The organism is Bacillus sp. GbtcB10 (genome assembly GCF_019091365.1).
GTDB lineage: Bacteria > Bacillota > Bacilli > Bacillales > Bacillaceae > Bacillus > Bacillus altitudinis.
The window spans coordinates 229,984-287,654 of record NZ_JAGXJP010000002.1 but is presented as its reverse complement, the minus strand read 5'-3'; the positions used below and the strand labels follow the sequence as shown (position 1 = coordinate 287,654).

58 protein-coding genes, 1 other RNA gene and 1 riboswitch (2 of these 60 only partly in view) are annotated in these 57,671 nt (G+C 41.2%); of the genes, 44 read left to right on the top strand and 15 right to left on the bottom strand.

Annotated elements, in window-relative coordinates; all coding sequences use genetic code 11:
• The 4 genes in view from KVT11_RS06910 to KVT11_RS06895 are tightly spaced (at most 21 nt apart) and all read left to right on the top strand, a layout consistent with a single transcriptional unit that may run on beyond the window.
• Nucleotides 1-447: the final stretch of a betaine/proline/choline family ABC transporter ATP-binding protein gene (locus tag KVT11_RS06910; RefSeq protein WP_116306223.1), read on the top strand. Its footprint begins 702 nt before the window's first position; 447 of the gene's 1,149 nt are visible here — the last part of the coding sequence; the start codon falls outside the window, past its left edge; its stop codon occupies nucleotides 445-447.
• Nucleotides 448-460: 13 nt separating this feature from the next.
• Nucleotides 461-1,114: an ABC transporter permease gene (locus KVT11_RS06905; protein ID WP_024719832.1), complete on the top strand. Its 654-nt coding sequence runs from the start codon at nucleotides 461-463 to the stop codon at nucleotides 1,112-1,114.
• Nucleotides 1,115-1,127: 13 nt separating this feature from the next.
• Nucleotides 1,128-2,045 (top strand): osmoprotectant ABC transporter substrate-binding protein, encoded by a 918-nt coding sequence (locus KVT11_RS06900; RefSeq protein ID WP_008347678.1) that lies wholly within the window; start codon nucleotides 1,128-1,130, stop codon nucleotides 2,043-2,045.
• A 21-nt stretch (nucleotides 2,046-2,066) separates the two neighbouring features.
• Complete coding sequence (locus KVT11_RS06895) at nucleotides 2,067-2,756, top strand: ABC transporter permease (RefSeq protein ID WP_008347676.1); 690 nt, start codon at nucleotides 2,067-2,069, stop codon at nucleotides 2,754-2,756.
• 81 nt (nucleotides 2,757-2,837) lie between these two features.
• On the opposite strand, the gene KVT11_RS06890 is transcribed toward KVT11_RS06895, so the two are convergent.
• From KVT11_RS06890 to KVT11_RS06880, 3 genes are all read right to left on the bottom strand, one after another.
• The gene (locus KVT11_RS06890) at nucleotides 2,838-3,158 is read right to left on the bottom strand and encodes a catDE operon transcriptional regulator CatR (protein ID WP_007500199.1); all 321 of its coding nucleotides are present in this window, start codon (nucleotides 3,156-3,158) and stop codon (nucleotides 2,838-2,840) included.
• A gap of 82 nt (nucleotides 3,159-3,240) precedes the next feature.
• Complete coding sequence (locus KVT11_RS06885) at nucleotides 3,241-3,642, bottom strand: helix-turn-helix domain-containing protein (RefSeq protein WP_096881866.1); 402 nt, start codon at nucleotides 3,640-3,642, stop codon at nucleotides 3,241-3,243.
• A gap of 130 nt (nucleotides 3,643-3,772) precedes the next feature.
• Nucleotides 3,773-4,177, bottom strand: a complete 405-nt coding sequence (locus KVT11_RS06880) for a helix-turn-helix domain-containing protein (RefSeq protein ID WP_007500204.1) — start codon at nucleotides 4,175-4,177, stop codon at nucleotides 3,773-3,775.
• Nucleotides 4,178-4,336: 159 nt separating this feature from the next.
• On the opposite strand from KVT11_RS06880, the gene KVT11_RS06875 reads away from it, so the two are divergent.
• The 7 genes from KVT11_RS06875 (at nucleotide 4,337) to ssrA (ending at nucleotide 9,703) form a co-directional block, all read left to right on the top strand.
• Nucleotides 4,337-4,570 carry a helix-turn-helix domain-containing protein gene (locus tag KVT11_RS06875; RefSeq protein WP_008347669.1) on the top strand — a complete coding sequence of 78 codons (234 nt, stop codon included), beginning with the start codon at nucleotides 4,337-4,339 and terminating at the stop codon, nucleotides 4,568-4,570.
• 37 nt (nucleotides 4,571-4,607) lie between these two features.
• On the top strand, nucleotides 4,608-4,898 hold the full coding sequence (locus tag KVT11_RS06870; protein WP_017359225.1) for an AbrB/MazE/SpoVT family DNA-binding domain-containing protein: 291 nt from the start codon (nucleotides 4,608-4,610) through the stop codon (nucleotides 4,896-4,898).
• A 187-nt stretch (nucleotides 4,899-5,085) separates the two neighbouring features.
• On the top strand, nucleotides 5,086-5,319 hold the full coding sequence (secG, locus tag KVT11_RS06865) for a preprotein translocase subunit SecG (protein WP_003212746.1): 234 nt from the start codon (nucleotides 5,086-5,088) through the stop codon (nucleotides 5,317-5,319).
• A 123-nt stretch (nucleotides 5,320-5,442) separates the two neighbouring features.
• Entirely contained in the window at nucleotides 5,443-6,189 is a 747-nt protein-coding gene (locus KVT11_RS06860) for an alpha/beta hydrolase (RefSeq protein WP_116306221.1), read from the top strand.
• 19 nt (nucleotides 6,190-6,208) lie between these two features.
• Nucleotides 6,209-8,548 (top strand): ribonuclease R, encoded by a 2,340-nt coding sequence (gene rnr, locus KVT11_RS06855; protein WP_046527453.1) that lies wholly within the window; start codon nucleotides 6,209-6,211, stop codon nucleotides 8,546-8,548.
• Between the two features lie 139 nt (nucleotides 8,549-8,687).
• Nucleotides 8,688-9,158 carry an SsrA-binding protein SmpB gene (gene smpB, locus KVT11_RS06850; protein ID WP_008347658.1) on the top strand — a complete coding sequence of 157 codons (471 nt, stop codon included), beginning with the start codon at nucleotides 8,688-8,690 and terminating at the stop codon, nucleotides 9,156-9,158.
• A gap of 181 nt (nucleotides 9,159-9,339) precedes the next feature.
• Nucleotides 9,340-9,703: a transfer-messenger RNA gene (ssrA, locus tag KVT11_RS06845) on the top strand.
• A 110-nt stretch (nucleotides 9,704-9,813) separates the two neighbouring features.
• On the opposite strand, the gene KVT11_RS06840 is transcribed toward ssrA, so the two are convergent.
• Nucleotides 9,814-10,650, bottom strand: coding sequence for a hypothetical protein (locus KVT11_RS06840; RefSeq protein ID WP_116306219.1), 837 nt, complete (start codon nucleotides 10,648-10,650; stop codon nucleotides 9,814-9,816).
• A 427-nt stretch (nucleotides 10,651-11,077) separates the two neighbouring features.
• Here KVT11_RS06840 and KVT11_RS06835 point away from each other — a divergent pair, with 427 nt between their 5' ends.
• Nucleotides 11,078-11,644 (top strand): hypothetical protein, encoded by a 567-nt coding sequence (locus KVT11_RS06835; RefSeq protein ID WP_017359229.1) that lies wholly within the window; start codon nucleotides 11,078-11,080, stop codon nucleotides 11,642-11,644.
• 102 nt (nucleotides 11,645-11,746) lie between these two features.
• On the opposite strand, the gene KVT11_RS06830 is transcribed toward KVT11_RS06835, so the two are convergent.
• Both KVT11_RS06830 and KVT11_RS06825 read right to left on the bottom strand, forming a co-directional pair.
• The gene (locus KVT11_RS06830; protein ID WP_017359230.1) at nucleotides 11,747-11,992 is read right to left on the bottom strand and encodes a hypothetical protein; all 246 of its coding nucleotides are present in this window, start codon (nucleotides 11,990-11,992) and stop codon (nucleotides 11,747-11,749) included.
• 19 nt (nucleotides 11,993-12,011) lie between these two features.
• Nucleotides 12,012-12,167, bottom strand: a complete 156-nt coding sequence (locus KVT11_RS06825; protein WP_017359231.1) for a hypothetical protein — start codon at nucleotides 12,165-12,167, stop codon at nucleotides 12,012-12,014.
• 64 nt (nucleotides 12,168-12,231) lie between these two features.
• Between KVT11_RS06825 and KVT11_RS06820 the strand changes: the two genes are divergently transcribed.
• The 10 genes from KVT11_RS06820 to KVT11_RS06775 all read left to right on the top strand — a co-directional run bounded on the left by KVT11_RS06820 (nucleotide 12,232) and on the right by KVT11_RS06775 (nucleotide 23,163).
• Entirely contained in the window at nucleotides 12,232-13,830 is a 1,599-nt protein-coding gene (locus tag KVT11_RS06820) for a histidine kinase N-terminal 7TM domain-containing diguanylate cyclase (protein WP_035389410.1), read from the top strand.
• 255 nt (nucleotides 13,831-14,085) lie between these two features.
• Complete coding sequence (locus KVT11_RS06815) at nucleotides 14,086-14,541, top strand: DUF6376 family protein (protein ID WP_076821121.1); 456 nt, start codon at nucleotides 14,086-14,088, stop codon at nucleotides 14,539-14,541.
• Nucleotides 14,542-14,638: 97 nt separating this feature from the next.
• Nucleotides 14,639-14,944 carry a metal-sensing transcriptional repressor gene (locus KVT11_RS06810; RefSeq protein ID WP_008347647.1) on the top strand — a complete coding sequence of 102 codons (306 nt, stop codon included), beginning with the start codon at nucleotides 14,639-14,641 and terminating at the stop codon, nucleotides 14,942-14,944.
• Between the two features lie 83 nt (nucleotides 14,945-15,027).
• On the top strand, nucleotides 15,028-15,234 hold the full coding sequence (gene copZ / locus KVT11_RS06805; RefSeq protein WP_008347645.1) for a copper chaperone CopZ: 207 nt from the start codon (nucleotides 15,028-15,030) through the stop codon (nucleotides 15,232-15,234).
• Between the two features lie 84 nt (nucleotides 15,235-15,318).
• Nucleotides 15,319-17,754 carry a heavy metal translocating P-type ATPase gene (locus KVT11_RS06800; protein WP_116306217.1) on the top strand — a complete coding sequence of 812 codons (2,436 nt, stop codon included), beginning with the start codon at nucleotides 15,319-15,321 and terminating at the stop codon, nucleotides 17,752-17,754.
• Nucleotides 17,751-17,885: a hypothetical protein gene (locus tag KVT11_RS21260; RefSeq protein WP_255234054.1), complete on the top strand. Its 135-nt coding sequence runs from the start codon at nucleotides 17,751-17,753 to the stop codon at nucleotides 17,883-17,885. The genes KVT11_RS06800 and KVT11_RS21260 overlap by 4 nt, the downstream gene beginning before the upstream one ends.
• Nucleotides 17,886-18,060: 175 nt before the next feature.
• Nucleotides 18,061-19,338 (top strand): cation:dicarboxylate symporter family transporter, encoded by a 1,278-nt coding sequence (locus tag KVT11_RS06790; RefSeq protein WP_007500222.1) that lies wholly within the window; start codon nucleotides 18,061-18,063, stop codon nucleotides 19,336-19,338.
• A gap of 16 nt (nucleotides 19,339-19,354) precedes the next feature.
• Nucleotides 19,355-20,800 (top strand): aspartate ammonia-lyase, encoded by a 1,446-nt coding sequence (gene aspA, locus KVT11_RS06785; RefSeq protein WP_007500224.1) that lies wholly within the window; start codon nucleotides 19,355-19,357, stop codon nucleotides 20,798-20,800.
• A gap of 117 nt (nucleotides 20,801-20,917) precedes the next feature.
• The gene (locus KVT11_RS06780; RefSeq protein ID WP_116306215.1) at nucleotides 20,918-22,234 is read left to right on the top strand and encodes an ATP-binding protein; all 1,317 of its coding nucleotides are present in this window, start codon (nucleotides 20,918-20,920) and stop codon (nucleotides 22,232-22,234) included.
• Nucleotides 22,231-23,163 (top strand): response regulator, encoded by a 933-nt coding sequence (locus tag KVT11_RS06775; protein WP_039168273.1) that lies wholly within the window; start codon nucleotides 22,231-22,233, stop codon nucleotides 23,161-23,163. Before KVT11_RS06780 ends, KVT11_RS06775 begins: the two co-directional genes overlap by 4 nt.
• 220 nt (nucleotides 23,164-23,383) lie before the next feature.
• Here the strand turns inward: KVT11_RS06775 and KVT11_RS06770 are convergent, their stop codons facing one another.
• On the bottom strand, nucleotides 23,384-23,992 hold the full coding sequence (locus KVT11_RS06770; RefSeq protein ID WP_025207976.1) for a TetR/AcrR family transcriptional regulator: 609 nt from the start codon (nucleotides 23,990-23,992) through the stop codon (nucleotides 23,384-23,386).
• 88 nt (nucleotides 23,993-24,080) lie between these two features.
• Here KVT11_RS06770 and KVT11_RS06765 point away from each other — a divergent pair, with 88 nt between their 5' ends.
• Entirely contained in the window at nucleotides 24,081-24,629 is a 549-nt protein-coding gene (locus KVT11_RS06765) for a hypothetical protein (RefSeq protein ID WP_017359239.1), read from the top strand.
• A 38-nt stretch (nucleotides 24,630-24,667) separates the two neighbouring features.
• Here KVT11_RS06765 and KVT11_RS06760 read toward each other — a convergent pair whose 3' ends face one another.
• The 3 genes from KVT11_RS06760 to KVT11_RS06750 are packed head-to-tail and all read right to left on the bottom strand — an operon-like array spanning nucleotide 24,668 to nucleotide 27,235.
• Nucleotides 24,668-25,606 carry a metal ABC transporter substrate-binding protein gene (locus KVT11_RS06760; RefSeq protein ID WP_116306213.1) on the bottom strand — a complete coding sequence of 313 codons (939 nt, stop codon included), beginning with the start codon at nucleotides 25,604-25,606 and terminating at the stop codon, nucleotides 24,668-24,670.
• A gap of 13 nt (nucleotides 25,607-25,619) precedes the next feature.
• Nucleotides 25,620-26,492, bottom strand: a complete 873-nt coding sequence (locus tag KVT11_RS06755) for a metal ABC transporter permease (protein WP_007500236.1) — start codon at nucleotides 26,490-26,492, stop codon at nucleotides 25,620-25,622.
• On the bottom strand, nucleotides 26,492-27,235 hold the full coding sequence (locus tag KVT11_RS06750) for a metal ABC transporter ATP-binding protein (protein WP_008347622.1): 744 nt from the start codon (nucleotides 27,233-27,235) through the stop codon (nucleotides 26,492-26,494). Before KVT11_RS06750 ends, KVT11_RS06755 begins: the two co-directional genes overlap by 1 nt.
• A 422-nt stretch (nucleotides 27,236-27,657) precedes the next feature.
• Between KVT11_RS06750 and KVT11_RS06745 the strand changes: the two genes are divergently transcribed.
• The 7 genes from KVT11_RS06745 (at nucleotide 27,658) to KVT11_RS06715 (ending at nucleotide 36,139) form a co-directional block, all read left to right on the top strand.
• Nucleotides 27,658-29,757, top strand: a complete 2,100-nt coding sequence (locus tag KVT11_RS06745; RefSeq protein WP_046527721.1) for a heavy metal translocating P-type ATPase — start codon at nucleotides 27,658-27,660, stop codon at nucleotides 29,755-29,757.
• Between the two features lie 146 nt (nucleotides 29,758-29,903).
• The gene (locus tag KVT11_RS06740) at nucleotides 29,904-30,590 is read left to right on the top strand and encodes a DsbA family protein (RefSeq protein WP_017359241.1); all 687 of its coding nucleotides are present in this window, start codon (nucleotides 29,904-29,906) and stop codon (nucleotides 30,588-30,590) included.
• Nucleotides 30,587-31,000 carry a disulfide oxidoreductase gene (locus KVT11_RS06735; protein ID WP_007500241.1) on the top strand — a complete coding sequence of 138 codons (414 nt, stop codon included), beginning with the start codon at nucleotides 30,587-30,589 and terminating at the stop codon, nucleotides 30,998-31,000. The genes KVT11_RS06740 and KVT11_RS06735 overlap by 4 nt, the downstream gene beginning before the upstream one ends.
• 344 nt (nucleotides 31,001-31,344) lie before the next feature.
• Nucleotides 31,345-31,956 carry a trimeric intracellular cation channel family protein gene (locus KVT11_RS06730; protein WP_007500242.1) on the top strand — a complete coding sequence of 204 codons (612 nt, stop codon included), beginning with the start codon at nucleotides 31,345-31,347 and terminating at the stop codon, nucleotides 31,954-31,956.
• Between the two features lie 320 nt (nucleotides 31,957-32,276).
• The gene (locus tag KVT11_RS06725) at nucleotides 32,277-34,292 is read left to right on the top strand and encodes a Na+/H+ antiporter (RefSeq protein WP_017359242.1); all 2,016 of its coding nucleotides are present in this window, start codon (nucleotides 32,277-32,279) and stop codon (nucleotides 34,290-34,292) included.
• 63 nt (nucleotides 34,293-34,355) lie between these two features.
• Nucleotides 34,356-35,225 (top strand): ROK family protein, encoded by an 870-nt coding sequence (locus tag KVT11_RS06720; protein ID WP_035389396.1) that lies wholly within the window; start codon nucleotides 34,356-34,358, stop codon nucleotides 35,223-35,225.
• 68 nt (nucleotides 35,226-35,293) lie between these two features.
• Nucleotides 35,294-36,139 (top strand): aldo/keto reductase, encoded by an 846-nt coding sequence (locus KVT11_RS06715; protein WP_041507765.1) that lies wholly within the window; start codon nucleotides 35,294-35,296, stop codon nucleotides 36,137-36,139.
• 218 nt (nucleotides 36,140-36,357) lie between these two features.
• Here KVT11_RS06715 and modB read toward each other — a convergent pair whose 3' ends face one another.
• From modB to KVT11_RS06695, 4 genes are all read right to left on the bottom strand, one after another.
• Nucleotides 36,358-37,023 carry a molybdate ABC transporter permease subunit gene (gene modB, locus KVT11_RS06710; RefSeq protein WP_041507764.1) on the bottom strand — a complete coding sequence of 222 codons (666 nt, stop codon included), beginning with the start codon at nucleotides 37,021-37,023 and terminating at the stop codon, nucleotides 36,358-36,360.
• Nucleotides 37,023-37,799, bottom strand: a complete 777-nt coding sequence (gene modA / locus KVT11_RS06705; protein WP_116306211.1) for a molybdate ABC transporter substrate-binding protein — start codon at nucleotides 37,797-37,799, stop codon at nucleotides 37,023-37,025. Before modA ends, modB begins: the two co-directional genes overlap by 1 nt.
• 115 nt (nucleotides 37,800-37,914) lie before the next feature.
• Nucleotides 37,915-39,765 carry an LTA synthase family protein gene (locus KVT11_RS06700; protein ID WP_116306210.1) on the bottom strand — a complete coding sequence of 617 codons (1,851 nt, stop codon included), beginning with the start codon at nucleotides 39,763-39,765 and terminating at the stop codon, nucleotides 37,915-37,917.
• Between the two features lie 123 nt (nucleotides 39,766-39,888).
• On the bottom strand, nucleotides 39,889-40,380 hold the full coding sequence (locus KVT11_RS06695) for a metal-dependent hydrolase (protein WP_025207969.1): 492 nt from the start codon (nucleotides 40,378-40,380) through the stop codon (nucleotides 39,889-39,891).
• Nucleotides 40,381-40,550: 170 nt separating this feature from the next.
• Here KVT11_RS06695 and KVT11_RS06690 point away from each other — a divergent pair, with 170 nt between their 5' ends.
• The 3 genes from KVT11_RS06690 (at nucleotide 40,551) to KVT11_RS06680 (ending at nucleotide 43,108) form a co-directional block, all read left to right on the top strand.
• Nucleotides 40,551-40,979, top strand: a complete 429-nt coding sequence (locus tag KVT11_RS06690; RefSeq protein ID WP_007500254.1) for a MarR family winged helix-turn-helix transcriptional regulator — start codon at nucleotides 40,551-40,553, stop codon at nucleotides 40,977-40,979.
• Between the two features lie 82 nt (nucleotides 40,980-41,061).
• On the top strand, nucleotides 41,062-41,205 hold the full coding sequence (sspJ, locus tag KVT11_RS06685) for a small acid-soluble spore protein SspJ (RefSeq protein ID WP_008347117.1): 144 nt from the start codon (nucleotides 41,062-41,064) through the stop codon (nucleotides 41,203-41,205).
• Nucleotides 41,206-41,327: 122 nt separating this feature from the next.
• Nucleotides 41,328-41,506, top strand: a riboswitch (Lysine riboswitch).
• Between the two features lie 192 nt (nucleotides 41,507-41,698).
• Nucleotides 41,699-43,108, top strand: a complete 1,410-nt coding sequence (locus tag KVT11_RS06680) for an amino acid permease (protein ID WP_079919081.1) — start codon at nucleotides 41,699-41,701, stop codon at nucleotides 43,106-43,108.
• A 37-nt stretch (nucleotides 43,109-43,145) separates the two neighbouring features.
• On the opposite strand, the gene KVT11_RS06675 is transcribed toward KVT11_RS06680, so the two are convergent.
• Nucleotides 43,146-44,084, bottom strand: a complete 939-nt coding sequence (locus tag KVT11_RS06675) for an iron-hydroxamate ABC transporter substrate-binding protein (RefSeq protein ID WP_047945408.1) — start codon at nucleotides 44,082-44,084, stop codon at nucleotides 43,146-43,148.
• A gap of 259 nt (nucleotides 44,085-44,343) precedes the next feature.
• On the opposite strand from KVT11_RS06675, the gene KVT11_RS06670 reads away from it, so the two are divergent.
• The 11 genes from KVT11_RS06670 to KVT11_RS06620 all read left to right on the top strand — a co-directional run.
• Nucleotides 44,344-45,396, top strand: coding sequence for a FecCD family ABC transporter permease (locus tag KVT11_RS06670; RefSeq protein ID WP_017368049.1), 1,053 nt, complete (start codon nucleotides 44,344-44,346; stop codon nucleotides 45,394-45,396).
• On the top strand, nucleotides 45,397-46,419 hold the full coding sequence (locus KVT11_RS06665) for a FecCD family ABC transporter permease (protein ID WP_048003212.1): 1,023 nt from the start codon (nucleotides 45,397-45,399) through the stop codon (nucleotides 46,417-46,419).
• Nucleotides 46,420-46,440: 21 nt separating this feature from the next.
• Nucleotides 46,441-47,256, top strand: a complete 816-nt coding sequence (locus KVT11_RS06660) for an ABC transporter ATP-binding protein (protein ID WP_116306208.1) — start codon at nucleotides 46,441-46,443, stop codon at nucleotides 47,254-47,256.
• A gap of 177 nt (nucleotides 47,257-47,433) precedes the next feature.
• Nucleotides 47,434-48,156 (top strand): response regulator transcription factor, encoded by a 723-nt coding sequence (locus tag KVT11_RS06655; protein ID WP_048002131.1) that lies wholly within the window; start codon nucleotides 47,434-47,436, stop codon nucleotides 48,154-48,156.
• Nucleotides 48,157-48,159: 3 nt separating this feature from the next.
• Complete coding sequence (locus KVT11_RS06650) at nucleotides 48,160-49,914, top strand: HAMP domain-containing sensor histidine kinase (protein WP_017359251.1); 1,755 nt, start codon at nucleotides 48,160-48,162, stop codon at nucleotides 49,912-49,914.
• A 136-nt stretch (nucleotides 49,915-50,050) separates the two neighbouring features.
• The gene (uxaC, locus tag KVT11_RS06645) at nucleotides 50,051-51,487 is read left to right on the top strand and encodes a glucuronate isomerase (protein ID WP_116306206.1); all 1,437 of its coding nucleotides are present in this window, start codon (nucleotides 50,051-50,053) and stop codon (nucleotides 51,485-51,487) included.
• A gap of 67 nt (nucleotides 51,488-51,554) precedes the next feature.
• Nucleotides 51,555-52,565: a LacI family DNA-binding transcriptional regulator gene (locus KVT11_RS06640; RefSeq protein ID WP_017359253.1), complete on the top strand. Its 1,011-nt coding sequence runs from the start codon at nucleotides 51,555-51,557 to the stop codon at nucleotides 52,563-52,565.
• 58 nt (nucleotides 52,566-52,623) lie between these two features.
• Nucleotides 52,624-54,075, top strand: coding sequence for a tagaturonate reductase (locus KVT11_RS06635; RefSeq protein WP_116306204.1), 1,452 nt, complete (start codon nucleotides 52,624-52,626; stop codon nucleotides 54,073-54,075).
• Nucleotides 54,072-55,565 carry a UxaA family hydrolase gene (locus tag KVT11_RS06630; protein ID WP_017368042.1) on the top strand — a complete coding sequence of 498 codons (1,494 nt, stop codon included), beginning with the start codon at nucleotides 54,072-54,074 and terminating at the stop codon, nucleotides 55,563-55,565. The genes KVT11_RS06635 and KVT11_RS06630 overlap by 4 nt, the downstream gene beginning before the upstream one ends.
• A gap of 20 nt (nucleotides 55,566-55,585) precedes the next feature.
• Entirely contained in the window at nucleotides 55,586-56,977 is a 1,392-nt protein-coding gene (locus KVT11_RS06625; RefSeq protein ID WP_008347106.1) for a glycoside hydrolase family 28 protein, read from the top strand.
• A 171-nt stretch (nucleotides 56,978-57,148) separates the two neighbouring features.
• Nucleotides 57,149-57,671 carry the 5' portion of an ABC transporter substrate-binding protein gene (locus KVT11_RS06620; RefSeq protein WP_008347105.1) on the top strand. 428 nt of this gene lie beyond the right edge of the window, so 523 of the gene's 951 nt are visible here — the first part of the coding sequence; it begins with the start codon at nucleotides 57,149-57,151; the stop codon falls past the right edge of the window.

Below are 57,671 nucleotides of genomic sequence, written 5' to 3'. Positions count from 1 at the left end.
TTCATCGGGAAAGAACGTCTGCTTCAGTCAAATCCGAATATGGAACGTGTGGAACAAATGATGAACACGTCCCCAGTCACAATTACCGTCGAAAAAACATTGACAGATGCCATCTTTATTATGAGAGAAAAGCGGGTTGATTCCCTGCTTGTCGTTGATGAAAATCATGTGCTGAAAGGCTATATCGACATTGAAACCATCGATGCAAACCGCAGAAAAGCAGCCTTCGTTGGCGATATTTTAAATACAGAATTTTATACAGTACAAGAAGGTGCACTTCTTAGAGATACTGTCCGAAAGATCTTAATACGCGGCATTAAATATGTACCGGTTGTCGATGCAAAAGGGCACTTAAAAGGCATCGTCACGCGTGCAAGTCTTGTAGATGTCGTATATGACTCTATTTGGGGAGAAGATACCCCGGAGGCTGTCACTGAAATGAACTAAGGGAGGTGTACACATGGATCAAATCATCGATTTTCTTGAGAAAAATGGTGGGGAACTCCTCACAAAAATGTGGGAGCATTTATACATTTCTTTAATTGCCGTTGTGTTAGGCATTATCGTGGCCGTTCCTTTAGGCGTCATTCTTACACGAATGAAAAGAGGCGCCGGTTTTGTCATCGGTATCGTGAATATCTTTCAAACACTCCCTAGTTTAGCGATTCTTGCATTTTTTATTCCTATTTTGGGAGTTGGAAAAATACCTGCGATCGTTGCGCTATTTTTCTATTCCGTTTTGCCTATTTTAAGAAATACGTATGCCGGTGTTCAAGGTGTGAACAAAAACTTGCTCGAATCTGGTAAAGGGATTGGCATGACGACATGGGAACAAATTCGTCTTGTTGAACTGCCGCTTGCTGTTCCGGTCATTATGGCAGGGGTCAGAACCTCAACGATTTATTTAATTGGGTGGACAACACTTGCTGCTTTTATCGGTGGAGGCGGTCTTGGTGACTACATTTTAATTGGGCTTCAGCTTTACCAGCCGGAATACATTATTGCGGGTGCAATCCCTGTCACTATTTTAGCGGTCATCATTGACCTTACATTGATGAAGCTTGAGAAAAAAGTAACACCAGAAGGCTTAAAAGGATTGAAGGAAGTTTCATAAGGAGTTGGCTCATGTGAAGAATCGAAAAACAAAATGGATCAGTGCACTGCTTGCCGGATGCTTGCTATTCATAAGTGGCTGTTCACTTCCTGGACTAGCCGGCTCTTCAGGGAGCACGCTGCGAATCGGTGCACAAAACTTTACAGAATCAGAAATTATGGCCTATATGGTGGGAGACATCATTGAGCATTACACAGATAAAAAGACAACCATTGTGAAGAATTTAGGCTCAAATACCGTACAGCAGAAAGCAATGGAAAACGGGGATGTCGACATTTCGGCAACACGATATACAGGCACGGATTTAACAAGTACGCTAGGAATGGATGCAGAAAAAGATCCAAAGCGTGCAATGGAAATCGTCCAGAAAGAATTCAAAAAACGCTATGATTACAAATGGTTTGATTCCTATGGGTTTGATAATACGTATGCCTTTGCTGTGACGCAGAAGATGGCGAAGGAAAACAACCTAGAAACAGTCTCTGATTTAAAAAAGAATGCCAAAAATTATCGCTTCGGTGTGGATAATATTTGGCTGAAAAAGAAAGGTGACGGTTACGAAGGGTTTGTGAAAACATACGGAATTGAATTTGGAAGCACTTTTCCGATGCAGATCGGTCTAGTCTATGACGCATTGAAAAATGAAAAAATGGATATTGTGCTTGCCTATTCAACAGATGGCCGGATCAAAGCGTATAATCTCAAAATCTTAAAAGATGATAAACGATTCTTCCCACCATACGATGCATCACCAGTTGTCCCTGAGAAGGTATTAAAAGAAAATCCAGGACTGGACAAGGTGATCAACAGGTTGATTGGAAAAATCGATACCGAACAAATGCAAGAGCTCAATTATCAAGTCGATGGAGAACTAAAAGAACCAGCGACTGTTGCGAGAGATTTTCTAAAGAAACACAATTACTTTGAGTAAGATTGGGAGGTGTCAGAGCTGATGGACACACTGCAGCAATTATGGGCGTATTATCAACAGAACGGTTCATATGTGTTAGAAGAATTTTACCGGCATTTCCTCATGTCAGCGTATGGGGTATTGTTTGCGGCAATTGTCGGAATACCAGTCGGCATCTTTGTGGCGCATTACCGCAAATTGAGCAATTGGGTGTTCGCGATAACCAATGTCATTCAAACCATTCCAGCGTTAGCGATGCTTTCTGTGTTGATGCTTGTATTAGGACTTGGTGCAAATACAGTCATCTTATCACTCTTTTTATATTCGCTTCTGCCGATTATCCGTAACACGTACACAGGTATTGTCAGCATTGAGCATGCCTATTTAGAATCGGGGAAAGCGATGGGCATGACGAAATGGCAAGTGCTGAGAATGGTTGAATTACCGCTTGCTTTATCTGTCATTATGGCTGGTTTAAGAACCGCACTTGTGATCGCAATCGGTATTACAGCGATTGGGACATTTGTTGGTGCTGGAGGACTTGGTGATATTATCATCAGAGGATCAAACGCGACAAACGGAACAGCCATTATTTTAGCAGGTGCTATTCCAACTGCGCTCATGGCCATTATTGCCGACCTTGTCATGGGCTGGCTTGAACGCTATTTAAGCCCAACCAACAAGAAAAAAGAAAGCAAGGCATTAGCTGAAAAAAACATGACGTCCGCATAAATGCTTGAAAAGACAAAACCTCCTCTACATCTGTAGGGGAGGTTTTTTTATCATGATTAGGCGGCTCACATCAGGAGACATTTATGATTCAAGTGTGATCCATTCAGAGGACCACTTCGCAATTTCCTCAAAAACGGGTGCAAGTGAGCGCCCCATATCAGTTAATGAATACTCAATACGCACGGGTGTTTCAGCAAAAACCTCCCGTTTTACAATGCCTGCTGCTTCCAGCTCTTTTAATCTCTCAGATAAAACCCTTCCGCTTAAATTGGTCAGAGCTGCTTCGATTTCACTAAAGCGCTGTGAACCTGAGAGAAGCTGAAAAACAATCAGTGCCACCCAGCGTTTACTTAATAACTCAACTGCTTTTTCAAACCGCGGGCACATATCAGATTGATTCATCTTTCTTCACTCCAATCTGAACCCATTATACCGTAATTCTGTCAAAAATCGGCGCAAAAAGCTTGTCAATGATCAAAACATTTTACGATGACGAACGGCTGTTTAGTAGAAATAATAAATAGCGGTTTAAATCCTCTATTTCATGTTTAGAAAGGGTGGACCATATGTCCCCATTAAATATTTCAAGATCATCAAGTTCATATTGCTCTGCTGCTTCTTTTATTTGGGTAAAAGCCGTTTCTTCTTCCTTTATGACATAGGCAGAAGATGCTTCTTCAATATACCCTGCAGCCTGCATCATGTCCTCATAAGGTACTTTTAATGCACTTGCTAGTTTTTTAATTGTAGGAGGTTTCGGAATGCCGCGTTTCCCGTTTTCAATCCGAGAAATACCAGCAGCGCTGACCTCTGAATACATCGCTAATTGGTTCACCGATAGTTTCCTTTTCTCACGTAATGCTCTTAAATATGCACCGAAGTTCATCAACTCAAAACCTCACATGGTTAAAGATTAGTTATCTCTAGTGTACTCGATTTGTTGACTATTGGCAATAAGTGTACCATGAAAATATTGACATTAGTTAATGGTGGATGTATCTTATGTTTATGCCCCGCTATTTGTTCGCCTTTTTTTGGTTAATGAGCGTGAGAAAGTATTGATTCAGCTGGCTGATGTCTTGTGCGGTGAGTGTTTCCCATTGGTCTCCATCGAAAATAGGGAGATGTTCTACATCCTTTTGAAGCGCCGTTTGATAGATTTTTAATATGGATTCATATTTCGGTTTCATTTCATGCACTTTTTCCTGTTCAATATAACCGGCAAGCAGCATTAAATCCTCATAAGGCACCTTCAAAGCGCGTGCTAATTTTTTTATGGTTAAAGGCTTTGGCACACCACGCTTTCCATTCTCAATCCGAGAAATACCGGCAGCGCTTACGCCTGAATACATGGCGAGTTGATTGACAGACATCTTTCTATTCTCTCTTAAAATGCGTAATTGTTCACCAAAGTGATTCATGTCATCGAACCTCACATTTCAGTATATGACTTATTTTAGTATGATCATTGACCAAAGGAAATAGAAAGGGCGTAAAAGTGTTGACATAAGTTAATGAATCCGGGAGATATGAGAGTCCTACCTAAATGTTGTACATATTGATCCTATAGGGAGGTTGTAATGATGGTCGAAAAGATTCAGATCAGGCGGGCTTTTGTGATGCAGTATATGATCGAAAACGATATGTCTTTAAATCAGCTCGCAGATGAAATTGGCATCTCTCCTGCCACACTCAGCAGGGTATTGAATGGTCACCGGAAGCCAGGACAGCTTGTCATTGGCAAAATGATTCATTACTTTGATAAAAAATTTGAAGATTTATTTTACTATGAAGATGTTGACAAAAGTCAATGAATGAAATCATTGTTTGATCATTAAGGAGGCGGCTTCATTGAAAAGAACTGGAATGGTAAGACACATCGATTCGCTTGGCAGAATTGTTCTGCCTTCAGAAATGCGAAAGGTACTCAATATAAAAGAAGAGCAGCTGTTAGAAATTTTCATCGAAGATCAAACCATTATGCTGAAAAAATATGATGCAGATAAGAGCTGCTTATTAACTGGCCAAATAACGAAATACAACAAAAGCTATGGAAACGGAAATGTCATACTGAGTCCTGAAGGAGCTGAACGGTTGTTAGTAGAATTAAAACAGCTCTTAAAAGAAGAAGCAACTCGCTAAAAACGTTTTTTAACCTCAAAAATTGCATATAAAAAATGCTGCATACAATCCATTGGAGCGAAATTGAATCAAAATGACATATAAAGTCGACAATATATAGGAAATCTTTATTTTGATGTTTCGTGACATGCACCTTGTTTTCATGTAAAATAAAGTTATGTGTACCAGTTTGTCTGGAGGTGTTTTCATGCACGCATTTGTTATCACATTACTCGTAATTGTCAGTATCGCACTTATCATCGTTGTATTATTACAATCAAGTAAAAGTGCAGGACTGTCAGGCGCTATTTCAGGTGGAGCCGAGCAGCTTTTCGGTAAGCAAAAAGCGAGAGGTCTTGACTTGATTCTTCACCGATTAACTGTCATTTTGTCAGTGCTTTTCTTCATCTTAACACTTGCATTGGCATATTTAGGCGTGTAGGCGCGAGTAACAGAAGGTCTGATCTTTTTTCAGACCTTTTTTTATTATCAGCACTCTTTTGTGTTTGTTTCATACATACAAGTGGAAAATATAAACCATATCAGAAGGAAAGGAAGTCACATCATGAAAGTTGTTACACCAAAACCATTTACGTTTAAAGGTGGAGAAAAGGCGGTGCTTCTTCTTCACGGTTTTACTGGGAATACAGCCGATGTTCGTATGCTTGGGCGTTATTTGAATGAAAGAGGCTATACATGCCATGCACCTCAATACAAAGGACACGGTGTACCGCCAGAGGAGCTTGTTCATACAGGTCCTACAGATTGGTGGAAAGATGTAGAAGAAGGCTATCAATTTTTAAAAGGCGAAGGTTATGAGGAAATTGCGGTCTGCGGACTATCCCTCGGAGGAGTTTTTTCATTGAAATTAGGTTACACTGTACCTGTAAAGGGAATTGTACCTATGTGTGCACCTATGTACATAAAAAGTGAAGAAGTCATGTACCAGGGTGTACTAGATTATGCCCGTAACTATAAAAAATTCGAGGGTAAGTCAGAGGATCAAATTGAGCAAGAGATGGAAGAGTTCAAGAAAACACCAATGGGTACGCTCAAGGCTCTTCAAGAACTCATTGCAGATGTCAGAAACAATGTTGACATGATTTATTCACCTACTTTTGTTGTTCAGGCACGTCATGATCATATGATTAATACAGACAGTGCAAACATTATTTATAACGAAGTAGAGACAGATGAAAAACATTTAAAGTGGTATGAAGAATCGGGCCATGTTATCACGCTTGATAAAGAGCGGGAGAAGGTTCATCAGGATGTATATGCATTCTTAGAATCACTCGATTGGTCAATTTAAATATATAGGGGGTTAGAGTGTGCAAAAAGAAGAATTTATGGATGAATTACTTGCGTTTATGCAAGAAGAGGCGTACAAACCATTAACAGTACAAGAATTAGAAGTCATGATGGAAATTACCAATCCAGATGATTATAAAGAGCTCGTCAAAGCACTTGTGATATTAGAGGATCAGGGGCTTATCGTCCGTACCCGCAGCGACCGCTATGGTGTACCGGAAAAAATGAACTTGGTAAAAGGGAAGCTGTCTGCTCATGCAAAAGGATTTGCATTTGTGACACCAGAAGAGTTTGGACAGGATGATATTTTCATTCCGCCAAATGAGCTAGGCACAGCAATGAATGGCGACACCGTTATGGTTCGTGTCAGCCACAAATCAAATGGCACCAAAAAAGAAGGAACGGTCATCCGTATACTAGAGCGTAATACTCAGACGGTTGTCGGTACCTATACAGAAACGAAAAGTTTTGGTTTTGTCATTCCTGATGATAAAAAAATCACAAACGATATCTTCATTCCAAAATCCGCTAAAAACGGAGCGGTTGAAGGTCATAAAGTCGTTGTCACGCTGACAAGCTATCCAGAAGGAAGAATGAGCGCAGAGGGTGAAGTGACGGAAATTCTCGGTCACAAAAATGACCCTGGCATCGATATTTTATCGATTATTCATAAACACGGTCTACCAGGTGAGTTTCCGGAAGAAGCGCTCCAGCAGGCAGCAGACACACCTGAAACGATCGATGAAAAGGACCTTGAAGGTAGACGTGATCTGCGCAATGAAACGATCGTGACGATTGACGGTGCAGATGCAAAGGACTTAGATGATGCCGTAACCGTGCAAAAGCTCGATGATGGCAAATATAAGCTCGGCGTGCACATTGCAGACGTTTCTCATTATGTTACAGAGAATTCGCCGATTGATCAGGAAGCCTATGAGCGCGGAACGAGTGTGTACCTTGTCGACCGCGTCATTCCAATGATTCCTCATCGCCTGTCAAATGGCATTTGCTCATTGAATCCGAAGGTTGATCGTCTCACACTCTCTTGTGAAATGATCATTGATCGTAGTGGGAAAGTCGTCAAACACGAAATTTTCCAAAGTGTGATCAAAACGACGGAAAGAATGACCTATTCCGATGTGAATAAGATTTTAGTTGACCAAGATGAAGAACTTTTAGACAAATACGAGCCGTTAGTGCCAATGTTCCAAGAGATGGAGAAGCTTGCAGAAATTCTGCGTGACAAGCGAATGGAGCGTGGAGCAGTCGACTTTGACTTCAAGGAAGCAAAAGTGCTTGTAGATGATGAAGGCGCAGCGAAAGACGTCGTCATTCGTGAACGTTCTGTTGCCGAAAAATTAATTGAAGAATTCATGCTGGTGGCAAACGAAACAGTTGCCGAGCATTTCCACTGGATGAATGTTCCGTTCATTTATCGAATTCACGAAGAACCAAATCCTGAGAAGCTTCAGCGCTTTTTAGAGTTCGTGACGACGTTTGGTTACATTGTGAAAGGGACGTCAACGAACATTCACCCGCGCGCACTTCAAAGTGTACTTGATGCCGTCCGTGATCAGCCGGAAGAAGTCGTGATTCAAACTGTGATGCTTCGCTCAATGAAACAGGCGAAGTATGATCCAGAAAGCATTGGACATTTTGGATTATCTACCGAATTTTATACACACTTCACATCGCCGATCCGCCGTTACCCTGACTTAATCGTGCATAGGCTGATCAGAACCTATTTAATAGAGAAAAAGACAGACGAAGCGACCCTTGAAAAGTGGGGCCAACTGCTGCCAGAAATCGCAGATCATGCATCTACAATGGAGCGCCGCTCTGTTGATGCTGAGCGCGAAACAGATGACCTGAAAAAGGCAGAGTATATGCTTGATAAAATCGGTGAAGAGTTTGATGGTATGATTAGTTCCGTCACGAATTTCGGACTATTCGTTGAACTGCCGAATACGATAGAAGGTCTTGTCCATGTGAGCTACATGACAGACGATTACTATCGTTTTGATGAACAGCACTTTGCCATGATCGGTGAACGTACAGGGAATGTCTACCGTATCGGTGACGAAATCACTGTCAAAGTGGTGAGTGTGAATAAAGATGAGCATTCCATTGATTTTGAAATCGTCGGGATGAAAGGCACTCGCCGTAAATCACCAAAAGACTTCAAGTTCAAAAAACGGACAGATCCACCAGCCAAAAAAGGACGCGGAGGTCAAAAGGCCTCTGGGGAAAAAGGCAAAGAGGATAAAGGCGGCGACTGGTTTACAGGTCGTAAAAAGAAGAAAAAGAAAAAACGCGTATTTGATAACGCACCGAAACAAAAGCGCAAAAAGAAAAAGTAACGTGACAAAAAGCAAATAGGGCATCACGCTCTATTTGCTTTTTGACCACGTGGCAGCAGCATTGTCGAAAGCTGGATTGTTTGATAAAATAATCCGTACGATTTGGACCGTGTCTGTGTCAAAAGGAGGGTGTACGCCAATGCCAAAGGGAGAGGGAAAGGTTGTTTCCCAAAACAAAAAAGCCAATCATGATTATTTTATAGAAGAAACATACGAAGCCGGCCTTGTATTACAAGGAACTGAAATCAAATCCATTCGAGCAGGAAAAGTGAATTTAAAAGATTCCTTTGCCAAAATCGAACGAGGAGAAGTGTTTCTTCACAATATGCACGTGAGCCCATACGAACAGGGGAACCGTTATAACCATGATCCGCTCAGAACGAGAAAGCTACTGCTTCACCGCAAACAAATCAGTAAATTGATTGGTGCGACAAAGGAAGAGGGCTACTCACTTGTTCCCATTAAACTCTATTTGAAAAATGGCTTTGCCAAAGTGCTAATTGGAGTCGGTAAAGGGAAGAAGAAATATGATAAACGTGAAGATCTGAAGAAAAAAGATGCGAAACGTGAAATCGAGCGAGCTTTCCGTGACCGGCAAAAGCAATTCTAGACGCATGCAGATGGCTTGCTGAGAGCGGAAGCATTATGCTACAATATGTTATGCAGTAAACAATCATCGTCGTCTTTTTACAGAAACCACCAGTTGTTTCGAGCGATGAGATTGTTATAATAGTCATATACGGAAGCAGTTAAGCTAAAGAACGTTTCCATCCCGTATATCCCTTTTACAAGGGGACGTTACGGATTCGACAGGGATGGTTCGAGCTTAGGCTGCGAGCCGAGAGGCGATCTCGTTAACACGCACCTAAATGTAACTGGCAAAACTAAAAGTTTTAACCAAAACTTAGCACTAGCTGCCTAATAAGCGCAGCGAGCTCTTCCTGACATCGCCTATGTGTCTGTGAGGAGCCCAATGAAGTAGGCTACGCTTACGTTTTCGTCTGAGGACGTAAGAAGAGATCCATCAGACTAGCTCTCCAAGCGCCCGTCAGCAGGCATGAGGATGAGTGAACACGTAAATATGTTGACTACGCTCGTAGACGCTTAAGTAATCGATGTCTCTGGACGTGGGTTCGACTCCCACCGTCTCCATATGATTTTAAAAAAGTGTCAAAACCCATGTTAGATAAGGGTTTTGACACTTTTTAAATACGTGAAATTTTATAGTTGCAATGAACTTTTGCTATATGTTGCTGTTACAAATATTATAGGAATTCATAATTTAGTTTCAGTTGTTTATATATAAGTGAACTTCGTTCAAGAATAGCTTGATTAACAAAAGTTAAAAATTCACTCAGATTATTTTCATCTTTGGTACTAACTGTTCCTTTAAAGTGATTGCGCCAAAATTCTTTTGGTTCACTGGTTAAATCTTTTGGGTTTTCTAAAAAGCTCTGCAAAAAATTCTTCTCCACAAAATTAGGCCAAGTTTTAAAACTTAAAATCCACTTAGCGGATTCAATAATATATTTTTTATACTTAAAAGTGTTATTGTTCATTGTGTTTTCTAAAAAAATCTCAATAGAATCATTACTATTCATAAAATCATTTAAAATGACTTTAATATGGTTCAAAGTTAGATCCCAATAATCATAGGTAGATTTATAACGTTTGCTATTAAAAGGAGAAAAACAATTTTTATTATTTTTGATGGCGTATACAGGTATAAAATTACCTACTGTGTGTGTTAATTTTGCATAATCTTTAAATATAGGATTAGATAAATCATATGTCTCCTTATAAAAGGCTTTGTAAGGAGTTACAAATGAATTCATTGTTTCTCCATTTGCCTCAACAAAATCTGTTTGTTTAGTATTCCAGAATTCAAATTGATTTCCCCATAAGCGTTTGTATATTTCGAGGGTCAAAGGTAATCTATCACAATCAGATTGGGAACCATAAATATTACCTTTATATAGAATAATATTTGCAATAGGGTTTTTTTCATCATATATTAAATTTCTTAAATCAAAAACCTCTCTTTTGAAATCATAATTTATAAATTCTTCTTCTGAAAGTTCCATTAATTCATCAAAAGTCATTCGTAAGTTCTCCTTTATGTCCACTCTTTATTTATTAGAAGATTATCTAACTTCATTTTTTAACCTCTTTATTATACTTTAATATACTTCATGTAATTCATTTCACACTTGAAATTCAAAAATTAAGAAGCGATTCGGCAATGTAGCTTGTTTTTAAACTTTCAGAAGCCGTCGTATCTAGTGTCTGGAAGATAGATGCTTAGGTTGTTTCTTATAGAATTTTTTATTAGAAAGTTAGGGAGAATACCTAAATATACCTATTTTTTAACCGATGATAATTTGTAGGGAAATATCACCAGATAATGACAGGGGGACATTTTAGTTAAAAGAAAAAAGTTCGAATAGACCCTACAAAGCATATGATGAAACAGCTAAAGTAGTTGACGAATTAGAAAAAGTCTCAAAGGATAAGGAGTAATTCATAAAAATGAAAACAAACAAAAAGACAATCATTTCAGTATTTCTTTTAGTATTTACATTGATGATGGGTACAGCATGCGGTAAAAATGAATCAGAAAACGGTTCATCAAACAAAGCAGCAGCAAAACAAGAAAAAATAGAAAAAATGACTGATAGCGAATATGCATCATGGTATAAGGGATATCTAAAACGGTTTGAAGAAAGAATTATGTCTTTTGTTTTATCGTTGGTTCCTTTAGACGAGGTTTACGATAAAGAATGGGCTAGTGATGTTGAGACAAAGATTGATAGCATGAGAGAATTACTCAGCGAAGCCAAAGACAAAGAAGTTAAAGTTCCTGATACGTATAAAAAAGTAAACGAGTACTTGGTGAAAGCGGATGACAAATTTGAATCACTTTTCAAAGATATCTTAAAAGTAATCAAGCGAGATAAAGTCAGTGATGATGATTTAAGTTTCATGAATTCTAGAATGAAAAAAGCTTTAGAAGAAGTGGATAATGCTAAAAAAGAGATGAGTAAAATGAAAGACAATAAATCAAATGAAAAACAAAAAGATAAATCAAATTCATAATTAAGTAAAGAAAAAGACGTCTGCTTTACAAAGCTCAGAGGGTCTTAAGAATAACGAGTTTAGTTCACAACGTAAGAAGGATGCTACATACTGTCATCCTTCTTACTTTTCATGTAAGTTCCTTGAAGAAAACCGAACCAACCGAATAAACAAAGGACAAACCACAATCACCGCCATCATCAACAAAAGCCCATCAGGCATAATCTCCACAAATGTTGTCTGAATCACATAAACCGCAATCAGCAGCAAATAACTCATCAAAAATAACAGCTCAGATCGTTTCTTCTGAAATGGCTTCTCTAAAAGAATCAGCATGAACAAACCTGCCATGATGATCAAAAAAGTCATCTCCTATCAAGCCTCCTTTTCATTCATCTCCACATTGTACAGATATTTCACTTGCTACAATATGCTTTATCCATAAAATAAGTAAAAAGTAATGAACAGATAAGGCGCCACGACTAGTAAAATGACGAACGCTTTCCAAAAAACCGCCAACCAAATCAAAATCACATCTTCCCATTTGAGACGTCCTCATATATAGTAAGATTAGACTAGTTCTAAATAACTGAAATTGGGGCGTTTACATGGATTCGATTGTTTTACATTTTATTGTGATCATGAGTGTTTCTGGCATTCTGTCCGTAATATTATCAATCATTGCTCATGCAAATCGCCATCGGTATATTGGCTGTCAATTGTTTATGTATATGTCTGGAGCAACTGCGATTTATATTTTTGGACATACATTTGAATTATTGGCGCGCACCCCTCAAGAAATTACATTCTGGGTTAGTTTTCAATACATAGGTCTTCCGTTCATTGCACCGTTCAGCCTGATGATTGTGCTGCAGTTTACTGGTTTCCATCAATATGTAACAAAGCGCCGCGTGCTTCTCTTCTTGCTGATTCCAATTTTAACCACCATTTTGGTGTTCACCAACTCTTTTCATTCACTCTTTTACCGAAGCATCACGATGAATACAGTAGACGGGTTTTTATTGGCTGATTTTACCATTGGCTATTGGTATATCATTCATGGGGTCTATACATTTGGTTGTTCCATGCTCGCTATTTTTATGCTGCTTTGGTTTTTACGTGTAAAGAAAGATTATTTGAAACAGGTTCTGATCTTGCTCGTTGGGATATTATTACCGATCACCACCTCTTTTATCTATTTATTAGGTGTCACGCCCTTTCACATTGACCCAGTACCAGTGGTGATGTTTTTAACCAACGCACTCTACTTATGGGCGATTATGTCTTTTCATCTCTTTAAGCTCTCTCCCATTGCGATGGAGCGTGTGTTTGAACATATGTCAGAAGGTGTTCTTCTATTGGATCGATACCGAACACTGATTGATTATAACCCTGCGGCTGCATTGATCATTCCTGTGCTCGCTAAAAAGGGAATCGGCTATAAAATCGATGATATATTCTCAGGGATCATCAAAGAGCCGGCGTTTATACAGTGGCTGCGTTCTCCGCAGGATCATTCACAGTATGATTTAATGTGGGAAAAAGAGCAGCCCTTCTATTATCATCTCACTGCTTCTTCTCTTTTTAATAGAAGAGGCGAAGTCGAAGGCAGGCAAATTGTGATCAGTGATGTTACTGAGCAGCGACTATTGCAGGAAGAGCTGGAGCGCCGAGCATATATTGATGGTTTGACGAATATCTTCAATCGGTCTTCCTTTATTGAACGAACGCAGATGTTATTGGAAGAGGATGCGCAGGATACCGCAATACTGCTATTTGATATTGATTTCTTTAAACAAATCAATGATACGCACGGCCATCACATTGGAGACGAGGCGTTGCGTCATGTTGTGTCCATTTGTCAGCAGCATTTGAAGATGGATGATTTATTTGGGCGATATGGTGGAGAAGAGTTCGCCATTTGTCTGCCGCATCATTCATTTGAAGAGGCATGTCGTATTGCGGAACAAATGAGACATTCATTTGAAGTGAGTTTCTTTCAGACAGATGAGAAAAAAGTAAGAGTGACAGCAAGCTTTGGCGTCGCCCATACAGCGAATGATCCCTCTATATTAGAAACGCTTCTATTTGAGGCAGATCAAGCCTTGTATATGTCAAAACGCCAAGGACGTAATCGGATTTATGCATCAACTGGTTCGGACTATATGCTGTACCAAAAGCAGGATCTTCCGCCTACTTCTCATTGACTGTTGTCCTTCATTTAGATATGATAAACATAACATTTGAACGGTTTCCTAAAGGGGAGTAGCTTTTACGGTTTGGTCGTCATTACAGAAACATCCGTTGTTTCTCGGCCATTCCGGCATGAACATGTTAGCCAGACCTTTGCCTATCACACTTGAGGCAAAGGTCTGGCTTTTTTTAAGGTCTTTTTGCATCTGTGTGGTTGGGAGCTGGACAAATGAGGGGTTTCAACATAGCAGATGAAAGGATGATGGATCTTGAAACAACATGTGATGGCGTTTCTATTTACCGGTACGTTTTTGTTAAGTGGATGTTCTGGACTGCTAGACCAAGTGAACGATACAACGACATATGTCACAGAAGCAAATGAGTATGTGATGGATATTCAGCAATTCACAGAGGATTTTCCACAGCTTGCGGAAGAAGCTGTACAAGATGCTGCCAAAAGAGCAGATTTGACGCAGCAGCTTGAATCATTGAAAGCAGACATTCAAGAATTTAATGAACTCTCAGCCCCATCAATAGCAAAAGACCTGCATGCACAAATCATGGAGAAAAATAAAGTACTGTCAGAGGAGATTCAAACCTATTTACAGCAATTGAAAATGGACAACTTCGATGCTGCAGCTATTTTAGAGGATCAGCAAGGCCTCATGAAGCAGCTTCAGCAATCCGTCAACCTTTTGCAAGATATTGAACAGTTGACAAACTAGAATAAACAAACGGTGATCTCAGCATATCTTTGCCTTTTCAGGTGAAGATATGCTTTAATGGAATGTAAGACAAGTATGATAGAAAAAAGGTGATCAGATGACAGAACAAGAAGAAAGACATATCGCTTCGCCTAGAGCCGAGAAGGAAAAAGAGCAATTAATCAACCGCTTAAAACGAGTGGAAGGTCAAGTGCGAGGGATTCAGCAAATGATTGAAAACGATCGTTACTGTATAGATGTCGTGAATCAAATTTCTGCTGTCAATGCAGCTTTAAAAAAAGTGAGTCTTCAATTAATGGAAAAGCATACACATCATTGCGTAGCAGATGCCATTAAGAGCGGTAATGGGGATGAAGCCATTGAAGAGTTGATGAATGTCTTCACGAAGTTGACAAAATCGTAGCAAACAGCGGATCATTTATGTTTACAATGATACCCTACTAGGGTATAGTAAAAATAGAAAATGATTGATGGAGGCGATGAGAAGTGGAACAAGCAACACTACAAGTGCAAGGCATGTCTTGCGGACATTGTGTGAAAGCAGTCGAAGGAAATGTAGGAGAATTAGCAGGTGTTGAATCTGTGAAAGTCCATTTAGATAAGGGTCAGGTGGAGGTTTCCTTTCACTCAGATCAAATCACGTTACACCAGATCTCTGATGTCATTGAAGAACAGGGATATGATGTCGTATAAAATGAGCATACGTGCTGCATAAGACAGCACGTATTTTTTTAAAAATAACAATACCCCCATGGAGTATGTGGAGAGGTGAGATAAATGAAAAAAGAAATTGATTTTCAAATTACGGGAATGACTTGCGCCGCCTGTGCAGGCCGCATTGAAAAGGGCTTGAACAGGTTGGAAGGTGTGGACGCCGCCAGTGTGAACTTAGCGCTTGAAACATCCCACATTGTGTATGAAACAGAACAACTCACAGCAGAGGATCTAAAACAAAAAATTCAATCTCTTGGCTATGATGTGGTGATGGAACAAGCCGAATTTGATATAGAGGGAATGACGTGTGCTGCTTGTGCAAACCGAATTGAGAAAAAAGTCAACCGGATGGAGGGTATTGATCAAGGGTCAGTGAACTTTGCGCTTGAGACACTTCAGGTGACGTATCATCCAGGGCAAATATCTCCAAGTGACATAAAAGAGGCTGTGAAATCCATTGGGTATTCATTAATCGAACCAGCCGAAGAGCATGCAGAGGAAGGGAAAAAAGACCATCGCCAAGTAGCGATTGAGAAACAAACGGCACGCTTTTTGTTCTCGATGATTTTGTCATTGCCTCTTCTTTGGGCAATGGTCAGTCATTTTTCTTTCACATCGTTTATTTGGTTGCCAGAAGCGTTTATGAATCCATGGGTTCAGCTCGCATTAGCAGCGCCCGTCCAGTTCATTGTCGGCTGGCCTTTTTATGTAGGTGCTTATAAAGCGTTGAAAAATAAAAGTGCCAATATGGATGTCCTTGTGGCATTAGGGACATCAGCTGCTTTTTTCTATAGTTTATATGAAAGTATTCAGTCAGCGGTTCAAGGTACACATGAGGCGGGCCTCTATTATGAAACGAGTGCTGTGCTGATTACGTTGATTGTGCTCGGAAAGTTAATGGAAGCAAGAGCGAAAGGGAGATCATCAGAAGCGATTCAAAAACTGATGGGCTTACAAGCGAAAGAAGCTGTGATAGAGCGAGATGGGAAAGAAATGACCGTTCCTATTTCTGAAGTGAAAGTGAATGATTTTGTGTTCGTCAAGCCGGGTGAAAAAGTCCCGGTAGACGGAGAAATCATCGAAGGAACAACAGCGATCGACGAATCGATGATTACAGGAGAAAGTCTGCCAGTTGATAAAACCACAGGAGATACAGTCATCGGGGCAACCATCAATAAAAATGGATTTGTGAAAGTGAAAGCAACAAAAGTAGGAAAAGAAACGGCTCTTTCACAAATCATTCGAGTCGTCGAACAAGCGCAAGGCTCAAAAGCACCAATTCAAAGAATGGCAGATCAAATTTCAGGGATATTTGTCCCCATTGTTGTAGGATTGGCTGTACTCACTTTTCTGATTTGGTTTTTCTTTGTTGACCCAGGGAATGTGACATCTGCACTTGAAACCTTTATAGCGGTCATCGTCATCGCATGTCCTTGTGCGCTTGGTCTTGCTACACCGACCTCTATTATGGCAGGCAGCGGCCGGGCAGCTGAATCAGGGATTTTGTTTAAAGGCGGAGAACACTTAGAGGTAACCCAATCACTAGATACAGTAGTGCTAGATAAAACAGGGACTGTGACAAAAGGGGAGCCGAGTCTTACAGATGTGATTGCGTCTGCCAATTGGACAGAAGATAAGCTGCTTCAGTTAGCAGGATCGGCAGAACAGCAGTCAGAGCATCCACTTGCCAGAGCGATTACAGATGGCATGAAGACTCGGGGTCTCCAAGCGGTCGAGGTAGAAGCTTTTCAAGCAGATCCTGGTCATGGAATTGAAGCAAGAGCTGCCGGACATGAGCTTTTGATTGGCACACGGAAACTCCTAAAGAAACATCATATCAGCTGCGAAGCACTAGAAACAGTTGTGACTGAGCTTGAAGAACAAGGGAAAACGGCGATGCTCATTGCCATTGACGGCGAGCCAGCAGGTATTGTCGCCGTTGCTGATACAATCAAATCGTCTTCTTCTCAAGCGGTCGCTCGTCTCAAAGAGCAAGGGATTCACGTCGTGATGATGACAGGAGATAACAAGCGCACAGCAGAAGCGATTGCGAGTGAGGCAGGCATAGATCATGTCATCGCTGAAGTTCTTCCAGAGGAAAAAGCGGCTCATATTGTAGCGCTTCAGAAACAAGGAAAAAAAGTGGCGATGGTTGGAGACGGCATTAATGATGCCCCTGCCCTTGCAACAGCAAATATCGGGATGGCTGTCGGAACAGGTACAGATGTTGCCATGGAAGCGGCAGATATTACGCTCATGACAGGAGATCTCCATGCCATTGCAGATGCACTTGAATTTAGCAGAAAAACGATGAGAAACATTAAACAGAATCTATTTTGGGCACTTGCTTACAATTGTATTGGTATACCGATCGCTGCATTTGGGTTCCTGGCGCCATGGCTTGCAGGAGCCGCAATGGCCTTTAGTTCTGTATCGGTTGTACTGAACGCACTAAGATTACAGCGGTTGAAACCTGTCAGAGAGGGTGTGGCAGAATGAAGCTGAATGTCAAATGGGTGTGGACGTTGAGTGCTGTGATTTATGTGGCGCTTGTACTGATTGGTTATGCTGTTTATGACAAATTTTCTCCACATCAAGAGTCGCCAGTTGAACAGATGCAGCAACATTAAGACTTCGCCAAAAGCGAAGTCTTTTTTTAACAATTTTGTGGAAAAACCCACCTTTTAAAAGATTTTTCATAAAAAATTCACTTCTTTTTGTTCCTTTTTGTCGTTTTTTGTAGGTTCATCGTTAAGATGCGATTAAGCAACAAAGAAAGCGTTATCAAAAAAAGGGGGTCCACGTATGAAAAAGTTAGGGTTAGCTTCTCAAATACTCATCGCACTTGTCTTGGGTGTTGTCGTAGGAGCGCTGTTTTATCAAAATGAAACCGTTATTAATGTGTTAACGCCAATTGGCGATATATTCATCCACTTAATTAAAATGATCGTTCTTCCAATTGTTATTGCTGCATTGATTGTAGCTGTTGCAGGTGTAGGCGATATGAAAACCATCGGAAGACTCGGTGGGAAAACGATTCTTTACTTCGAAATTGTGACAACGATTGCATTAGCAGTTGGACTGCTTGCAGCAAACGTTTTCCATCCTGGTACAGGAATTGATATGAGCAACATGGAGAAAGGCGATATCTCTAAATATGAAGAGACATCTAAGTCTTCTGCCGAAAAAGCTAGTTTCTCTGAAACGATTGTGCATCTTGTGCCAACAAACGTGTTCCAATCCATTGCAGAAGGTGATCTATTACCAACAATCTTCTTTACAGTGTTATTCGGATTAGGAATTGCAGCAGTTGGAGACAAAGGAAAACCAGTGTTAGGATTCTTTGAGGGGATACTCGAAGCAATGTTCTGGGTGACCAATAAAGTGATGAAGTTTGCACCATTTGGTGTATTCGCGCTCATCAGTGTGACGGTGATCAAATTCGGGGTCGGAGCGCTTCTCCCGCTAGGTAAACTGGTACTTGTCGTTTACGGCACAATGGCATTCTTCGTGATTGTCGTACTTGGCATTATCGCAAAATTAGCTGGAACAAGCGTCTTTACACTATTTAGAGTGTTAAAAGAAGAAATCATTCTTGCATTCTCAACAGCAAGTTCAGAAGCTGTATTGCCTAGATTAATGGACAAAATGGAGAAGTTCGGATGCCCGAAAGCGATCACGTCGTTCGTTATCCCAACAGGCTATACCTTTAACTTAGATGGAAGTGCCATTTATCAATCCATTGCCGCCATATTTGTTGCACAAATGTACGGCATGCCTCTTTCCATCTATGAGCAAATTACGTTACTATTAATCTTAATGCTCACATCAAAAGGAATGGCTGGTGTACCAGGTGCATCGATCGTTGTTGTCATCACAACACTTGGAGCAATGGGACTTCCTCTTGAAGGACTTGCCTTCATCGTTGGGATCGACCGTATCCTTGACATGGTTCGTACAACTGTTAACGTATTTGGTAACTCACTTGCAGCCATTGTCATGTCTAAGTGGGAAAAAGTGTTTGATCAAGAGAAATCGAAGAAGTATATTGAGGAATTAAAACAACAAACAAAAGCAGCGTAAAAGGAGATCTTTTCAAATGACGAAGCTACAGGACAAGCAAGTTCGTATCGAACGAGACTTTCTAGGTGAAAAGGAAGTAGACACTCAAGCGTATTATGGAATTCAAACATTACGTGCAGTAGAGAACTTTCCAATTACTGGCTACCATGTTCATGAGGAACTCATCAAAGCACTAGGGATTGTCAAAAAGGCAGCCGCACTTGCAAATATGGATACAAAGCGACTATATGCTGGTCTTGGAGAAAAAATTGTTCAAGCCGCAGATGAAGTGATTGAAGGAAAATGGAATAATCAATTTATTGTCGATCCAATTCAAGGCGGGGCTGGCACTTCAATGAATATGAATGCCAATGAAGTCATTGCAAACAGAGCGCTTGAACTACTAGGAAAGGAAAAAGGCGCTTATACTGAGCTAAGTCCAAACACGCATGTGAACATGTCGCAGTCAACAAACGACGTTTTCCCAACAGCGATTCATATTTCAACATTGAATATGATTGAAAAACTACTTTATACGATGGAAAACATGCATCAAGTCATGACAGAAAAAGCGCAAGAATTCGATCATGTCATCAAAATGGGACGTACGCATCTTCAGGACGCTGTTCCAATCAGACTTGGTCAAGAGTTTAGTGCATATGCAAAGGTTCTTGCTCGTGATATTAAACGAATCAAGCAGTCTAGACAGCATTTATATGAAGTCAATATGGGCGCAACTGCAGTTGGAACAGGACTGAATGCTGATCCTAAATATATTCGCCAGGTCGTTGGTTATCTAGCTGACATTAGCGGATTGCCGTTAGTTGGAGCAGAAGATTTGGTCGATGCTACGCAAAATACAGATGCTTATACAGAAGTATCAGCTGCACTGAAAGTATGTATGATGAATATGTCCAAAATGGCAAACGATATTCGTTTGATGGCTTCAGGTCCTAGAGCAGGCTTTGGTGAGCTGCATTTGCCGCCGAGACAGCCAGGTTCATCTATCATGCCAGGGAAAGTCAACCCAGTGATGCCTGAGGTCATGAACCAAGTGGCATTCCAAGTCATTGGAAATGACCACACGATCTGCCTTGCATCAGAGGCTGGTCAGCTTGAACTGAACGTCATGGAGCCAGTTTTAATATTTAACTTACTACAGTCTCTCAGCATGATGAAAAATGTATTTGAATCCTTTGTCGATAACTGCTTGCGTGACCTAAAAGCAGATGAATCTAGATTAAAAGAATATGTAGAAAAGAGTGCTGGTGTCATGACGGCGGTCAATCCGCATATTGGTTATGAAGCTGCTGCACGAATTGCGAGAGAAGCGATACTTACAGGCGTATCTGTACGTGAGCTTTGTCTGCAAAATGATGTGTTATCAGAGGAAGAGCTTGATATCATCTTAAATCCTTTTGAAATGACGAAACCAGGTATTGCTGGCGCATCACTTTTAGAAAAGGATCGTTTAGAAGATTAAGCGGCATCATGAGAAGCGCACACCGACAAATGTCCGGTGTGCGTTTTTTCATGGACTGTTTGTTTTTCTGAAGCTCACATAGTATACTATCGTCAATTATTAGGGATGTGACTGCGTTTGAATCTACTGAAAAAATGGTTGAATACAGAGCCTTATTTAATTATCATGCTCATTGTTCTGACTCCGATTGGGGGAGAGCTGAAATTTTATCCATTTGAGGATAGCTTTCGGGTCAGCTTTGGAACCGTTGTCTTTTTCTTTATCCTGCTTCAAATGAAAAAATTCCCGGCATGGGCAAGCGGCATCATTGCGGGGGGATCAGTGTTTGCATTCCGGGTGCTTCTTGATACCGCTGTGTCAGGCCACTTAGCGCTGGAAGAGGCCGTTTCTTTAAGATTTCCTTCCCTGCTGTATTACGTCGTCTATGGTACGCTTTTTTATGTATTACAGGTCAGACGTTTCCGTGATAAGCCTTGGCTGATTGGGGCGACAGGGATCATCATGGAACTATGCGCAAGTGTAGTTGAAATGATTGCACTCAGGGGAGCCATTGATGAAATTTTAACAGTGAGAACGCTGTTTCAACTATTTGTATTGGCGATTTTCAGAAGCTTTTTCGTATTGGCTTGTTATACGATGATTCGATTATACGAAGAACAGGCGAGAGAGCGCCAAATGAAGAAGGAAAAGGAACACCTGCTGATGCTGCTGTCAAATCTTTATACGGAATCTACATATTTTTATAAAACCCTTGCACATGCTGAGCACATTACAGCTACTTCATATCAATTGTATCAATCTCTGCATCATGCAAAGGATACGGAATCATTAGATTTGAAAAAGCTCGGGAAAACAGCCCTGCAAATTGCAGGTGAGGTACACGAAATCAAAAAGGACAATCAGCGGATTTTTTCTGCTTTATCAAAACTGATTCATGAGGAAAACTTTCAGGAGTATGCAAGTCCTGCTCATATCGCTGGACTTGTGATTCGTATCCATGAAAATTACGCGGAATCTCTTAAAAAACACATCGTTTTTCATTATGATGAAGAAGGACAGCACCCTGCTTATCATGTGTATACCATTCTATCTTTATTAAATAACATTGTATCCAATGCCGTTGAAGCGATTCTAGTAAATGGAGAGGTATCACTATCCATTTCGCGGAAAGAGAATGATGTAATTTTTCAAATCAGTGACAACGGTCCAGGCATTAAAGAGCGTAACCATCATGTGATCTTTAAACCGGGCTTCACTTTAAAATACGACCAAGCCGGGAACCCATCAAGCGGCATCGGTCTTTCCTATGTGAAAGACACAGCCGAGAAGCTTGGCGGAAGTGTTGAAATGAAGAGTATCCCAAATCAACAAACGATGTTCACTTTAACGATACCAATTGATCAAGTCAGCAGAAAAGAGGGGAATGGGAGATGAGATTTTTTATTGTTGATGATGATGAAGCCGTTCGTTCTTCACTGGCACAGCTCATTGAAGATGAAGAGCTTGGCATTGTGGCAGGGGAAGCAGAGGATGGTGCTGAAGTAACAGCGAGCTACTTAAATGATTTGCATATTGATATCTTGTGTATTGATCTTCTGATGCCGGAAAGGGACGGTCTTGAGACGATTCGAGCGATCAAAGATGAATTTCATGGGAAATATTTAATGCTGTCACAGGTAGAAACAAAGGAACTCATCGGCCAGGCATATACACTCGGTGTCGAGTATTATGTGACAAAGCCGATCAATCGAGTAGAGGTCTTAAGTGTGCTCCATCTCATGATTGAGCGGCTGCATTTAGAGCACTCGATTGAAAATATTCAGCATTCGCTCAAATCGGTCATGCAGTTCCAGCAGCGCGGACAGACAAAAACGAAGCAGCGCGGGAAAAGTCTTGCAGAGGCAGGTCAGTTTTTGCTCGCGGAGCTTGGGATTGTTGGTGAAAAGGGGTCTAAGGATTTACTAGATATGATTCTTTTCACAGATCAGTATTTAGCGTTACATGCCGATCAGCACGACTCTTTTCCTTCATTAAAAGTGATTTTCACTGGCATCACAGAGGATAAATTAAACGAACCTTTTACATCAGCAGATATCGCAAGAGAAGCAAAAGCAGCGGAACAGCGGGTAAGACGTGCGATCAACCAATCATTGAAACACATCGCCTCGCTCGGGTTAACCGATTTTTCTCACCCAACCTTTGAAAACTATGCATCAAAATTTTTCGATTTTACCATTGTGCGTAAGAAAATGAGTGAACTCACAAAAGAGACAAGTGGAAGAGAAGAGCACACACGTATCAATGTGAAGAAATTTGTACAGGTGCTCTATTACGAGGCGAAACGTATTTTTATGGAAGATTAAAAAAGACATGCTCTCTATAAGGAGGGCATGTCTCAGCGTGTAGACAAACCCTCGCATTCGGTGTCAGTCCTGCGCTTCGGTGCTCACGAATGTCAAATTCGCTCCGCGCCAATGCTCGTCCTTCCTAGACTGCAAAGGTTTTCTATCACGCTGAAAAGAAGACAAAGAGCCAAAATAAAGTTCATTTTAGCTCTTTGTCAACAATCTGAAGACATGCTCTCTATAAGGAGGGCATGTCTTTTTTTGTGATGGATTGAAGATGCATCTGTAGCACGGAGCGCATGAGCTGAGGCGGTAAACGATGGGGCTGTACGATTCCATTCAATGCAAGCCCATTGATGACCGCATAAAGCCGCTCAGTTTCTAATAAAAGATCGAGATGATCTAGCAGTAGCTCATCCTCTTTCAATTTCATTAAGCAAAATTGAACGGTTTGAAAAAGCTCGTCATACATCTTTGCATTGAGCGGCTGTAAATCTGGTTCAGTCAGTGCCTTGACTGTAAAAGCCTGCCACACCTCCATTTCAAATATTCGTTCTTCGTCTAGTGGAAGAACCTGCTCCAATAATGTGAATACATTTTCCTCTGTTGAACCGTTTAATGGAAGCTTAGCAATTCGCTCCTTCACTCTTTCCTGAATTAAATTCATGGAGAATAGAAATAATTCTTGCTGTGTGGAAAAATAATGACGCATAGAGCCGGCTGAAATGCCAGCTTCAACGGCTATTTTTCGTACAGAAGCGCTTTCCAATCCCTCTTGTTTAATCACTCTCATAGCAGCTTGAGCGACCTTTTGTTTTTGTTTATGGTGATCGACGATTTTTGGCATACCTTGATTTTAGCACAGCTATTGTTTTTTTAACACAGTTGTGTTATTTTTTATTTAATACAATCGTGTTAAAAAGGATGTGGGGAAATTGGTCGGTTTATTGATTGTGGCATGTGAAATTGGTTTTTGGCTGTTTATTCTTATGGGCTTAACACTGCGTTATGTATTTAAACAGAAAAAATGGGGTGCTTTCTTTCTTGTCTGTACGCCGGTTTTAGATCTCATCCTTCTTGCGGCTACTTATATAGATTTAAAGCAAGGGGCTGTGGCGAGCGTCATTCACGGGCTTGCGGCTGTCTATATTGGTGTGAGTCTGGCCTTTGGACATCAAATGGTGAAATGGGCAGATGCCCGGTTTGCTTATCGTTTTGCAGGTGGTCCTAAGCCAAAGGGGAAACCAAAGTACGGGAAGGAGCGGTCTTTGTATGAAATGGTGGGCTGGACACGTCATTTCATCTCTTATGTCATCGGAGCGGGGCTGTTATATGGATTGACCTATCTCATCCAAGCACCAGAACGAACGGAATCTCTGATGCAGCTTGTCAGTGTGTGGGGGATGGTCTTAGCCATTGATTTCGTCATTAGCATCAGCTACGTCATTTGGCCGAAAAAACACCCAGAAAATATAGCAGGTTGACAAAAAAGACAGGCGGACTCATTCCACCTGTCTTTTTGCTATGAGGACAATCCTTTGTAAATGGTGTCAATATTCCATTTCATCATCTTATAGTAGCTGTCCCCATCTTCACCTTCTTTGCCAATAGAGTCCGTAAATACTTTCCCCTTAATCGGAACTCCGGTTTCCTCAGATAGGCTTTCAAGGCTGCGCTTATCTACACTTGTTTCAAGAAAAAGGGCAGGAACTTGATGGTCTTTAACAAAATGAATGATGCGCTTCATTTGTCCAGGTGTTCCTTCACTTTCTGTGTTGATCTCCCAAATGTAGCCGGCTTTCAGTCCATACGCATCCGCAAAATATTTGAATGCCCCTTCGCTTGTGACAAGGAGTTTTTTGTCTTTTGGCAGCTGATCAAACTTATCTTTTGCTTCATTGTGAAGCGTTTGAAGCTTTTTGATATAGGTTTCAGCATTTTTCTCGTAATCCTCTTTATGCTCAGGATCTGCTTGAATGAGTGCATCTCTGGCATTTTGCGCATAAAGAATCCCATTCTCGACATTCAGCCATGCGTGTGGGTCCTGCTGGCTTTCAAGCCCTTTTGAAGACAAATGCTTCACTTTGACGCCTTTACTCAGCTCGGCTACAGGTGCATCAGCTCCGTCCTTGCCGCTCGATTCAAGCAGTTTTTGAAACCAGCCATTCCCTGTTTCAAGGTTCAAGCCATTAGATAGAACAAGGTCTGCATCCGTCGTATACTGAACATCCTTTGGTAGTGGGTCAAATTCATGTGGGTCTGTACCAATGGGAACAATGCTGTGAATAGAGACATGCTGTCCGCCTACTTCCTTCACAATGTCATAAAGAATGGAGTAGGTCGTGACAACTTTTAATGTACCGTCATCTTTTCCGGAACTCTTTTGCTGAGTAGAACAGCCTGCGATGACCAAAAGGGCGATACATACTGCGGCCAAACGGATTGCTAATACCTTCTTCATATATGTCCTCCTTTTACATAGACGCTTCCTTTTTTAACTGTGTTCGTTTTCGCTTCGATTTTAAGGATCTCCACAATATCCCTTGTTTCGGTGAAAAGATAAAGGCACTGCCGAATAATATGGTCGCGACCAGCACAATGGAAGCACCAGACGATAAGTTATACGTAAAGCTGAGCCCAAGTCCTACGACGGCTGAAACTGCTCCAAAAAAAGCAGATAAATAAATCATGATCCATAGCCGGTCTGTCAGTAAATAAGCGGTGGCAGCTGGTGTAATAAGCATTGCAACAACAAGAATAATACCTACAGTTTGCAGAGACGCCACGGTCACTAAGGTCAATAAGGTCATGAGGAAATAATGGATCATGCGATTCGGTAAACCGTAAACCGAAGAAATCACTGGATCAAATGAACTAATGAGCAGTTCTTTGTAGAAAACAATGACAGCCAGCAAAATGAAAATGCCAATGCCAAGCGTGATCCACATATCAGATGAACGAACGGCTAGTACGTTTCCAAACAAGATATGATATAAATCGCTGGAACTTTTCAAAAATGTAATCAAAATGATCCCAATGGAAAAAAAAGCAGTGAATACGATGCCGATGGCAGAATCATTTTTAATGCGGCTGTTTTGACTGACATATCCGATGCCGATGGCTGTCAGTACACCAGTTAGAACCGCACCAAAGAAAAAGTTAATGCCGAGCATATAAGAGATGGCGACACCTGGAAGTACAGCGTGTGAAATCGCATCTCCCATCAAAGCCATTCCCCGTAAAATGATAAAGCAGCCAATGACGCCGCAGATGATCCCTACCATAACGGATGTAAATAACGCTTTTTGTAAAAACGCATATTCAAAAAGTCCGGTTAAGAATTCCATTACGCGTCTCCTCCTGCTGATTTTAAAAATGGCAGTTGTGTTTCGTATGCTTGGAGCATGACCTCAGGACGAAGAATATCATGTACAGGCCCTGCTTTGACCAGCTTTTTATTTAGAAGAACGAGATGGCTGAAGTAATCATCGGCTTTACTTAAGTCATGGTGGACGACCAGAATGGTTTTTCCTTCATCTCGTAATTCCTTCAAAATGCCGATCATCGTTTCTTCACTTGCCATATCAATTCCGACAAATGGTTCATCTAAACAAAAGAGCTGTGCGTTTTGAGCGAGTGCTCGCGCAAGGAAGACACGCTGCTGCTGACCGCCAGATAATTCCCCAATCTGTCTTTTGGCAAAGTCCTGCATCCCGACCTTTTCTAAGCAATGGTACGCATAGGCACGGTCTTCTTTTTTCGGTCGTTTGATCAATCCGAGCTTTGGGTATGTGCCAAGCAGTACGGTATCCAGCACATGGATAGGAAACGTCCAGTCTAGATCATTTCTTTGCGGTACATAGGCGATCTGTTTTCTCACTTGTTTAAAGGGTTGTTCAAAAAAACGAATATCCCCTTGATCCTTTTCAATTAAATCTAAACATGCTTTCAATAAAGTCGATTTACCAGCACCATTTGGACCAATGATTCCAGTCATCGTTCCTTCCTGTATGGAAAGAGAGACGTTTTCTAGTGCATCCTGTCCGTGGTATGAGACATACAGGCGGTCGATTGTTAAAGCGTTTGACATCTCTTGCGGCCCCTTTCGATCATCAATTGCGTTTCCTAAAAATATATGCATACATTTAATAATTTTGACTAAAGGATGAAATGATTCTCTAACGCTAATTTGTTTCCTTAAGGAAACTTTTATCTTATTCTAATCGTATGTCCTTCTTTTGTAAAGAGAAATGCTGAATATTCCCATCAAGCGATCGTTTTTATGTTATGCAACGAAGAGGGGACATGAGCATGGATTATTGAAAATTCACGTGACATCCTTGAATACGAAAAATCTCAAACATTTGCTTATAAATGATTGACAGTTTGTAAGAACTCCTCATATAATAAGGGTAATTCAATATATGAATATGTGCTCATATATAATATCTACAGCAGCTGATAGGTTTGATTGAATCAGGGAAGGCTACTTATATAGAAAAAGGTGAGAACATGAAAAAGATGAAGGATGAATACGTATTAAGCGGTCTCGATTGTGGAAACTGTGCACGTAAAATTGAAACAGGTGTCAGCAAACTCGAAGGGGTTGAAGCCTGCTCAATTAATTTTGCGACGGGTACATTAACTGTGACACATGCTGATGCACAAGAAACGATGTCAAAGCGTATTGAAAAAACCGTTCAGTCCATTGAACCTCATGTGAGTGTATCACCAAAAGAAGAAGGACATCACCACGATCACGATCATGGAACAAAGAATTTAAAAACGATTGTACTGAAATTAATTGGTGGTGCAGTCATTGGAACGGCGGCTTATTTTATACCTGACAATGGCTTACTGAAGTTCATCATGTTTTTCGCCGCGTATTTACTCGTTGGCGGAGATGTTGTCCTGAAAGCGCTGAAAAATATTGTGCGCGGTCAAGTATTTGATGAGAACTTCTTAATGACCATAGCTACAGTTGGTGCTTTTGTGATTCAGCAGTATCCTGAGGCATTGGCAGTCATGCTGTTTTACCAAATTGGAGAACTGTTCCAAGGGGCAGCTGTGAACCGCTCTAGAAAATCAATTAGCGAATTAATGAATATCCGTCCAGAATACGCAAACCTCAAAGTGGGGCAAGAAACAAAAAAGGTAAAGCCGGAAGAAGTCAAAGCGGGTGACCGTATTGTTGTCAAACCAGGTGAAAAAATTCCTTTGGATGGACGTGTGATAGACGGTTATTCTCTTGTGGATACCTCTGCACTAACTGGGGAGTCTGTTCCAAGAGATGTGGAAGCAGGAAAAGAAGTGCTTGCTGGATTTGTGAACCAAAACGGCATTCTTGAAATTGAAGTGCAAAAAGAGCTCAGTGAGTCAGCGGTTACGAAGATTTTGGATTTAGTCGAAAATGCAAGCAGCCGTAAAGCGCAGACAGAAAACTTTATCACAAAGTTCGCTAAATATTATACACCTGCTGTGGTCGTGCTAGCTTTATTGCTTGCCTTTGTACCACCGCTTCTCATCCCATCAGCTCAATTGTCTGATTGGGTGTACCGGGCACTTGTCTTTCTTGTCATTTCGTGTCCATGTGCTCTCGTTGTATCCATTCCATTAGGTTTCTTTGGCGGGATTGGTGCCGCATCAAAACGAGGCATTTTAGTGAAAGGCAGTAACTACTTAGAAGCCTTAAACTCTGTGCGCTATGCGGTGTTTGATAAAACAGGTACTTTGACAAAAGGAAACTTTACAGTCACTCATATCGAAGCAGCGAATGAGAAATGGTCAGAAGAGGAATTGCTTTCTTTTGCGGCACTGGCAGAAGCACATTCTTCTCATCCGATTGCGGAATCGATTAAAGCGGCTTACGGAGCGTCTCTTGATGAGAGTCAAATCGAATCTTACGAGGATATTGCGGGTCATGGGATCAAAGCGACAATTCACGGAGCCCATGTATTGGCAGGTAACCATCGCCTGATGGAACGAGAGGGCATTTCTTTTGAAAAAGAAAAACGAAGCGGAACGGTTGTGTATTTAGCAATAGACAATGAGTTTGCGGGATCTATCTTGATTGCAGATGAAGTAAAAGACGATGCAGTTGAAGCGATATCTTCTCTAAAAGCTGCGGGCATTCAAACCGTGATGCTTACAGGGGATGCTTCGCAAGTAGGAAATGCAGTCGCACAGCAGATCGGCATTGACGAAGTTCACACTGAATTATTGCCACAGGATAAAGTCGCCAAAATCGAAGACATGTATGAGAAAAAAGCATCTCAAGACAAATTATTGTTTGTTGGTGACGGCATAAACGATACGCCGGTTTTGGCAAGAGCGGATATAGGTATTGCCATGGGTGGACTTGGTTCGGATGCAGCAGTTGAAGCGGCTGATATTGTGATTATGACAGATCAGCCATCAAAGGTAGCGGAAGCTATTGCTGTCGCTAAAAGAACGAGAGCCATCGTATGGCAGAATATTGCGTTTGCTCTTGGGGTGAAGGCCGTCTTTCTCATACTGGGTGCATTCGGTATTGCAACAATGTGGGAAGCCGTCTTCTCGGATGTTGGTGTCACTGTACTGGCTGTTTTAAATGCGATGAGGGTCATGAAATAAAATTGTAAGGAAAAATTCATGAATAGCGTCTTTCATAATAGACCCCCTCTTGTTAAAATAGAAGAAGTTGGATAATGGCATTTTCCTGAGCTGTTATCCTTTTTCTTTGTGAAGGAATGAATGAAAAAGATAAGGTAGGTGCTTTTGTGAGTAAAAAGAATAATCAATCTTCATCCATCAAGTTTGCAGTTATATTAACCATCATTGCAGCTCTTCTCATCGGTATTTTCGTTGTGATCGGTAACAACAACAGCCAAGAAGCACAAACAGTCGACAGTAAGCCGTCTATTAAAGGACAGCCTGTCATGGGAGATCAAAAGGCAAAAGTGCAAGTTGTCGAGTTTGGGGATTACAAATGTCCATCATGTAAATCATTTGAGACTGACATTTTCCCAAAATTGAAAGCAGACTACATAGATAATGGCGATGTATCCTTCTCATTTATTAACTTACCACTGCCTGTTCATGGGGACGGTGCGGTATTAGCAGCACTGGCTTCTGAAGAAGTGTGGAAAGAAGATCCGAAAAACTTCTGGGCATTTCATGAAGCGGTCTACAACGCACAACCAGATAGTGAAGCAGAATGGGTAACGCCAGCAAAGCTCACCGAATTGGCGAAGAAGACAACGAAAATTGATACGGACAAGCTGAAAGATAACCTATCAAAGAAAACATATCAGCCACAGTTGAACACAGATGATCAGCTGGTGAATCAATACAAAGTAAATGCAACACCAACTATTTTCATTAACAATAAACAAGTCCAAAACTTTTATGACTATGATGAAATCAAAGAATTAATTGATCAAGAGCTGAAAGGGAAAAAATCATGAAGAATAAACTGATTTACTTATACAGCGCTTGGATCGTGTCGATTGTGGCGACGATGAGCAGCCTGTATTTAAGCGAAGTAAAGAAGTTTATTCCATGTGATATGTGCTGGTTTCAGCGCATTTTCATGTATCCGCTTGTGCTTTTACTTGGAATTGCTACATTCCGTGGCGATGTCAAAGTGAAGTACTACGTTCTCCCTTTGGCCGGAATTGGTGCTTGCTTTTCCATCTATCATTATATGGAACAAAAGATTCCAGGCTTTGCATCGATTCGTCCTTGTCTAAGCGGTATTCCTTGTTCCGTTGATTATCTGAACTGGTTTGGTTTTATCACCATTCCACTCTTAGCTCTTATTGCATTTATTCTGATCATCATTAGTATGCTACTTTTAAATGCAAAAGAAGATTGAGGAGATAGCCTGCTTTTAAGCAGGCTGCAGCGTGTAGACAAACCCTCGCATTCGGTGTCAGTCCTGCGTGCTGGTGCTCACGAATGTCAAATTCGCTCCGCGCCAGTACTCGTCCTTCCTAGACTGCAAAGGTTTTCTATCACGCTGAAATGAAGACAAAGGGCTAAAATCAAGATCATTTTATCCCTTTGTCAACAATCTGAGCCTGCTTTTAAGCAGGCTATTTTTTATTTTTGCAAAAAGATAAAATTTAAAGAAAATTTGTATTGCTTTTCATTTGTGTCAGATATACATTAAGGGGAGAGTGTTAGATGATCAGACAATGGTAAGGAGATAAGCGGAAAATGGCATGGGAAGTGTTAAGTATTATTGGCATTGTGGCATTCGCCATTAGTGGTGCGATTGTCGCAATGGAGGAAGAGTACGATATTCTTGGTGTGTACATTTTAGGGATTGTCACAGCATTTGGCGGTGGAGCGATTCGGAATCTATTAATTGGTCTTCCGGTGTCTGCTTTATGGTCGCAGGGCAAAATGTTTACCATTGCCCTTGTATCCATTACGATCGTGTTTCTATTTCCAAAGCTTTTGCTCAAGCACTGGAGCACGTGGGGGAATTTCTCGGATGCGATCGGTTTAGCAGCGTTTGCGATTCAAGGTGCATTATTTGCTGTACAAAGAGAGCTCCCGCTCAGTGCGGTCATTGTGGCAGCCATTTTGACTGGAAGCGGCGGCGGCATTGTGCGTGATTTATTAGCAGGACGAAAGCCACTTGTGCTAAAAGCAGAGATTTACGCAGTATGGGCAGCCCTAGGCGGCTTACTCGTCGGACTCGGCTTAGCGCAAGGAGAGCTTGCTTTATATCTGCTGTTTGTCATCCTCGTCATATGCAGGGTTTGTTCCTACTTATTCAAATGGCGGCTTCCCGCAAGGTCTTATTTTTTAAATAAAGGGTAAAACGAAAAAAGGGCGATGTCGCTCTTTTTTTTATGTGTTATTCGAGCTTGATGTCAGCAGGTCAAGCTGTTTTCGTGTAAAATAAAAGTAGGTTCTTTATTCATCATTGGAACAATACACGAGATGAAAATGTTGTCATTTGACTGAATATGTAGATTCAGTCTTTTTTTGCCTAGATGGATTGTTATGTGTTGGTTTCGCTTTTTGCGGGATACTAAAGAAACGCTCATGACCGAACGGATGGATCTGAAAGAAATGAACACATCTTTGCATGTAAGCAAAACATGACGGAAAAAATGAAATGGGAGGGACATGTACTAGTGGAGATTTTTTTGGCAGTGCTCGTACTACTAGCACTCATTGCATCATCTAATATTATCAATCGTTTTCTGCCCTTTATTCCAGTTCCATTAATCCAAGTGGGTTTAGGGATATTGGTCGCAGCTTTTCCTTCAGGTTTACATATTTCTTTAAATCCTGAGCTATTCTTCGTTTTATTTATTGCACCGCTGTTATTTAATGATGGGAAGCGTACCCCAAGGGACGAGCTGTGGAAATTAAGAGCGCCCATTCTTCTATTAGCTTTAGGGCTCGTATTTGCGACAGTCATTGTCGCAGGATATACCATCCATTGGATGATTCCAAGCATACCACTTCCAGCTGCATTTGCGCTTGCAGCGATTTTATCACCGACAGATGTGGTTGCTGTAAGTGCACTTTCCAGCCGTGTGAATATGCCAAAGGGGATCATGAGACTGCTGGAAGGCGAAGGGCTGATGAACGATGCGTCAGGACTTGTTGCCTTTAAATTTGCTATTGCAGCAACGGTTACAGGGGCATTTTCCATTGCAGAGGCATCCTTTAGCTTTGTTCTTATTGCTGCTGGCGGATTATTGACTGGATTTATTCTGTCGTTTTTTATCATTCGTTTTCGCTACTTTCTCCGCCGTTTAGGCATGGACGATGTCACAATGCACATCATCCTGCAAATCCTCACGCCGTTTGTGATTTATTTAGCAGCGGAAGAAATTGGCGTATCCGGCATTTTAGCCGTTGTTGCCGGTGGTGTGACACATGCCATCGAGCAAGACCGAATGGAAGCGAATTTAGCAAAACTGCAAATTGCTTCTTCAAACACGTGGAATATTATTTTATTTATTTTAAATGGCCTTGTTTTCGTTTTACTTGGGTTACAAATTCCTGATGTATCGACCGTCATTTTCCAAGATGAAGCCTTTAATAATATGCAGGTCATCAGTTACATTTTAATCATTACATTCTGTCTGATGATTCTCAGATTCCTATGGGTATGGCTGTTCTGGGCAGGAAACTGGAGTGTATCGAAAAAGAAGAACGCGAAAAAACCGAAGCTGCGTGCTTCCATGCTGATGACATTCTCTGGTGTTCGTGGTGCTGTTACATTAGCAGGTGCTTTCTCCATCCCATTTACGCTTGCAGACGGATCACCATTTCCTGAGCGTCATTTAATTATTTTCCTCGCAGCAGGCGTCATTTTATGTACACTCATTTTAGCGAGTGTGCTGCTGCCTATTTTATCGGAGAAAAAAGATAAGCAAGTGGATGTGGACTTAGATACAAAGATTCAGCACGCGAAACGGAAGCTGCTGAGAAGTGCCATTAAAACTCTAAAAGAAGGAATGAATGAAGACAATCGAGAAGTCTCCCTTGCACTCATCAATGATTACCGAATGAAGCTGAGAAATATTCAGCGGGAACCGTACCAGTTTGGTATGAGAAAACAAGAGAGAAAAATCAGACTGCACGGCATTAAAGCAGAACAGATGAAACTTCAGCAGTTGATCGAGGAAGAGAAAATCGACAAAGAAGAAGCGTATGAGCTGCAAGAGAGATTTCATGAGTTGGAAATGCTCTATTCCAACTCCTTTAAAATTCGTTTCTCAAAAGTGAAGTTTCTGCGCTTACTACAATGGCTTCAACTATGGCGTCCGAATCAGCGTATTTCAAGCGGCATATTAGAAAACGAGGAATCGTATAAACAAATCCGTAAGAAAACGGCTGAAGCTGCGGTGGATTCTATTAAGCACCATATGACCGAAGACAATCAACAAACGTGTCATCAAGTCATTGGGTTTTACAATCAAGTGATATTCCGCTGTGAACATGGTCCTTCTTTCTTTCAGCAAAAGGATCGTACGTTTGACCGGAAGAAGAAAGAGCTTAACTTCCAAGCCGTACAGACGATTCGTAATGAAATCCAAACCTTATATGAAAATGGCGAAATCAATCGTGATATTGCCCATCATTTAAGGGAGTATATCAACGACATGGAAGCAGTCTTACTGACCAATACATGATGTTGTCATCTTCTCCCCTATGTTTTATGATGAAAAAAAGAGACGAGCAGGGGGAGAGGCAGGATGACATATTACGGAGCGATTGAAGCTGGGGGAACAAAGTTCTGCTGTGCCATTGGTAATGAGCATGGGGATATCATAGAGGAATTAACCATTCCAACAGAGCACCCGGAAAAAACCATCCAATCACTTATTCCATTTTTTCAGCAACATGAAATTGCAGCATTAGGGGTCGGTTCCTTTGGACCGATTTGTGTCCAGAAAGACGATCCTTCTTACGGTTACATCATGAATACGCCGAAAGTTGAATGGAAGCATTACCCGTTGATACCTGAGCTGGAGAAACAATTAGGCGTACCGGTGTCCTTTACGACAGATGTCAATGCCGCAGCATTAGGTGAACTGACAAAAGGGGCCGCCAAAGGGCTAAGCAGCTGTCTGTATATCACGGTCGGTACGGGGATTGGTGCCGGGGCTGTTGTGAAAAATGAACTTCTCCACGGTCACTCACATCCAGAAATGGGGCACATCCTGGTCAGGCAGCATGAATCAGATCAGTTTGCAGGTGTCTGCCCAGCGCATGGTACTTGCTTAGAAGGACTGGCGGCAGGTCCAGCTATTGAGGCAAGGTGGGGAAAGCCGGCTAAAGAGCTTACCGAAGAAGAAGAAGTTTGGTCTCTTGAAGCAGATTATTTAGCACAGGCATTAATGCAATACACGCTGATATTAAGCCCAGAACGCATTATAATGGGTGGAGGCGTCATGAAGCAAAAACAGCTATTTCCGCTCATTCGAGAGAAGCTGGCTGCGTATGTCAATGATTATGTCGACATGCCGCCGCTTGATACATACATTGTCTCTCCTGGACTTGAGGACAAGGCAGGTATGACAGGTGCTTTGCTGCTAGCGATTGAAGCGAAGAGAAACGCCTGATAATAGAGTTTTCAAACGCAACATGAGATAATGAAAAAGATGGAATCTATGAAAAGGTGGTTGTTAACATGGTCAAAAGCTTGAATGATACCGTAACACTAAATAACGGAGTAGAAATGCCATGGTTTGGTTTAGGTGTATTCAAAGTGGAGGACGGCAACCAAGTGGTTGATGCCGTCAAAGCAGCCATACGAAACGGTTATCGCAGCATTGATACGGCTGCCGTTTATAAAAACGAGACAGGCGTAGGGAAAGCCATTAAAGAATCTGGCGTAAAAAGAGAAGAATTGTTCATTACGTCAAAAGTATGGAACACAGATCAAGGATATGACAAAGCACTCGCTGCATGCGACGCAAGCTTAAACCGGCTCGGTCTTGATTACTTAGACCTCTATTTGATTCATTGGCCTGGACCAAATGCAGATACATTTAAAGAGACATGGCGTGCGCTTGAGAAGCTTTATAAAGATGGAAAAGTAAGAGCGATTGGTGTCAGCAACTTCTACGTGCAGCATTTAGAAGAGCTGTTAAAAGATGCGGAGGTTGTTCCAGCGGTGAACCAAGTGGAGTTTCATCCAAAACTGACACTTGTCGAATTACGACAATATGCGAAAGAAAAAGGCATTCAAATTGAAGCATGGTCTCCGCTGATGCAAGGAAAGCTTTTGGATCATGACGTATTAAAGGAAATTGCAGCACAATACAACAAATCTGTGGCTCAAGTGATCTTGCGTTGGGATCTGCAAAGCGGCGTTGTCACCATTCCAAAATCAATCAATGAAGATCGCATTAAACAAAATGCCGACATTTTTGACTTCGAGCTTTCACAAGAAGACATGGAAAAAATCAATGCACTTAATAATAACGAACGTGTCGGGTCTAATCCAGAAACGATGACGGTTGGGTTTGAATAAATAAAATTATCCCCTCAGCGTGTAGACAAACCCTCGCATATTTTGTCAGTGCGTGCTGTTGCTCACGAATGTCAAATTCGCTCCGCGTCAGTACTCGTCATGCCTAGACTGCAAAGGTTTTCTATCACGCTGAAAAGAAGACAAAGGGCTAAAATGAACTTAATTTTAGCCCTTTGTCAACAATCTGAATCCCTTTCTCTTTTTGAGAAGGGGATTTTTTAATTCCTGCTTCTGCGCACAGCCAACAGCATGAGGAAAGACAGGATCACAATACAAATGGTCCAAGCCCACGCAAGTTCCATTCGTCCAGAATCAATCGCCACATAGATGGCTGTTGGGAGGGTTTGCGTTTTCCCAGGAATGTTGCCAGCGAACATTAAAGTCGCTCCAAATTCTCCTAACGCCCTTGCGAAACTTAAAACTGCACCAGAGAGAAGAGATGGCAGTGCGAGTGGGACGGTAATATAGGCAAAAACCTGAAAAGAATGCGCACCATCAACTTTTGCAGCACCTTCAATGTCTGACTCAATCGTAGAAAATCCAGCTTTCGCTGATTGATACATGAGCGGGAATGCGACAACTGTCGATGCAATGACTGCTGCCCAATAAGTGAAGATGACAGGCTGATGGAAGATCCATTCAATCGCTTGTCCAATCACACTGTTCTTCCCGAACGCAACGAGCAGCAGAAATCCTACGACCGTTGGCGGAAGGACAAGCGGCATCATGAGGAGCGTTTCCACGATCATTTTTCCTTTGAAAGATGTACGGGCCATCCAAAAACCAATGGACGTTCCTAAAACGACAGCCAATAATCCGCTGAAAGCAGCCACTTGTACGGACAGCCAGATAGGTGAAAGAAAATCTTCGGTCAGCATCGGCATTATTTCACTTGAAAGCCGTACTTTTTAAAAATCGCTGCGGCTGGATCTGATTGGAGATATTGAAAAAAAGCTTTCGCCTCTTTCATGTGATCGGTCTGTTTGACAATGCCAACAGGATAAATGATGGGGGAATGCATGTCTTGATTTGCCTCATCTACTATCTTTACTTTGCGAGAAACGAGCGCGTCCGTCTTATACACGACACCAGCTTCCACATTTCCTGTTTCGACATAGTTTAATACTTGACGAACATCCTTGCCATAGACAGCGTTCTGTTTCACCTGGTCCCATATATTCAGTTTTGTGAAAATCTCTTTTGCATATGTACCAGCAGGAACAGATTCAGGTGTACCAAGCGCTATCTTTCCTTTTATGTGATCAACATCGCGAAAGGTTTTGATAGAAGAGGAACCTTCTTTTGGCACGATGAGGACAAGCTCATTTTGTATGGCATCTTTTGTATGGTCCTGATCGATGTCGCCAGATTGAACAAGATCATCAAAAGGCTCTACAGCTGCTGAGAAGAAGAGATCCGCTTTTGCTCCTTGAGCGATTTGCTGCTTCAATGCGCCGGATGACCCGAAATTATTCGTGAGTGTCACGTTTGGATGAGCATCTTCATAGGCAGATTCAATCTCTTTCAAAGCATCCTGCAGGCTTGCCGCCGCTGAAATCACAAGTTCTGTCTTTTTGCTTTGATCTGGTGACGTCGACTCCGTTTGACACCCAGTCAGGAGCAAACAGATGGCGACGAAGGTTAAGAATAAATATTTCATGATCACACCTCTTTATCATTCAACATCATGTGTATCCTTTATTATAATCAAACTTATTTGACCATTCATAGGCTTTCAGGAAAAGAGAAAAGAAAAAGCCGCCAGAGGGCAGCTTTTAATGCTGATAAAAACGTAGTAAGTTCCCGTTGATCACTTTATCTGATAGAGACAGCTCTTTATTGGTTTTTTCTATATAGGGCTGGCATACTTCATCTTCTTCAACAGGTTGTTTTGTTTTTTGATCATAGCACGTGTTCTTTGTATAAAGATAATCATCCGTAATAAAGTTTCCATTTCTCAGCACAGCGAACGGTGTACGCTCATTGGAGAAAAGGTCATTTCCAAATTGAATAGAATCTTTTGATTCAATGCCGAGTAAATGAAGAAGTGTCGGTTTGACATCCATTTGACCGGCTGTTTCAGAAATGGTTTGAGGGGCCTCGTCTGTCACCCCAGGAATGTAAATCAAAAAAGGGACCCGCTGCAGTTTAACCGCATCAAACGGTGTGATTTCATCCTGCTTCAGCAGCTCTGCCATTGCCTCATGATGTGCTTCTGAAATGCCATAGTGGTCTCCCATTAAGACAAACATTGTATTTTCATATAGTCCTTCTTCTTTCATTCGTTCAAAGAACCTTTTGATGGCTTCATCTTGATAGCGAACGGTGGTCACATAGCGGTTTAAAATGGTGCTAGTCGAATCGTATTCATCAATGAACTGATCCTTTGGATCAATTTCAAATGGGAAGTGATTGGTTAAGGTAATAAATGTGCTGTAATAAGGCGTCTTCAGCTTTTTTAAATAATCGATGGATTGATCAAAAAAGTCGATATCTTTTAAGCCCCAGCCAGTCGAATTCTGTTCATTGACATCAAATGAATCGACATCATAAAAGCGGTCAATCCCAAGAGATTCATACATCACATCACGATTCCAGAACGTTTTATTATTCGCATGAAATTGGACGGATTGATAATTCTCTTTTTTCAATTGCTTGTACAGTGTGTCATATTCGTTGTCACTCGCTGTGAAAAAGACAGCGCCACTGCTAGATGGATAGAGGGAGTTTGCGACGATAAACTCTGAGTCCGACGTTTTGCCTTGCTCTGTCTGCTGATAAAATTCATCAAAATAGAAGCTTTTTTTGGCAAGTTGATTTAAAAATGGTGTGATATATTGTCCATTCACCTTTTGATTCATGACAAATTGCTGCGTTGATTCAAGTGAAATGAACACGACATTTTTGCCTTTAGCAAGTCCAAAGTAGTCTTCATTCGGTGCACTGTAATCAGCTTTTGTGTAGTTTGCCACTGTTGAAAGTGTATCTTCGTCAGCAAAGGCTTTTTGACCAATACGTGCTGTTTGAGCGGCACCGTCATACAAATGGAATTGAAACAGCCCAAGGTTGCGTACAATGACTTCTCGATCATACGAGCTTGTCAAAAATCGAGGGTGGTCCATCAAAGCTGAGCTGACATGGAACAATAGCAAGCTGCAGCAAACCACATAGTATGTTTTGATCGTCTTAAAAGACGCTTTTGGTGATAGCGGTTTCCGTTTTAAGAGCCATGCCAGCACTACAAAATCAATCAGCATGAGTATAAATAGCGGATGAAACAATTCAGTCATACTGCTGCCCATATCTCCCATGTTCTTTGCTTGAAATAAGACAGGAATGGTAATGAAATCAATATAAAAACCGTAAAAGATCGTATTCGATATCAAAATGGCTGTCAAAATAAAATTTGTGGTCAATAAAAAGACCTTTTGTTTCGTTTCATTTAAGAAAAGAGCAATCCCAAACAAAGGGAGCAAAAAGCTAAGTGGATTAATCAAAAGCAGCCACTCGTGAAACAGATTGGCCGTTCGTATATGAAATCCGAATTGATAAATGATGTATGTTTTCATCCACATAAAGAGGATGGAGTACACTAAAAACCAGTGATTTTTGAAAAACGCTTTCATTTATGTAACTCCTCACCATTCTGTATTCAGCTGCAAGGCAAAAACACTTATCTTAAAACTACTAAAAAAATGAGGAATGATCAATTCATATCCTGCTTTTTTGCAAAACTCTTTTTTCTTTTTCTAAAACGGCAATGGGATGGATATTCCGCAAATGACAGCCATGTAATAGCAGGTGACAATGGTCAGAGCAGCTAGTACGACTTGTTCTCCTGTGCTGCCTGTTTTGACATAAAAGGGGAGGCGTACTTTCATGGTTGCAGGGAACAAAAGTTTAATACCGTTCACTGTGCCTGCATCAAGGATGAGGTGGCTTGCCATCCCAACTAGTAACCCGGTACTGAGGCTGTCATTTGGAATGTATGTTGTCGCAATAAAATAAATGATCAGCAGAAATAATAAACTATGTGTAAAGGTGCGGTGACCGAATACACTACTGATCAGTGTGGAAAGGAGCGGGAATTTCCTGCCGATTTTGCTTTTCGTATGACATAGATCTGGGATGAGGGCACCTACTGATCCAGCAGCAGCCATCGTCACTGGTTCGAATCCGTAATAATAGGCGACGGCTGTGGAGGCGGCAATTCCGCCCATAATATGTGTTTTTCCTGTCATGATGCGTACTCCTGTTCTGTTTTTTGTTCAAGTACTCACTATATCAAGGGTGAATCCATTCAGCAAGGCTTATTTCTAAAGAAAATGGGATAAAATAGTTGGCTGTTTGGAAAAACATTCTATAATAAGAAGGAAGTCATGTTGACACTAACGATAAGGATGCGATTCGGATGAGTAATGCAGACATTTTAAAAGAAATTGTTCTTGTACATTATGAAGTCAGCCGTAAATTAAACCGCAAGTTACTTGAGTTAGAAAAAGACATCACGCCTCCACAGATATATGCTCTTTCTATATTGATACAAGGAAAAGTATCACATGCTGAAGAGCTCAAACAAAGACTCTCTCTCAACCCAGGTGCCGCTTCCATAGCTCTCAATAAATTATGTGAGCAAGGCTACATTCAGAGAGAACGGGACAAGGACGATCATTCCCTTGTCCGGCTAGAAGCCACGGAAAAAGGGCTGGCTATTTACGAAAAGCATACACGTCTTTTTGGAAAGGTGATTCAGCATATGATGTCAGACTTCACAGAGGAAGACTTAAAGACCTTTCTAACGTATTTGCAAAAAATGAGACAGACCTTTCACGATGAATGAACCGCTCCTCTTTGTATAATGCTGAGCGCTGTAGCACAAATTAAACAGGCAAAGGCATTTTATGAAAAGGGGGGAAATAGCGATGTCATTTTTCCAAAAGGATAAAAAGGCGAAAAGCGAGAAAGACCATCAGCAGGTTGATCAGCTGTTAGAAGAAGCAAGTAAAGAACTAGCAGGCGATCCGCTTCAGGAAGCTGTCCAAAAGAAGAAAAACAACCATCAATAAGCTGACAAAAAGGCGGAGAATCATTTCTCTGCCTTTTTTCTATGTTTTTCCCTTTGACAGATATGAGAATGTTTGATAACCTTCGTGTAGTAAAAATGAATAGAAATCCTCACGCTATGTCTCAGTGAGGTAGAGGTTGCGCGGATGATGAGTCACTCATGGGAGAGATGGAATCGTTGATCATGAGAAAAAAGGCATCAGCGCCGAAGTGTAGAGAGAGCTCCAACTTTCTTTATGCTGGGTCTGCATTGAACAAATGCAGGACTGCCACGTCTTTGAAGCGTGGAGGGCTATCCGGAGATCAAGGTGTATGTTTTGAAAAGCATGGACTTTTGTTCAGGCTTTTTTTTATGTTCTGATTGCCTAAGAAAAGGGTATGCTGGTAAGAAAGTGACCCAACATGAACATAAAGAATGCAAGTCATTGCTTCACAAATATATCAATGAAGATACTGCCGGGTCTGGTCCAAAGTGAATATAACGGAGGTACGAAAATGGAACAGACAAAAAAATGGGGTTTTTGGTTATTGACGGCTTTTGTCGTCGGAAATATGGTAGGTTCAGGCATCTTTATGCTGCCTAGTACACTTGCCCAGCATGCAAGTCCTTTAGGTGTGACGATGGCATGGCTTGTCACAGGTGGCGGCGTACTGATGATTGCCTTTGTGTTTGGACATTTGTCCATTCATAAACCGCAGCTAACTGCTGGACCACAAAGCTATGCAAGAGCGCTTTTTAAAGATCCGAAAAAAGGAAAAGCAGCCGGTTTTACAATGGTTTGGGGATATTGGGTGGCAAGCTGGATTAGTAATGTCGCCATTATCACAAGCCTAGCTGGTTATTTAACAACCTTTTTCCCAATTTTAACCGTGAAAACGGAGGTCTTTACTTTTGGAAAAGAAGCGATCACACTTGGTCAGCTCACAACGTTTATCGTATGTACAATCCTTCTATGGGGGACTCATACGATTTTAATTACAAGCTTAAGCGCAGCAAGTAAGCTGAACTTTATTACGACCTTTTCAAAGGTGCTTGGATTCGTCCTTTTTATTGTCGCAGGCTTATTTGCATTCCAAACAGCATTATTTGAACATTATTACTTCCCTGTTGAAGCAGCAAGTGGTGAAGGAGTGCTCGGACTTGGAGGTCAAATTCATCATGCGGCCATTTCCACACTATGGGCATTTATCGGCATCGAATCTGCTGTCATTTTATCAGGAAGAGCTTCCTCGCAGCGTGATGTCAAACGTGCGACGATTACAGGACTTTTAATTGCACTGTCTATTTATATGATTATTACCTTGATTACAATGGGCGTTCTGCCGCATGATCAATTGCAAGGTTCTGATAAACCATTCGTAGACGTGCTTCAGCTCATTATCGGACCGGCTGGCGGCATTGTCATGGCACTTCTTGCGATCATTTGTTTATTTGGTTCGATGCTTGGCTGGATTTTGCTTGGTTCTGAAGTCCCTTATCAAGCAGCAAAAGCTGGCGATTTCCCAGCAGTGTTTGCAAAAACAAACAAAAAAGGCAGTCCTGTTATTGCTTTGACTGTCACAAATATCATGTCACAGCTGTTTATTTTCTCAGTCATGTCACGTACGATTAATGAAGCCTTTACTTTCTTAACAACATCAGCGACACTTGCGTATCTCATTCCGTATATCGTGTCGTCGATCTACAGCTTTAAGGTCATCATGCAAGGTGACACATATGAGCTCCAAAAAGGAAACCGGACAAGAGACGGGATCATTGCGCTTGTGGCCATGGGGTATTCCGCTTGGGTCATTATTTCAGGCACAGCTGATTTCAAAACATTTGGTCTTGGTATTGGATTGTTCTTAGTTGGCATTTTACTCTACCCATTCATGTCCAAAAAATTTGCCAAAGGTACAGTTTAAAAAATACGTTTCTCCAGCATTGGAGAAACGTATTTTTTTATGAGGCAGATGTTAATCGATCCACAATAAATTCGAGCTGACCTTCTAGTGAAACAGGGTCATTAAAGAAGTAACCGACTGTATCTGTTTCAAATACGCGTTTGTTTTGGACAGCAGGAAGTGATGCCCAGATGCTGCTTTTATACACTTGATCGCCATTACTTTTTGAACCGCTCCATGGGCTTGTGAAAATATAATCACCTGCAAATTCTGGAAGCTTTTCAAGAGAAATGTTTGCATAACCGACACCACTGTCGATGGCTTCTTTTTGGACGGCCTTCGGAGCTTTTAATTTCAGTTCGTCATAAATGATTTCACCACCGCGTGCAAAAGTGTTACCGAAAATGTAAATGCCCTTATCGAATGGTGATACGATCGAAACGGTTTTGTTTCCTACAGCTTTTGTTACTTTTGGTTTCACTTCAGCAATTTTGGCATCCCATTTTGTGATCCAATCCGTTGCTTTTTTTGATGTGCCTGTCATTTTACCGAATTCTTTTAGCTGGTCTTTAAACGAATATTGATTGTATTGAATGGCGACTGTAGGTGCAATTTTTTTGTATTGATCAAATTTCTCATCTTCTCCCCAAGCAATGATCATATCCGGCTTCAAAGAGGCTACTTTCTCAACAGAGGGAGATTTTCCAATATTTTTCACTCCATCTGTTTTTCCTTTATAGAAAGGGTTTTTAAAGATGGGCGCAGTAGCAGCAATTGGGGTTTTGCCGAGTGTGACGAGATCCCCGTAATAGCTTTCCGCCAGAAGCACAATACGTTTTGGGTTTTGAGGCAGTTTCACTTCACCCTTTACATCTTGATAGGTGATCGTGTCATTTTTTTTGGCTCCCGATTCTTTATTGGAAGTGCTGCCGCAAGCAGCAGTAAAAATCATAAGGGTCATGAAGGAAATCAAAAGAAGTCCAGTTCGTTTTTTCACTAAAGTTCGCTCCTATTCAATTGTTTATGATAATGATTCTCATTTGCAATTATATCTTATCATGATAGAAGAAAAAATGCATCGGCTATTTTATGACCAAAATGAAAATGGTGAAATTCTCCCGGTTTTTTGATGAAAATAAAGAAATTTATCAGAACAAGGATTTCAAAACGTGAAGAAAGTGATATACTAGACTCCGAGATTGATAATCATTATCACTAATAACGAATAGATATGAACGGAAAGGAAGAGACTGGTTTTGGGCTCACAATCGAATAAACAGCTGTCAGCTAAAGATGATGCGATAGATATTGTGACAAAGCCTTTTGGTACAGCAGCTGTTGTCATCATAGGAATCATTGCTTTAGCATTTGGTCTTTTTTTATCAGTATCGCTAGGAGCGGCAAACATTCATTTACACACGGTATGGGAAGCCGTCTTTCATTTTGACTCACAACAAACCTCACATCAAATCATTAGGGAACTAAGGCTGCCGCGTACAGTTGGTGCCGCACTTGTCGGTGCCTTTTTAGCAGTATCGGGTGCCATCATGCAAGGCATGACAAGAAATGCGCTTGCGTCTCCTGAAATCATGGGTGTGACAAATGGCTCTGCATTTGCGATTGCCATTGCGTTTGCTTTTTTCCCAGGCCAATCTTCTTTTACATTAATTCTTTGGTCATTTTTGGGTGCAGCACTTGGCGCCTCTATTGTATTTGGGGTTGGAACCCTTTCAAAAGGGGGACTTACTCCTGTGAAACTCGCATTAGCCGGTACGGCTGTTGGCGCACTTTTAAGCTCAATTTCCTCAGCGATTGCCATTCGATTTGACGTCGCGCAAGATATGAGTTTTTGGTACGCAGGCGGTGTGGCTGGGGTAAATTGGAGCAATATTAAGATCATCATTCCAGTTGCGGTTGTAGGACTGATCATCGCTATGGTTCTTGCCCGCTCCATCACGGTTTTAAGCTTGGGCGATGAATTAGCAAAAGGGCTTGGACAATATACACGAACAGTCAAGGTACTTGGCATATTGGTCGTGATCCTTTTAACAGGTGCAGCCGTGTCAGTTGCAGGTTCTATTGGCTTTATCGGGCTTGTGATTCCTCATGTTACGCGTTTCTTGGTCGGCGTTGACTATCGCTGGATTATACCTTGCTCAGCTATTTTAGGGGCTATTTTGCTCATTTATGCAGACATTGCGGCAAGGCTTGTCAATGCGCCGTTTGAAACGCCAGTTGGTGCCATTACAGCCATTATAGGCGTTCCTTTCTTCTTATATTTAGCGAGACGTGAAAGGAGCGGAATTTAAATGGAAATGGTGCAGCAGGCAAAGAAAAAGAAATACAAACGAACGATGGTCATGATCTTTTTAGCCATCGTGGCTGTGTTCCTGATTAGTTTAAATACCGGAGAGATAAGGATTTCTCCGATGGATACATTCAAAACATTTTTTGGACTTGGAAGTGAAATGGATGAGCTTGTATTATTCGAGTTCAGACTTCCAAGGATGGTCATCGCTTTACTTGTTGGCGCTTCTATCGCTGTATCAGGAGCCATTTGGCAAGGTGTTTCTCAAAATGGTTTAGCTGATCCCGGCATTCTAGGTGTAAATGCGGGTGCAGGTTTTGCGGTGGTTTTGTTTATCTTTGCCTTTCAGGGTTCGATGTCGAACTTAGGTGATTTTTCAATATTTGTACTGCCGCTTTTCGCTTTCGTAGGTGCCGCCTTTGCTGCATTTCTCATTTATGTACTAGCGTGGAAAAAGGGCATTACACCTGTTCGATTGATTTTAACTGGTATTGGGATCAATGCTGCATTTTCGGCAGCGATTGTGGTTATTCAATTAAAGATGAGCCCAAATGATTTTAACCAAGCCATTGTGTGGCTGTCAGGAAGTATTTGGGGCTCAAGTTGGACATATGTCTTATCAGTCGTGCCGTGGATGCTGATTTTTCTTGTATTAGCGATGGTGAGGGCACGCTACTTAAATATCATGAATTTGGGTGATCAGATATCTTATGGCTTAGGGATTTCAGTTCATAAAGAAAGAAGTTTTCTCATGCTGATTGCAGTTGCATTAGCCGGTGCGAGTGTCGCTGTTGCAGGGAGTATATCGTTCCTAGGGTTAGCGGCACCACACCTCGCAAGAAAGCTAGTTGGTCCGAAACATCAAGGAATGATACCGGCGTCCGCTATGATTGGTGCACTGCTGTTATTACTTGCAGATACACTTGGGCGTGTCATACTTGCTCCATCAGAGGTGCCCGTTGGACTTGTCGTTTCTGCCTTAGGCGCACCTTACTTCATTTACTTATTGATGAAAACGAACTAATGAGGAAGGAGAGTACAACAGATGAAATCACTTGAAACAGAAAAGCTTTGTATTGGCTATCATGACCGTTTGATTGTAGACGATTTAAATATCAGCATCCCAAAAGGCAAGGTGACGACATTAATTGGGCCGAATGGGTGCGGGAAGTCAACGATTTTAAAAACAATGTCTCGTATTATGAAGTCCCATCAAGGTGCTGTTTATTTAAATGGCCAGGCGATCCATCAAACACCAACAAAAGAAATTTCAAAACAAATGGCCATCTTACCGCAGACGCCTGAAGCGCCAAGTGGTCTGACCGTTTATGAGCTTGTGTCATATGGACGTTTCCCGCATCAAAATGGATTTGGTCGTTTATCAAATGAGGACAAACGAATCATCAGATGGGCACTTGAGGAGACGGGAATGATTGCGTTTCATGACCGGCCAATTGAAGCGCTCTCCGGTGGACAGCGTCAGCGGGTATGGATTGCGATGGCACTCGCTCAGGAAACAGAGCTGCTTTTATTAGACGAACCAACGACGTATTTAGATCTTGCTCATCAGCTGGAGATCCTTCAGCTGTTAGAACGCTTAAACAGAGAGCAGGGCAGAACGGTGCTGATGGTGATTCATGACCTGAATCATGCTGCACGCTTTTCACATTACATGATTTCCCTCAATCAAGGGAAAGTCATTAAAGAGGGTACGCCTCATGAGGTCATGACAAAAGAGGTGCTCAGTCAGGTGTTCCACATCGATGCAGAAATTGTGCTTGATCCGAGAACGAATAAGCCGATCTGTTTAACATATGACTTAATGAATCATGAAAGAAAGCTTGAAGCTGTGAACGGATAATAGATGGACAAAAACTCGGTATATATGACCGAGTTTTTTTGCATCTTCTGGTATTACCTATTGATGCCATTTTCTCCAGTTGATCTTTTTTCGCTTTTATGTAGAAAAGAGGTACTTTTTTACTTTGGACAATGGTAATATACGGTTAGAGATCATAGCTAGAAAGGAAAGAGATGCGTGGAAACAGCAAAAATATTGATTGCAGATGACGAAGAAGCAATTGTAAAAATGGTTGAACGCGTATTAAAAAAAGAAGGGTTTCAACATATTTATAAAGCCTATCATGCAGATGAAGCATTAGATATTGTCAAAAACGAGGACATCCACCTCTTACTTCTAGATGTGATGATGCCCGGTAAGTCTGGCTTTGATGTTCTGCCTGACATCAGGAAAATGACGAAGGCACCGATTTTCTATTTAACAGCAAGAACGTCTGATGTAGACAAATTGACTGGATTTGCACAAGGTGCAGACGATTACATCACAAAGCCATTTAATCCGTTAGAGCTAGTAGCTAGAATTAAGGCGCACTTAAACCGAACTTATGTCTCCTTACAGGAGGAGCAGGAAGAAGCGCACAGTCAATATGAATATACTCATTTCTCGTACCATCCTCATGCAGCCGAGTTGAAAGTAAGGGGAAAGGTGACGGCTTGCTCAGCTCAGCTTTTGTCCTTGCTGAAGTATTTTTGTGACCATCCGAATGTAGTACTTTCAAAAGATCAAATCTATGAGAAAGTATGGGGGGTTCCGTCATATGGTGACAACAACACCGTCATGGTTCATATCCGAAAGCTGAGAGAAAAAATAGAGTTAGATCCAAGTCAGCCTGAATATATTGTGACGATCCGTGGTATGGGCTATAAGTTCATTCCGCAACCTGTGAAGGTTCTTCAATAGTTTATGAATTTACGAACAAAACTTTTCTTTCACTTTGTCGGACAAATGTTTATTGTCATCGTCATTCTAACGATCGGGCAAACATTCTCTGAAAATCTTTATTTTCAAAAACGCTATGAGAATATGACTGAAACTGGTTTAACGAAGGCAGATGGAGATACACTCATGAGCTGGCTTTATTTTAACGAGGATGGAAAAATGGAAGCCGATGATCAGCTCAAACAAGCAGTGGAAAAACGTGATGGCTGGCTACAAGTGATTGATTCCAAAAAACGCAACGTCTATAGCTATCAACTCCCTAAAAACATTCCAACATCCTATCAAAAGGATGAAATGATCAAGATCTTTGAAAAAAGACAATTTAAAGATTATAAGATGTACTTCTGGCCAATTGAGATTGATCAAGAAAGCTTTATCGTCTTATATGGATTTAAAACGAACAGCACAAAGGTAGCCAATTATCTCAAGCAGCATGAAAAAAACCTGGCTGCATTGTCTCAATATTCAGTTGAAACAAAAGAATTTTTGAAAAGAATGAATGGATCGGTGCATCTGTTTAATGAAGAAGGAAAATACTTAAAAGGTATCCGAGCCAAAAATAATTTGAAAAATAACGTAACGGATGTTGAACTGCTCAAGTATCAATCAAAGCCTTGGGAGTTTAGAAGTGACCTGTCGTATATCAAAGTGAATAAGGATTTGTATATGATTGTTTCGGTGCCAAACAAAGTATACAGCCCAGACGAGCTTTATGATAAAGAGACAGAGGCTTTAAACCAATATACAACGCTTTTGATTGCAGGTCTTGCGCTTACGATTATTATCGTTATGACATTATGGTACTCGTATCGCTATGGGCTACCGATCTATCACATTATCCGCTGGCTGATTTTCTTATCAAGAAATAAATTGCAGGAGCCAACAAATAGAAAAGGTATTCCAGTAAGTAAAAATAAAAAGGGCCGTATTAAGCGGGAGTACCGGCTGTTTGAGGATATCCTCAAAACAATGGATCAGCTCACCAATACGTTAAAAGAGAATGAAGCAAACCGAAGAAAAATTCAAACCACAAGGGAAGAATGGATCGCAGGGCTGTCTCATGATCTAAAAACGCCTCTTAGCACGATTTACGGCTATGGATTAATGCTAGAATCAGATCAATACCAATGGTCCAAGGAAGAAGTCATGGAAATGGGACAAGTCATTCGTGAGAAATCAGAATACATGTCGACCTTGATTGAGGATTTAAACCTCACGTATCGATTGAAAAATGGTGCATTGCCTATTAATCGAAAACCTGTTGAGCTTGGTGAATTTTTAGCCTCCATTATGGACGAGTTTTCAAGAAGCACGCTTTCAGAAGATTATTTATCATCCTTTGAAGATCAAACAGAGGGTGTCATGTTTGAGATCGATAAAGCCTGGTTTAGACGAGTCATTGAGAACCTGCTGGCGAACGCAGTGAAGCATAACCAGAAAGGTACTCTTATTCAAGCTGTTCTATCTGAAACAAATGATGAAGTTCGGATCGAAATGAAAGATAACGGACGCGGAATGGCGCAAGAAACAGTGGATCATTTATTTAATCGTTACTATAGAGGGACAAATACGAATGATCCAACAAATGGAACAGGACTAGGACTGGCGATTGCAAAAGAGCTTGTCTTACTGCACGATGGCGATATTCAAGTAGAAAGTGAATTAGGTCAAGGAACAACTATTGCGATTATCCTAAAGAAAACACCATCTGTAAAATAGCCAAAAAACGATTTTCTTTTCTAAAGGAGATCGTTTTTTCTTGTTTTAGGATTGAAATCAATTTTGTAAACGATTACAATAAAATTGTTAACGTGAACAAATTGATTTTCATCATTATAAGAGATGGGGGAGTTTGATGAAAGCTTTTTTAGATGAGCAGTTTTTATTAAACAGTCAAACGGCGGAAAAGCTATACCATGAGTTTGCAAAGAACCTTCCGATTATTGATTACCATTGTCATTTAAGTCCAAAAGAAATCTATGAAAATAAAACGTTCCAAAATATAACCGAAGCATGGCTTTACGGAGATCATTACAAATGGCGCGCCATGAGAGCAAATGGGATACCTGAAACACATATCACAGGAGATGCCTCAGATTATGAGAAATTTTTAGCTTGGGCGAAAACTGTTCCGATGACGATTGGAAATCCTCTCTATCACTGGACCCATCTAGAGCTAAGACGATATTTTGATGTTGAAGAACTTTTGAATGAAGAAAGCGCAGACATCATCTGGAAAAAAGTAAATGAAAAGTTGCAAGGAGATGGATTTGGTGCGAGAGATTTCATTGTGAAATCAAATGTTGAAACGGTTGTGACGACAGACGATCCAGTTGATTCGTTGATTTATCACCAACAACTGAGGGAAGAAGGCTTTTCTGTGCAAGTACTGCCAGGGTTTCGGCCAGATAAGGCATTAGATATCACAAATGACTTGTTTATCGAGTATGTTCATCAGCTGGCGGAGGTTTCATCTATCAAGATCGAATCCTATCAAGACTTCATAAAAGCACTTCATATGCGAATCGATTTCTTTCATGAACAGGGCTGTTTGATTTCAGATCATGCCATCAATGAAATGACTTACGAAGACACGACGGAAGAAGAAGCTACGATCATTTTTCATAAAAGAATGTCTGGACATCCATTGACGGAAAAGGAGAAGGTTCAATTTAAAACACACACATTCATTGAACTAGGTCAGGCATATGCTCAGCGGGGATGGGCGATGCAGCTTCATATCAATGCGCTCAGAAACAACAACTCGAAAATGTTTAAGCGACTTGGACCAGATACCGGATATGATGCAATGAATGATGAAGACATTGCAAAGCCTCTTTGCCGCGTATTAGATCGGTTAGAACAAGCACATGCATTGCCAAAAACCATCCTCTATTCCTTGAATCCAAGGGACAATGTGGTGATTTCAACAATAGCTGGAAGTTTTCAAGATGGAAAGACTCCTGGGAAAATGCAGCATGGAACAGCTTGGTGGTTTAATGATACAAAGCAGGGAATGACAGAGCAGATGATGGCACTTTCCAGTATCGGACTGATCAGCCGATTTATTGGGATGCTGACAGATTCACGAAGCTTCCTGTCTTACACAAGACATGAATATTTTCGTAGACTGTTATGTGACATCATTGGAGATTGGGTGGAAAAAGGTGAAGCGCCTAATGATCTCAATTTGCTAGGGGGAATGGTAAAAGGAATCAGCTATGAAAATGCAAAGCAGTATTTTCAATTTGAACAGGCAAATGAGCTTTCGCATAAAAGCAAGATGATATGAACAAAAAGCAAGAATATGAAAGCGTTTTTATGATAAGATGATAAAAAATCATAAAAGGCGGAATAGCATGACAGTCACAATCAAAGATATAGCAAAATTGGCAAACGTTTCTCATACCACAGTATCAAGGGCTTTGAATAACAGTCCTTTTATTAAAGAGAAAACAAAACAAAACATCTTGTCGATTGCAAAACAGCTGAATTACTCACCGAATGTCCATGCCAGAGGCCTTGTCTCGCAAAAATCATTTACAATTGGTCTGTTTTTTACGAGTTTAACAGAAGGCACATCCTCAAGTTTCTTTGTTGATGCATTAAAAGGCGTCAACAGTGTGATAACAGAAAACTATCATTTGGTTGTAAGAGGAATTGACGATTTTCACGATTACACAACCATTCATAAACAGCGGTATGATGGTATTTTGCTCATGAGCCAAAGCGAGCATGATGAAGCGTTTATCCATCATGTGAAAAAGCAGGGCATTCCCATTATTGTACTGAATCGCCGTGTAGAAAGTAATCAAGTGATGAATATATTAGCGGATGATGGTGAAGGGGCATATCAAGCTGCACACTATTTCATTCAGCAGGGGCATAAACAAATTGCCATTATTGAAGGGAAAGAAGGGTTTAAATCCACACAGGAAAGAAAAGCTGGTTTTTTGCAAGCACTCATTGACCATCATGTACCCATGAAGAAAGAATACATGATCACAGGCGACTATCATATGAAGAGCGGCTATGAATCAATGGAAGCCTTACTCACTCTTGATGATCCGCCAACTGCCCTTTTTTGCTCAAACGATGACATGGCGATTGGTGCGATGAATGCATTGTTTGCAAAAGGTAAAAGGTGTCCTGATGATCTCTCTATTATCGGTTTTGATGATATTTCATTTTCATCTTATACAACGCCTGCCCTCACAACAGTCAAAAAGCCAATTGAAAAAATGTGTGCGCTTGGAGCAGAAGCCATCCTTTCAGTTATCAACGGTGAAAAGCAAGAAGACGATCATCTGGAAAAAGTGTATGTCCACACAGAGCTGATGATTAGAGATTCAGTAAAAAAGGTGCAGTAATCAGCATCTTTTAAATGAAAATGTTCACGTGTGCAAAAAATGCGGGGAGGAAAAGCGTTTGAGACGATTATCCAAAGATGTGTACCCAGTGGCTGAATATCCTGAAACCATTCTACAAATTGGCGAAGGGAACTTTATACGGGGATTTATGAATTGGCAGATCCAGAAGCTAAACGACTGTACAGATTTTAAAGGAAGAGCAGTGGTTGTTCCTCCTCGAAAAGGATCAGTGACTGCTCTAAATGAACAAGATGGTTTGTACACTTTATGTATTCAAGGATTTCATGACCAAAAAGAAATGAACGAACGGATCGTCATTCAATCCATCAGCAGGGGAATCAGCACATATACAGATTATGATGCCTTTTTACATGTAGCGGAAAGTCCTGATGTGCGCTTTGTCTTTTCTAATACAACAGAGGCAGGACTTGTGTTAAGAAAAGAGGACCGATTAGAAGATCGGCCGCAAGCAAGTTTTCCAGGAAAGCTGACAGCCTTCTTGTATCACCGCTTCAAAGCTTTTTCTGGAGATGAGAAAAAGGGCTTGATCATTTTACCTTGTGAATTGATTGAACAAAACGGTGATCGATTAAGAGAATATGTGATCACAATGGCAGCTGAGTGGAATCTTCCGCCTGATTTTGTGGCTTGGGTCAAGGAAGCCAACACGTTCTGTAATACGTTAGTTGATCGGATTGTCCCAGGATTTTCTCAGAAAGCAGCGGAGACTGTTCAAAAAGAAGAGGGGTATATCGATGAATTGCTTGTCACGGCAGAATATTATCACCTGTTTGTCATTGAAGCACCTCCGTTTGTTCAAAAAGAGCTTCCTTTTCAAGAAGCAGGGTTAAACGTACTTTTTGTGGAAGATATCGCTCCCTATCGTATGAGCAAGGTTCGCATTTTAAACGGTGCGCATACAGCGATGGTGCCGATTGCATATTCATCTGGCTTGGATACTGTCAAAAAAGCGGTGGATGATGAGCATGTTGGTGTGTTCATTCGCCGCATGCTTGAGGAGGAAGTGCTGCCAAGTTTGCCACTTCCTGAAGAAGAGCTGCTGCTTTATACACAATCCGTTTGGGATCGATTCTGCAACCCTTTTGTCAAACATCAATTACTCGATATTGCCTTAAATGGTGTATCTAAATTTCGGGCACGTATTCTCCCGTCTCTTCTAGATTATATAGAGCTAAAAAAACAGTTGCCTACGAAACTTATGTTCTCACTGAGCAGTTTGATTTATTTTTATCAAGTCCATGCAGATCAAATAAAGGATGATGAGTCTGTGATGACAGTCATGAAGGAAGCATGGGAGGAAGTGGAGCATTCCTATGAATTAATGGTCGATCAACTTCTTTCAAACGAAGTTTTATGGGGGATGGATTTGACGAGGATCGCAGGGCTGACGGGTGCAGTAGCCGAGCAGCTCACCTTCATACATGAAAATGGCATGAGAGCTGCTGTTCACCAAATACTTCAATATGAAAGTCAGGGGGAGAAGGCATGAGGGACTTTGTTGTGATTCATCCTTCAGATAATGTTGGCATCGCTTTAAAAGTACTTGAGCAAGGCGAAGAGCTTCAGCACCAAGGTCATACAATCATTTTAAAAGAAACCGTTGCTAAAGGTCATAAATTTGCATTGGCTGAGATCAAAGAAAAAGAGAATATCATCAAATATGGCTACCCCATTGGTCATGCATCCACTGCGATTTCGACTGGAGAATGGGTGCATACGCACAATATCAAAACGAATCTATCAGGTAAGCTCGATTACGAATACCGCCCTTCTTTAACAGAAAACCCCTATGAAAAAACGAATCTGACATTCAAAGGGTATAAACGAAAAAATGGCGCAAGTGGTATACGAAATGAGCTTTGGATTGTCCCAACAGTTGGGTGTGTCAATGGCATTGCCGATCAAATCATTCAAATATTTACCGCTGAAATGGGGGGAAGCATCCATCCTTTTGAAACGGCGTTAGTATTAAAGCACAATTATGGATGCTCACAGCTTGGGGATGATCATGAAAACACAAAAACAATACTTCAAAATGCCGTAAAGCACCCAAATGCTGGAGGGGTTCTCGTTCTAGGGCTTGGCTGTGAAAACAATGATATTGAGGATTTTCAGGCAACATTAGGGGAGTATGACCAGACGAGGGTGAAATTTTTAAGAAGCCAAGAAGTAGGGGATGAGATTGAGACAGGTGTCGCTTTGCTCAAGGAAATTTATGACGCAGCGAAAGAAGATCAGCGTGAAGACATTCCGTTATCTGAGCTGAAAATTGGCTTGAAATGCGGAGGATCAGATGGGTTTTCAGGCATTACCGCAAATCCACTTTTAGGTAGACTGTCCGATTTTATTGTGGCTCAAGGCGGAACCACCGTCTTAACAGAAGTACCGGAAATGTTCGGGGCTGAAACGATCTTAATGGAGAGAGCGGAATCAAAAGCGACATTCGACAATATTGTGCAGATGATCAATGATTTTAAACAATACTTTATGGATCATCGACAGCCAGTATATGAAAATCCTTCCCCGGGAAATAAAGCAGGAGGAATTTCGACATTAGAAGATAAATCTCTCGGCTGCACACAAAAAGCGGGTACTTCCGTTATAAAGGATGTTTTAACATACGGGGAGCTGCTAAAACGAAAAGGATTGAATTTATTAAGTGCGCCTGGGAATGATTTGGTTGCTTCATCTGCTCTCGCAGCATCTGGCTGTCAGCTCGTCCTCTTTACAACAGGCAGAGGCACACCGTTTGGCACATTTGTTCCAACGATGAAGGTATCGACCAATACCGCGTTATACGAAACAAAAAAACATTGGATTGACTTTAATGCGGGGGAATTGCTTGAGGATGTACCAGAAGATGTGGTGCTAGAGAAATTCATTGCCACGGTGATTGATGTGGCGAGTGGAAAGCTGTTAAATCATGAAAAAAACAATTTTAGAGAGTTGGCTATTTTTAAAACAGGTGTGACACTTTAAGGCGTCTGGGGGATAAGGAAATGTCTAAAAAACGGAATTTGATGTATGTGACAGCAGGAACAGTACTAACAGGAATTGGACTCGCACGTTTAGCAAAGCAAGGGAAAAAAGACAAAGAAACAGATGGTATAGATCATGTGTTAAAGCAGATAAAAGCGCCAAAGTTCCCAGATCGTGAATTCAATGTCATTCATTATGGTGCAGATAACAAAGGGATAGAGCTTTCGACAAATGCTATTCAGTCTGCCATCGATGATGCACATCGTTTGAAAGGAGGGCGTGTGCTGATTCCTGAAGGGACATTTTTGACAGGCGCTCTAGAATTGAAAAGCAATGTAGAGCTTCATCTTCATGAAAACGCCTATGTGAGCTTCAGCCAAGATACACGTGATTATCTTCCGCTTGTTCTAACAAGATATGAAGGCATTGAGCTTTATAATTATTCGCCACTTATTTATGCCCATCATGCAGAAAACATCGCGATTACAGGAGCAGGCACGCTGGACGGGAGAGGGGATGAACACCACTGGTGGCCTTGGAAGTATGGAACAAATGGTCAGCCCTCTCAAGATCGGGATCGTCAGCTTCTTTTTGAAATGGCTGAAAAAAGAATACCAGTGGAAGAAAGAGTGTTTGGCGAAGGACATTATTTAAGATCAAGCTTTATCCAGCCATACAATTGCCAAAACATTCTCATTGAAGGAGTAACCGTAAAGGATTCACCGATGTGGCAAGTCCATCCGGTGTTAAGTGAAAACGTCATCGTCCGCGGGGTGAATATCATCGGTCATGGCCCAAATACAGATGGTGTGAATCCAGAGTCGTGCCGACATGTGCTCATTGAAGATTGTTATTTTGATAATGGCGATGATTGTATTGCCATTAAATCGGGCAGAAATGAGGACGGCCGGAGAATCGGCGTTCCATCTGAAAACATCGTCATTCGTAGAAATACGATGCGTGATGGTCATGGCGGAGTAACGATCGGGAGTGAAATCTCTGGAGGCGTCAAGTATGTATATGCAGAGGATAATGTCATGGACAGTCCGAACCTTGACAGGGCATTGCGCATTAAGACCAACTCTGTCAGGGGCGGTACCATTGAACACATCTATTTTAAAAACAATCTAGTGAAAAGCTTAAAACATGAGGTGGTCTGTATCGACATGATGTATGAGGAAGGGGATGCCGGTCCGCATAGGCCTGTAGTCCGTCATATTGAAGTAGAAGGGTTAAAAAGCAGCGGAGGGCGATATGGTGTCAAGATCGCCGCATACTCACATTCCCCGGTCACACACTTTAAAATGAAAGACTGTGTCATTGACGATGTCACATACCCTCTTTCATTGGAACATGCAGTATCTCCTTCATTTCAGAAAGTTGTCATTAATGGTGAACATATCAACCAATAGCGGAAGTGAAAACAGCCACGTCAAAGGCTGTTTTTCTTTTATAAGGACAGACAAGACGTATTCGGAATCACATATACAACCTATCTGCACTGTAGTATAATATTCCCGAAATTAGAAAAGAATTGACGAAAGAGATGACGTCAAGCAGTACATAAAGCAGGGGGTTTATTGATGAAGAAGTTAACTGGTATTTGGCTATCATTGTTACTTGTGATCGGTGTTTTAGCAGGGTGTGCAGGTGCGGAAACGGACCAAAAAACAAACAGTTCAAAGCCTAAAGAGACAGCGGCTGCCGCATTTCCTGTATCCATCAAAGATGCAGCTGGTAAAACAGTTGAAATCAAAGAACAGCCTAAACGAATTGTTTCGTTAATTCCAAGTAATACAGAGGTTGCCTATGCCCTTGGTCTTGGAGATAAAATCGTTGGTCGATCAGACTTTGACAACTATCCAAAGGAAGTAGAAAAGGTGGAGAAGATTGGCGGTCTTGATTTCAATGTAGAGAAGGTTATTTCCTTAAAGCCTGATCTTGTCTTAGCACATGCATCACAAATGAGCTCAAAAGACGGATTTAAACAGCTTGAAGATGCAGGTATTCAAGTGCTGACTGTCAATGATGCGGCTTCCTTCAAAGATGTTTATAAGTCTATCCATATGATTGGTGAAGCAACCGGCGTAAAAGAGGCATCAACGA

Coding starts and splice junctions, on each gene's coding strand:
- KVT11_RS06720 (WP_035389396.1), top strand. CDS start 34,356: ATGACATATTACGGAGCGATTGAAGCTGGGGGAACAAAGTTCTGCTGT.
- modB (WP_041507764.1), bottom strand. CDS start 37,023: ATGCCGATGCTGACCGAAGATTTTCTTTCACCTATCTGGCTGTCCGTA.
- uxaC (WP_116306206.1), top strand. CDS start 50,051: ATGAAAGCTTTTTTAGATGAGCAGTTTTTATTAAACAGTCAAACGGCG.
- smpB (WP_008347658.1), top strand. CDS start 8,688: ATGCCAAAGGGAGAGGGAAAGGTTGTTTCCCAAAACAAAAAAGCCAAT.
- KVT11_RS06680 (WP_079919081.1), top strand. CDS start 41,699: ATGGAACAGACAAAAAAATGGGGTTTTTGGTTATTGACGGCTTTTGTC.
- KVT11_RS06890 (WP_007500199.1), bottom strand. CDS start 3,158: ATGAATCAATCTGATATGTGCCCGCGGTTTGAAAAAGCAGTTGAGTTA.
- KVT11_RS06775 (WP_039168273.1), top strand. CDS start 22,231: ATGAGATTTTTTATTGTTGATGATGATGAAGCCGTTCGTTCTTCACTG.
- KVT11_RS06860 (WP_116306221.1), top strand. CDS start 5,443: ATGAAAGTTGTTACACCAAAACCATTTACGTTTAAAGGTGGAGAAAAG.
- KVT11_RS06630 (WP_017368042.1), top strand. CDS start 54,072: ATGAGGGACTTTGTTGTGATTCATCCTTCAGATAATGTTGGCATCGCT.
- KVT11_RS06690 (WP_007500254.1), top strand. CDS start 40,551: ATGAGTAATGCAGACATTTTAAAAGAAATTGTTCTTGTACATTATGAA.
- KVT11_RS06885 (WP_096881866.1), bottom strand. CDS start 3,642: ATGAACTTCGGTGCATATTTAAGAGCATTACGTGAGAAAAGGAAACTA.
- KVT11_RS06880 (WP_007500204.1), bottom strand. CDS start 4,177: ATGAATCACTTTGGTGAACAATTACGCATTTTAAGAGAGAATAGAAAG.
- KVT11_RS06700 (WP_116306210.1), bottom strand. CDS start 39,765: ATGAAAGCGTTTTTCAAAAATCACTGGTTTTTAGTGTACTCCATCCTC.
- KVT11_RS06755 (WP_007500236.1), bottom strand. CDS start 26,492: ATGGAATTCTTAACCGGACTTTTTGAATATGCGTTTTTACAAAAAGCG.
- KVT11_RS06660 (WP_116306208.1), top strand. CDS start 46,441: ATGAAATCACTTGAAACAGAAAAGCTTTGTATTGGCTATCATGACCGT.
- KVT11_RS06825 (WP_017359231.1), bottom strand. CDS start 12,167: ATGGGAAGATGTGATTTTGATTTGGTTGGCGGTTTTTTGGAAAGCGTT.
- KVT11_RS06770 (WP_025207976.1), bottom strand. CDS start 23,992: ATGCCAAAAATCGTCGATCACCATAAACAAAAACAAAAGGTCGCTCAA.
- KVT11_RS06735 (WP_007500241.1), top strand. CDS start 30,587: ATGAAGAATAAACTGATTTACTTATACAGCGCTTGGATCGTGTCGATT.
- KVT11_RS06810 (WP_008347647.1), top strand. CDS start 14,639: ATGACAGAACAAGAAGAAAGACATATCGCTTCGCCTAGAGCCGAGAAG.
- KVT11_RS21260 (WP_255234054.1), top strand. CDS start 17,751: ATGAAGCTGAATGTCAAATGGGTGTGGACGTTGAGTGCTGTGATTTAT.
- KVT11_RS06745 (WP_046527721.1), top strand. CDS start 27,658: ATGAAAAAGATGAAGGATGAATACGTATTAAGCGGTCTCGATTGTGGA.
- sspJ (WP_008347117.1), top strand. CDS start 41,062: ATGTCATTTTTCCAAAAGGATAAAAAGGCGAAAAGCGAGAAAGACCAT.
- KVT11_RS06625 (WP_008347106.1), top strand. CDS start 55,586: ATGTCTAAAAAACGGAATTTGATGTATGTGACAGCAGGAACAGTACTA.
- secG (WP_003212746.1), top strand. CDS start 5,086: ATGCACGCATTTGTTATCACATTACTCGTAATTGTCAGTATCGCACTT.
- KVT11_RS06790 (WP_007500222.1), top strand. CDS start 18,061: ATGAAAAAGTTAGGGTTAGCTTCTCAAATACTCATCGCACTTGTCTTG.
- KVT11_RS06905 (WP_024719832.1), top strand. CDS start 461: ATGGATCAAATCATCGATTTTCTTGAGAAAAATGGTGGGGAACTCCTC.
- KVT11_RS06750 (WP_008347622.1), bottom strand. CDS start 27,235: ATGTCAAACGCTTTAACAATCGACCGCCTGTATGTCTCATACCACGGA.
- KVT11_RS06835 (WP_017359229.1), top strand. CDS start 11,078: ATGAAAACAAACAAAAAGACAATCATTTCAGTATTTCTTTTAGTATTT.
- KVT11_RS06640 (WP_017359253.1), top strand. CDS start 51,555: ATGACAGTCACAATCAAAGATATAGCAAAATTGGCAAACGTTTCTCAT.
- KVT11_RS06715 (WP_041507765.1), top strand. CDS start 35,294: ATGGTCAAAAGCTTGAATGATACCGTAACACTAAATAACGGAGTAGAA.
- KVT11_RS06875 (WP_008347669.1), top strand. CDS start 4,337: ATGATGGTCGAAAAGATTCAGATCAGGCGGGCTTTTGTGATGCAGTAT.
- KVT11_RS06650 (WP_017359251.1), top strand. CDS start 48,160: ATGAATTTACGAACAAAACTTTTCTTTCACTTTGTCGGACAAATGTTT.
- KVT11_RS06665 (WP_048003212.1), top strand. CDS start 45,397: ATGGAAATGGTGCAGCAGGCAAAGAAAAAGAAATACAAACGAACGATG.
- KVT11_RS06895 (WP_008347676.1), top strand. CDS start 2,067: ATGGACACACTGCAGCAATTATGGGCGTATTATCAACAGAACGGTTCA.
- KVT11_RS06820 (WP_035389410.1), top strand. CDS start 12,232: ATGGATTCGATTGTTTTACATTTTATTGTGATCATGAGTGTTTCTGGC.
- KVT11_RS06840 (WP_116306219.1), bottom strand. CDS start 10,650: ATGACTTTTGATGAATTAATGGAACTTTCAGAAGAAGAATTTATAAAT.
- KVT11_RS06760 (WP_116306213.1), bottom strand. CDS start 25,606: ATGAAGAAGGTATTAGCAATCCGTTTGGCCGCAGTATGTATCGCCCTT.
- KVT11_RS06800 (WP_116306217.1), top strand. CDS start 15,319: ATGAAAAAAGAAATTGATTTTCAAATTACGGGAATGACTTGCGCCGCC.
- KVT11_RS06730 (WP_007500242.1), top strand. CDS start 31,345: ATGGCATGGGAAGTGTTAAGTATTATTGGCATTGTGGCATTCGCCATT.
- KVT11_RS06695 (WP_025207969.1), bottom strand. CDS start 40,380: ATGACAGGAAAAACACATATTATGGGCGGAATTGCCGCCTCCACAGCC.
- aspA (WP_007500224.1), top strand. CDS start 19,355: ATGACGAAGCTACAGGACAAGCAAGTTCGTATCGAACGAGACTTTCTA.
- modA (WP_116306211.1), bottom strand. CDS start 37,799: ATGAAATATTTATTCTTAACCTTCGTCGCCATCTGTTTGCTCCTGACT.
- KVT11_RS06830 (WP_017359230.1), bottom strand. CDS start 11,992: ATGACTTTTTTGATCATCATGGCAGGTTTGTTCATGCTGATTCTTTTA.